Annotated in this window: 57 protein-coding genes and 1 pseudogene (2 of these 58 only partly in view); 27 read left to right on the top strand and 31 right to left on the bottom strand. The window is 61.9% G+C overall.

The genetic code is table 11. The features are described 5' to 3' along the window. Positions 1 to 50: the beginning of a porin gene (locus O3299_RS00860; RefSeq protein ID WP_305053493.1), read on the bottom strand. The gene continues 1,012 nt to the left of window position 1, outside the view; the window shows 50 of its 1,062 coding nt (coding positions 1-50); the start codon lies at positions 48 to 50; its stop codon lies off the left edge, out of view. A 367-nt stretch (positions 51 to 417) separates the two neighbouring features. Here O3299_RS00860 and O3299_RS00855 point away from each other — a divergent pair, with 367 nt between their 5' ends. After that, positions 418 to 2,529, top strand: a complete 2,112-nt coding sequence (locus O3299_RS00855; RefSeq protein WP_305061294.1) for a site-specific recombinase — start codon at positions 418 to 420, stop codon at positions 2,527 to 2,529. A gap of 11 nt (positions 2,530 to 2,540) precedes the next feature. Then, complete coding sequence (gene cls / locus O3299_RS00850) at positions 2,541 to 3,917, top strand: cardiolipin synthase (protein WP_369812294.1); 1,377 nt, start codon at positions 2,541 to 2,543, stop codon at positions 3,915 to 3,917. A gap of 139 nt (positions 3,918 to 4,056) precedes the next feature. On the opposite strand, the gene O3299_RS00845 is transcribed toward cls, so the two are convergent. From O3299_RS00845 to O3299_RS00835, 3 genes are read right to left on the bottom strand one after another with little or no spacing between them, the layout of a single operon-like run. Continuing rightward, positions 4,057 to 4,875, bottom strand: coding sequence for a metallophosphoesterase (locus O3299_RS00845; RefSeq protein ID WP_305061293.1), 819 nt, complete (start codon positions 4,873 to 4,875; stop codon positions 4,057 to 4,059). A gap of 4 nt (positions 4,876 to 4,879) precedes the next feature. Beyond that, positions 4,880 to 5,788, bottom strand: coding sequence for a diacylglycerol kinase family protein (locus O3299_RS00840; protein ID WP_099664902.1), 909 nt, complete (start codon positions 5,786 to 5,788; stop codon positions 4,880 to 4,882). A 12-nt stretch (positions 5,789 to 5,800) separates the two neighbouring features. Next, complete coding sequence (locus O3299_RS00835) at positions 5,801 to 6,559, bottom strand: phosphatase PAP2 family protein (RefSeq protein ID WP_257218687.1); 759 nt, start codon at positions 6,557 to 6,559, stop codon at positions 5,801 to 5,803. A 141-nt stretch (positions 6,560 to 6,700) separates the two neighbouring features. Between O3299_RS00835 and O3299_RS00830 the strand changes: the two genes are divergently transcribed. Further along, entirely contained in the window at positions 6,701 to 6,925 is a 225-nt protein-coding gene (locus tag O3299_RS00830; protein ID WP_010396348.1) for a hypothetical protein, read from the top strand. Positions 6,926 to 7,031: 106 nt separating this feature from the next. Here the strand turns inward: O3299_RS00830 and O3299_RS00825 are convergent, their stop codons facing one another. The 3 genes from O3299_RS00825 to O3299_RS00815 form a co-directional block, all read right to left on the bottom strand. Further along, positions 7,032 to 8,204, bottom strand: a complete 1,173-nt coding sequence (locus O3299_RS00825; protein WP_305061292.1) for an AI-2E family transporter — start codon at positions 8,202 to 8,204, stop codon at positions 7,032 to 7,034. 89 nt (positions 8,205 to 8,293) lie between these two features. Beyond that, positions 8,294 to 9,484 carry a DUF1501 domain-containing protein gene (locus O3299_RS00820; protein ID WP_099664904.1) on the bottom strand — a complete coding sequence of 397 codons (1,191 nt, stop codon included), beginning with the start codon at positions 9,482 to 9,484 and terminating at the stop codon, positions 8,294 to 8,296. A 20-nt stretch (positions 9,485 to 9,504) separates the two neighbouring features. Next, a complete protein-coding gene (locus O3299_RS00815) occupies positions 9,505 to 11,055 on the bottom strand; it encodes a DUF1800 domain-containing protein (RefSeq protein ID WP_305061291.1) in 1,551 nt (516 codons plus the stop codon). A gap of 249 nt (positions 11,056 to 11,304) precedes the next feature. Between O3299_RS00815 and O3299_RS00810 the strand changes: the two genes are divergently transcribed. Next, positions 11,305 to 11,682, top strand: a complete 378-nt coding sequence (locus tag O3299_RS00810; protein ID WP_077401501.1) for a cytochrome c — start codon at positions 11,305 to 11,307, stop codon at positions 11,680 to 11,682. 43 nt (positions 11,683 to 11,725) lie between these two features. Here O3299_RS00810 and O3299_RS00805 read toward each other — a convergent pair whose 3' ends face one another. After that, entirely contained in the window at positions 11,726 to 12,640 is a 915-nt protein-coding gene (locus O3299_RS00805) for a LysR family transcriptional regulator (protein WP_099664906.1), read from the bottom strand. Between the two features lie 95 nt (positions 12,641 to 12,735). Here O3299_RS00805 and O3299_RS00800 point away from each other — a divergent pair, with 95 nt between their 5' ends. Next, positions 12,736 to 13,749, top strand: a complete 1,014-nt coding sequence (locus tag O3299_RS00800) for a zinc-binding alcohol dehydrogenase family protein (protein ID WP_305061290.1) — start codon at positions 12,736 to 12,738, stop codon at positions 13,747 to 13,749. Between the two features lie 2 nt (positions 13,750 to 13,751). Here the strand turns inward: O3299_RS00800 and O3299_RS00795 are convergent, their stop codons facing one another. Together O3299_RS00795 and O3299_RS00790 are read right to left on the bottom strand one after the other, a co-directional pair. Beyond that, positions 13,752 to 15,020: a glycerate kinase gene (locus O3299_RS00795; RefSeq protein WP_305053502.1), complete on the bottom strand. Its 1,269-nt coding sequence runs from the start codon at positions 15,018 to 15,020 to the stop codon at positions 13,752 to 13,754. 32 nt (positions 15,021 to 15,052) lie between these two features. Further along, entirely contained in the window at positions 15,053 to 16,384 is a 1,332-nt protein-coding gene (locus O3299_RS00790) for an MFS transporter (protein WP_289906458.1), read from the bottom strand. 146 nt (positions 16,385 to 16,530) lie between these two features. On the opposite strand from O3299_RS00790, the gene O3299_RS00785 reads away from it, so the two are divergent. Beyond that, on the top strand, positions 16,531 to 17,694 hold the full coding sequence (locus O3299_RS00785) for a sugar diacid recognition domain-containing protein (protein WP_289912025.1): 1,164 nt from the start codon (positions 16,531 to 16,533) through the stop codon (positions 17,692 to 17,694). 45 nt (positions 17,695 to 17,739) lie between these two features. Beyond that, positions 17,740 to 18,093, top strand: a pseudogene (locus O3299_RS00780) (YnfA family protein). A 6-nt stretch (positions 18,094 to 18,099) separates the two neighbouring features. Here the strand turns inward: O3299_RS00780 and O3299_RS00775 are convergent. Both O3299_RS00775 and O3299_RS00770 read right to left on the bottom strand, forming a co-directional pair. Next, positions 18,100 to 18,501 (bottom strand): TerB family tellurite resistance protein, encoded by a 402-nt coding sequence (locus O3299_RS00775; RefSeq protein ID WP_077401482.1) that lies wholly within the window; start codon positions 18,499 to 18,501, stop codon positions 18,100 to 18,102. A 69-nt stretch (positions 18,502 to 18,570) separates the two neighbouring features. Continuing rightward, the gene (locus O3299_RS00770) at positions 18,571 to 19,533 is read right to left on the bottom strand and encodes a TerC family protein (RefSeq protein WP_305061289.1); all 963 of its coding nucleotides are present in this window, start codon (positions 19,531 to 19,533) and stop codon (positions 18,571 to 18,573) included. A 159-nt stretch (positions 19,534 to 19,692) separates the two neighbouring features. Here O3299_RS00770 and nhaR point away from each other — a divergent pair, with 159 nt between their 5' ends. After that, positions 19,693 to 20,592, top strand: a complete 900-nt coding sequence (gene nhaR / locus O3299_RS00765; protein ID WP_305061288.1) for a transcriptional activator NhaR — start codon at positions 19,693 to 19,695, stop codon at positions 20,590 to 20,592. Positions 20,593 to 20,775: 183 nt separating this feature from the next. Beyond that, a complete protein-coding gene (locus O3299_RS00760) occupies positions 20,776 to 22,098 on the top strand; it encodes a chloride channel protein (RefSeq protein ID WP_305061287.1) in 1,323 nt (440 codons plus the stop codon). On the opposite strand, the gene O3299_RS00755 is transcribed toward O3299_RS00760, so the two are convergent. From O3299_RS00755 to O3299_RS00745, 3 genes are all read right to left on the bottom strand, one after another. Then, complete coding sequence (locus tag O3299_RS00755) at positions 22,095 to 23,210, bottom strand: toxin-antitoxin system YwqK family antitoxin (protein WP_305061286.1); 1,116 nt, start codon at positions 23,208 to 23,210, stop codon at positions 22,095 to 22,097. The genes O3299_RS00760 and O3299_RS00755 overlap by 4 nt on opposite strands. 76 nt (positions 23,211 to 23,286) lie before the next feature. Continuing rightward, positions 23,287 to 23,781 carry a MarR family winged helix-turn-helix transcriptional regulator gene (locus O3299_RS00750; protein ID WP_305061285.1) on the bottom strand — a complete coding sequence of 165 codons (495 nt, stop codon included), beginning with the start codon at positions 23,779 to 23,781 and terminating at the stop codon, positions 23,287 to 23,289. A gap of 79 nt (positions 23,782 to 23,860) precedes the next feature. Continuing rightward, entirely contained in the window at positions 23,861 to 24,988 is a 1,128-nt protein-coding gene (locus O3299_RS00745) for a toxin-antitoxin system YwqK family antitoxin (protein ID WP_305061284.1), read from the bottom strand. 77 nt (positions 24,989 to 25,065) lie between these two features. On the opposite strand from O3299_RS00745, the gene O3299_RS00740 reads away from it, so the two are divergent. Then, complete coding sequence (locus tag O3299_RS00740; RefSeq protein ID WP_305061283.1) at positions 25,066 to 25,473, top strand: hypothetical protein; 408 nt, start codon at positions 25,066 to 25,068, stop codon at positions 25,471 to 25,473. Positions 25,474 to 25,477: 4 nt separating this feature from the next. Here O3299_RS00740 and msbA read toward each other — a convergent pair whose 3' ends face one another. After that, the gene (msbA, locus tag O3299_RS00735; RefSeq protein ID WP_251350808.1) at positions 25,478 to 27,313 is read right to left on the bottom strand and encodes a lipid A export permease/ATP-binding protein MsbA; all 1,836 of its coding nucleotides are present in this window, start codon (positions 27,311 to 27,313) and stop codon (positions 25,478 to 25,480) included. 226 nt (positions 27,314 to 27,539) lie between these two features. On the opposite strand from msbA, the gene O3299_RS00730 reads away from it, so the two are divergent. After that, positions 27,540 to 27,902, top strand: a complete 363-nt coding sequence (locus O3299_RS00730; RefSeq protein WP_305053509.1) for a hypothetical protein — start codon at positions 27,540 to 27,542, stop codon at positions 27,900 to 27,902. 72 nt (positions 27,903 to 27,974) lie between these two features. Here O3299_RS00730 and O3299_RS00725 read toward each other — a convergent pair whose 3' ends face one another. Together O3299_RS00725 and O3299_RS00720 are read right to left on the bottom strand one after the other, a co-directional pair. Beyond that, complete coding sequence (locus O3299_RS00725; protein WP_251350810.1) at positions 27,975 to 28,358, bottom strand: hypothetical protein; 384 nt, start codon at positions 28,356 to 28,358, stop codon at positions 27,975 to 27,977. A 44-nt stretch (positions 28,359 to 28,402) separates the two neighbouring features. Further along, positions 28,403 to 29,365 carry a Dyp-type peroxidase gene (locus O3299_RS00720; RefSeq protein WP_305061282.1) on the bottom strand — a complete coding sequence of 321 codons (963 nt, stop codon included), beginning with the start codon at positions 29,363 to 29,365 and terminating at the stop codon, positions 28,403 to 28,405. A gap of 158 nt (positions 29,366 to 29,523) precedes the next feature. On the opposite strand from O3299_RS00720, the gene O3299_RS00715 reads away from it, so the two are divergent. After that, positions 29,524 to 30,945 carry a PLP-dependent aminotransferase family protein gene (locus O3299_RS00715; protein WP_251350812.1) on the top strand — a complete coding sequence of 474 codons (1,422 nt, stop codon included), beginning with the start codon at positions 29,524 to 29,526 and terminating at the stop codon, positions 30,943 to 30,945. Positions 30,946 to 30,963: 18 nt separating this feature from the next. On the opposite strand, the gene moaA is transcribed toward O3299_RS00715, so the two are convergent. Then, complete coding sequence (gene moaA, locus O3299_RS00710) at positions 30,964 to 32,046, bottom strand: GTP 3',8-cyclase MoaA (protein WP_305053512.1); 1,083 nt, start codon at positions 32,044 to 32,046, stop codon at positions 30,964 to 30,966. A gap of 113 nt (positions 32,047 to 32,159) precedes the next feature. After that, entirely contained in the window at positions 32,160 to 32,444 is a 285-nt protein-coding gene (locus tag O3299_RS00705) for a helix-turn-helix domain-containing protein (protein WP_305061281.1), read from the bottom strand. Between the two features lie 166 nt (positions 32,445 to 32,610). On the opposite strand from O3299_RS00705, the gene O3299_RS00700 reads away from it, so the two are divergent. From O3299_RS00700 to O3299_RS00670, 7 genes are all read left to right on the top strand, one after another. Further along, complete coding sequence (locus O3299_RS00700) at positions 32,611 to 34,923, top strand: FdhF/YdeP family oxidoreductase (protein ID WP_305061280.1); 2,313 nt, start codon at positions 32,611 to 32,613, stop codon at positions 34,921 to 34,923. A gap of 13 nt (positions 34,924 to 34,936) precedes the next feature. Further along, complete coding sequence (locus O3299_RS00695) at positions 34,937 to 36,316, top strand: cytochrome ubiquinol oxidase subunit I (protein WP_289906444.1); 1,380 nt, start codon at positions 34,937 to 34,939, stop codon at positions 36,314 to 36,316. Between the two features lie 30 nt (positions 36,317 to 36,346). Beyond that, positions 36,347 to 37,327 carry a cytochrome d ubiquinol oxidase subunit II gene (locus O3299_RS00690; protein ID WP_289919071.1) on the top strand — a complete coding sequence of 327 codons (981 nt, stop codon included), beginning with the start codon at positions 36,347 to 36,349 and terminating at the stop codon, positions 37,325 to 37,327. Between the two features lie 27 nt (positions 37,328 to 37,354). Continuing rightward, positions 37,355 to 38,275 (top strand): bestrophin family protein, encoded by a 921-nt coding sequence (locus tag O3299_RS00685; protein WP_305061279.1) that lies wholly within the window; start codon positions 37,355 to 37,357, stop codon positions 38,273 to 38,275. Positions 38,276 to 38,289: 14 nt separating this feature from the next. After that, positions 38,290 to 39,135, top strand: a complete 846-nt coding sequence (gene fdhD, locus O3299_RS00680) for a formate dehydrogenase accessory sulfurtransferase FdhD (protein ID WP_370385258.1) — start codon at positions 38,290 to 38,292, stop codon at positions 39,133 to 39,135. A 182-nt stretch (positions 39,136 to 39,317) separates the two neighbouring features. Beyond that, positions 39,318 to 40,784 (top strand): amidohydrolase family protein, encoded by a 1,467-nt coding sequence (locus tag O3299_RS00675; protein ID WP_305061278.1) that lies wholly within the window; start codon positions 39,318 to 39,320, stop codon positions 40,782 to 40,784. Positions 40,785 to 40,830: 46 nt separating this feature from the next. Then, the gene (locus tag O3299_RS00670; RefSeq protein WP_305061277.1) at positions 40,831 to 41,811 is read left to right on the top strand and encodes a ribonuclease Z; all 981 of its coding nucleotides are present in this window, start codon (positions 40,831 to 40,833) and stop codon (positions 41,809 to 41,811) included. On the opposite strand, the gene O3299_RS00665 is transcribed toward O3299_RS00670, so the two are convergent. Continuing rightward, complete coding sequence (locus O3299_RS00665; protein ID WP_305053519.1) at positions 41,798 to 42,454, bottom strand: tetratricopeptide repeat protein; 657 nt, start codon at positions 42,452 to 42,454, stop codon at positions 41,798 to 41,800. The genes O3299_RS00670 and O3299_RS00665 overlap by 14 nt on opposite strands. A gap of 165 nt (positions 42,455 to 42,619) precedes the next feature. Here O3299_RS00665 and O3299_RS00660 point away from each other — a divergent pair, with 165 nt between their 5' ends. Together O3299_RS00660 and O3299_RS00655 are read left to right on the top strand one after the other, a co-directional pair. Beyond that, positions 42,620 to 43,279 (top strand): hypothetical protein, encoded by a 660-nt coding sequence (locus O3299_RS00660; protein WP_305061276.1) that lies wholly within the window; start codon positions 42,620 to 42,622, stop codon positions 43,277 to 43,279. A 51-nt stretch (positions 43,280 to 43,330) separates the two neighbouring features. Then, the gene (locus O3299_RS00655; RefSeq protein WP_305053521.1) at positions 43,331 to 43,807 is read left to right on the top strand and encodes a GNAT family N-acetyltransferase; all 477 of its coding nucleotides are present in this window, start codon (positions 43,331 to 43,333) and stop codon (positions 43,805 to 43,807) included. A 3-nt stretch (positions 43,808 to 43,810) separates the two neighbouring features. Here the strand turns inward: O3299_RS00655 and O3299_RS00650 are convergent, their stop codons facing one another. After that, the gene (locus O3299_RS00650; protein ID WP_305061275.1) at positions 43,811 to 44,428 is read right to left on the bottom strand and encodes a TetR/AcrR family transcriptional regulator; all 618 of its coding nucleotides are present in this window, start codon (positions 44,426 to 44,428) and stop codon (positions 43,811 to 43,813) included. Between the two features lie 236 nt (positions 44,429 to 44,664). Here O3299_RS00650 and O3299_RS00645 point away from each other — a divergent pair, with 236 nt between their 5' ends. Beyond that, positions 44,665 to 45,810 (top strand): MFS transporter, encoded by a 1,146-nt coding sequence (locus O3299_RS00645; protein WP_305062934.1) that lies wholly within the window; start codon positions 44,665 to 44,667, stop codon positions 45,808 to 45,810. Positions 45,811 to 45,813: 3 nt separating this feature from the next. Here the strand turns inward: O3299_RS00645 and O3299_RS00640 are convergent, their stop codons facing one another. The 5 genes from O3299_RS00640 to O3299_RS00620 form a co-directional block, all read right to left on the bottom strand. Beyond that, the gene (locus tag O3299_RS00640) at positions 45,814 to 45,984 is read right to left on the bottom strand and encodes a hypothetical protein (RefSeq protein WP_305061274.1); all 171 of its coding nucleotides are present in this window, start codon (positions 45,982 to 45,984) and stop codon (positions 45,814 to 45,816) included. Positions 45,985 to 46,048: 64 nt separating this feature from the next. After that, positions 46,049 to 46,249, bottom strand: a complete 201-nt coding sequence (locus O3299_RS00635) for a DUF3079 domain-containing protein (RefSeq protein ID WP_305061273.1) — start codon at positions 46,247 to 46,249, stop codon at positions 46,049 to 46,051. A 137-nt stretch (positions 46,250 to 46,386) separates the two neighbouring features. Next, the gene (locus O3299_RS00630) at positions 46,387 to 46,845 is read right to left on the bottom strand and encodes a hypothetical protein (RefSeq protein ID WP_305061272.1); all 459 of its coding nucleotides are present in this window, start codon (positions 46,843 to 46,845) and stop codon (positions 46,387 to 46,389) included. Between the two features lie 29 nt (positions 46,846 to 46,874). Further along, positions 46,875 to 47,282 (bottom strand): GNAT family N-acetyltransferase, encoded by a 408-nt coding sequence (locus O3299_RS00625; protein ID WP_289906434.1) that lies wholly within the window; start codon positions 47,280 to 47,282, stop codon positions 46,875 to 46,877. A gap of 136 nt (positions 47,283 to 47,418) precedes the next feature. Then, complete coding sequence (locus O3299_RS00620) at positions 47,419 to 47,880, bottom strand: GNAT family N-acetyltransferase (protein WP_305061271.1); 462 nt, start codon at positions 47,878 to 47,880, stop codon at positions 47,419 to 47,421. Between the two features lie 199 nt (positions 47,881 to 48,079). Here O3299_RS00620 and O3299_RS00615 point away from each other — a divergent pair, with 199 nt between their 5' ends. Further along, complete coding sequence (locus O3299_RS00615) at positions 48,080 to 48,427, top strand: hypothetical protein (protein ID WP_305061270.1); 348 nt, start codon at positions 48,080 to 48,082, stop codon at positions 48,425 to 48,427. A gap of 237 nt (positions 48,428 to 48,664) precedes the next feature. Here the strand turns inward: O3299_RS00615 and O3299_RS00610 are convergent, their stop codons facing one another. The 3 genes from O3299_RS00610 to O3299_RS00595 all read right to left on the bottom strand — a co-directional run bounded on the left by O3299_RS00610 (position 48,665) and on the right by O3299_RS00595 (position 51,230). Next, the gene (locus O3299_RS00610; RefSeq protein WP_305062933.1) at positions 48,665 to 48,988 is read right to left on the bottom strand and encodes a GFA family protein; all 324 of its coding nucleotides are present in this window, start codon (positions 48,986 to 48,988) and stop codon (positions 48,665 to 48,667) included. A gap of 225 nt (positions 48,989 to 49,213) precedes the next feature. Continuing rightward, positions 49,214 to 49,453, bottom strand: coding sequence for a hypothetical protein (locus tag O3299_RS00605; protein WP_077401383.1), 240 nt, complete (start codon positions 49,451 to 49,453; stop codon positions 49,214 to 49,216). A 466-nt stretch (positions 49,454 to 49,919) separates the two neighbouring features. Continuing rightward, positions 49,920 to 51,230: a serine hydrolase gene (locus tag O3299_RS00595; protein WP_305061269.1), complete on the bottom strand. Its 1,311-nt coding sequence runs from the start codon at positions 51,228 to 51,230 to the stop codon at positions 49,920 to 49,922. A 101-nt stretch (positions 51,231 to 51,331) separates the two neighbouring features. Here O3299_RS00595 and O3299_RS00590 point away from each other — a divergent pair, with 101 nt between their 5' ends. From O3299_RS00590 to O3299_RS00575, 4 genes are all read left to right on the top strand, one after another. Further along, on the top strand, positions 51,332 to 52,447 hold the full coding sequence (locus tag O3299_RS00590) for a DUF3667 domain-containing protein (protein ID WP_305061268.1): 1,116 nt from the start codon (positions 51,332 to 51,334) through the stop codon (positions 52,445 to 52,447). A 474-nt stretch (positions 52,448 to 52,921) separates the two neighbouring features. Next, on the top strand, positions 52,922 to 53,734 hold the full coding sequence (locus O3299_RS00585; RefSeq protein ID WP_305061267.1) for a DUF5677 domain-containing protein: 813 nt from the start codon (positions 52,922 to 52,924) through the stop codon (positions 53,732 to 53,734). Between the two features lie 926 nt (positions 53,735 to 54,660). Continuing rightward, the gene (locus O3299_RS00580) at positions 54,661 to 55,041 is read left to right on the top strand and encodes a DUF6864 domain-containing function (protein WP_305061266.1); all 381 of its coding nucleotides are present in this window, start codon (positions 54,661 to 54,663) and stop codon (positions 55,039 to 55,041) included. Next, entirely contained in the window at positions 55,038 to 55,403 is a 366-nt protein-coding gene (locus O3299_RS00575) for a hypothetical protein (RefSeq protein WP_305061265.1), read from the top strand. The genes O3299_RS00580 and O3299_RS00575 overlap by 4 nt, the downstream gene beginning before the upstream one ends. 145 nt (positions 55,404 to 55,548) lie before the next feature. Here O3299_RS00575 and O3299_RS00570 read toward each other — a convergent pair whose 3' ends face one another. Further along, positions 55,549 to 55,844, bottom strand: the 3' portion of a protein-coding gene (locus O3299_RS00570; RefSeq protein ID WP_305061264.1) for an SOS response-associated peptidase. It continues 274 nt past the right edge of the window; only the last 296 of its 570 coding nucleotides appear in the window; the start codon falls outside the window, past its right edge; its stop codon occupies positions 55,549 to 55,551.

The following is a 55,844-nucleotide window of genomic DNA, read 5'->3' as shown; positions in this document are numbered from 1 at the left end:
GATGCGGCACTGCCTGCGCCATCGGCAGCCTGGGCCGGTGCAAAAAGCATCCACGGCCCCATCCCTATCACAGCAAGCGCAAAATACGAGGTCTGCATGATAAATATCTCGGTAACGTGAATTGAAACTTCCCGGTATTGATCAGGACATGCGCTGTGTGTCTGATCTCAGTGTTACCTTATCCTCGCTTTTTGTCCAGCCATCCGTGCGTTGTACAACAGAAACTTCAGCTTAGGCCATGAAACCACGTCGCGTACTGACAACACGCAAGAGTGAGCATGATTATGGCAATTTGCGGCAAAATGGCGTTAAATGCAGGCCCTGCCGTAAAGCAATGTTCGGTGGCGAACGTTGCGAGAATTGACGCAGGCGGTACACTACTGGTTTTACCGACAGCGGCTCGCCCGTTTTTTCTGCATGCTAGCTATCCTCGAACGCATTGACCCCAACTCCAGCAATATCGACTTGCTGGTGGAACTATTCAACTCACTGCGTCCCAAGCGCCCCCACGACAGCGCTACCGCGATTGCCAACGTGCGCACCCTGCGCCAGCTTCTCAAAGGTAACCCCGCGCAAGCGCGCGCCCTGCACGAATACGTGCTGCGCGTGCTGGCCGCGCGCCGCCACGCCAGCCTGTACACCGATATCGGCGTGCTGTCGAACAGCGGCTTTTTCACGGAATTGAAACGCCGCATCGCCTACCGCATGCTGCCGCCCGCCCTCGGCGACGAATACCTGAACGACGCGCTCGACCAGGTGCTGTACCTGAAGACCGATTATTTATGGATCAGCAACGTGCCCGCCACGGACTGGCTGGAACTGTTCGACGTGCTCACCAGCGACGACATCGAACTGGCCGTCGGCGATGGCAATATCATGCTGCCAGGCATGCTCGACGCCATCCGCACCCTGTCCTACCGCGTCTGCGCCATGGGCCTGGAACCGGAATTGACGCGTTTCCATAGCGAAATTGAAGTGTTCCAGTCGCCGTTCATGGTGCAAAACACGGAAGTGAACGCCTACCTGGACGCCTACACGAATCTGCTGCACGGCGATCTCGAGCACATCGAAGATGCGCGCCATTTGCTGGTGATGCTGGACCAGTGCGACGCCGTCATCGCCAAGATCCGCAAGAAGGCGCTGTACCAGGGCACCAGCATTCCCCTTACGTATTTATTGGTGGCGCTGGCGCAAAGCATCGAGCGCCTGCGCAAGCTGCTGTTCCTCGTCGACACGAGCGGCGAATTGCCGGCCTCGAACAACGTGGACATCGCCGCCATCACGGTGGACGCCACGCAAGACTTGCTGCACCCGCAACCCGTCAGCCGCCGCCGCGCGGGTGCCGTCGGGCTGGCGCTGGAACTGATCCAGGCGCACAACAACAAATACAAGGTCAGCGACCTGTTTTCCGACAATATCAACTTGCTGGCACGCAATGTGACGGAAAACGCCAGCCGCACGGGCGAGCATTACATCGCGGAAAACCGCCGCGAAATGGGCGCCATGTTCCTCTCGTCCGCGGGCGCGGGCGTGATCATCGGCTTCATGGCCCTGTTCAAGATATTGATGTCCTACCTGCGCTCGGCGCCGCTGGTCGAAGCGTTCATGTTCAGCATGAATTACTCGATCGGCTTCATGTTCATCCACTTGCTGCATTTCACGGTGGCCACCAAGCAGCCGGCCATGACGGCGTCGCGCATCGCCGCCGGCCTGCACAGCAAGGATGGGCGGAATATCGACCTCGACAGCATGGCGGAATTGATCAATAAAGTGTTCCGCACGCAAAACATGGCCGTGCTGGGCAACCTGGCCACGGCCATCCCCACGGCCTGGCTGATCGCGCTCGGCTACAAGGCGATCACCGGGCACAACCTGGTGACGCCCGAGAAAGCCATGCGCTTGCTGCACGATATCGACCCCATCGGCAGCCCCGCCATCTTTTACGCCATGATCGCCGGCGTGTGCCTGTTCGTGGCCGGCCTGATTTCCGGCTACTACGACAACCAGGCCCTGTACACGCGCTGGGCGCAGCGCATCGCGCAATTGCGCGGCCTGGGCCGCGTCATCGGCCAGGAACGCCTGCAGCGCCTGGGTTTGTACCTGGAAAACAACCTGGGCGGCCTGATGGGTAACTTCTATTTCGGTATCCTGCTCGGTTCCATCGGCACCCTGGGTTTCCTGATCGGCTTGCCGATCGATATCCGCCACATCACCTTCTCGGCCGCCAACTTCGCCACGGCGCTGGTGGGCCTGGACCACAACATGAGCTGGCAACTGGCCGTCAAGTCGCTGTCGGGCATCTTCGCCATCGGCACGGCCAACCTGCTGGTGAGCTTCGGTCTGGCCCTGTGGGTGGCCCTGCGTTCGCGCCAGGTGCGCTTCAAGCACGGCATGCAATTGCTGAAGATCCTGGGCAAGCGCTTCCTGCGCTCGCCCATCGTCTTCTTCTTCGGCTCGAAAAACCCGCCACCTTTGGCACTGGCCGATGATACGGCAAACCTGTCACCCACGACCAAGGCTCAAAAATGACCGCCAGGCGCATGCAACCCTGCCTCACCGCCCTACTGCTGTGCTGGACCCTGGCTGCATGCGCCTCGCTGCCCAACGTCAAGAATCTCAACACCACCCTGGAACCGGTGGCCAAGCCCAAGGTCATCACGGGCAAGGGCGCCGTGCTGAACGTCAACAGCCGCGCCGCCCTGCTCAACAAGCGCTGGGCGAAGTCCGGCATGGACTTGAAAGCCCAGGCCGCGCTGGAAGAGGCGGCCACGGGCGTACCTTTGATCAAGGGCAACAAGGTGACGCTGCTGTTTGACGGCCCGCAAACGATGGAAGCCATGTTCCAGGCCATCAGCGAAGCGAAGAACAGCATCAACCTGGAAACGTATATCTTCGACCAGGACCCGCTGGGCCTGAAGTTTGCCGACATGCTCATCGAAAAGCAGCAGGCGGGCGTGACGGTCAACGTCATCTACGACAGCGTGGGCACCCTCGGCGTGCCGCAGGCGTTCTTCGAGCGCATGCGCGCGGCCGGCGTGCACCTGGTGGCCTTCAACCCCGTCAATCCCGCCAAGCTCAAGGGCGACGACTGGAAGATCAACAACCGCGACCACCGCAAGGTGCTGATCGTCGACGGCAAGACGGCATTTACGGGCGGCGTCAACATCAGCGACACCTATGCGAAAAGCTCGCTGTTCCGCTCCAAGAACAAGTCCGCCGACAAGAGCGACGTGGGCTGGCGCGATACCCACGTGAAAGTGGAAGGCCCGGCCGTGGCCGCCTTCCAGTGGCTGTTCATCCGCACCTGGGCCCAGCAAGACCAGGCCGACTTGCCGGACGCGAACTATTTCCCGACCCTGTCGGAAGTGGGCGACAAGCTGGTGCGCGTCGTGGCCAGCGAGCCGGACGGCGGCTTCGAAATCTACAAGGCGTATATCCTGGCCATCCAGGAAGCAAAAAAAACCATCCACATCACGTCCGCCTATTTCGTGCCCGACCAGCAGACGGTCGACGCGCTGGTGGCCGCCGCGAAACGGGGCGTGGACGTCACCGTGGTGCTGCCGGGCGTGTCCGACAGCGGTCTCGTATTCCATGCGGGACATGCGCTGTACGACCAACTGCTGGCCGGCGGCATCCGCATCTTCCACTTGAAACTGGCCGTGCTGCACGCCAAGACGGCCGTCATCGACGGCGCCTGGTCGACGGTCGGCTCGACCAACATCGACATGCGCAGCTTCCTGCACAACAGCGAACTGAACGTGATCGTGCTGGGCGACAGTTTCGGCCGCGAAATGGAAAACGCCTTCCAGGAAGACTTGCGCGACTCGGAAGAGATCACCAGGGCGAAATGGGAAACCCGGCCGATTGCCGACCGCATGAAGGAGTGGGCGGCCCGCTTCATGAATTACTGGCTGTAGCGGAGTAGCCATCAAAAAGTCCAGGGCGTTGTTGCATTGCCTCGCCGTACTATTCGTACTGTCTTCGGCAACGCGCCTAGCCCTGGCCATTTTGCCGGCCACTCCTGATGCCGGTTGCCGCCTACCCCATTAATTCTGGCTACAGCGGCCGCAAGCTGGCCCACACGCCGCCCTGGCGCGCGAACGCTTCCGTGCTGACTTTTTCAAAGTCGGCGCTGTCTTCATTCCAGCTGTAGCGCTCGACGCGAATACAACTGTTTTCCACGCGCAGCACGTTGAAGGAATTCGATTCGCCCCTGCCCCGCGTGGACGTGGCCGTGCCCGCCTGCACCATCAGGGCAGCGTAGCCGGCGATCTTGTAGCGCTCGGCCGTGTTGCCCGCCACGCTCGCATGCAAGTGCCCGGCCAGCAATAGATCCACGCCGCATTCGGAAAACATTTGCAGCGCCAGCGGCGCACGGTCGACCAGATCATCGTCGTCGAAGTGCTCGGGCAAGTCAAATGGATGATGCGTGACGATGATGCGCGTCAAACCGGGCGGCAAACGGCCCAGGCGTTCGCGCAGGAAATCGATCTGCTCGTGGCTGATGCGGCCATCCTTGAAGGTCAGCGAGCGGGCCGTATTAATGCCCAGCACGGCGATTTCCTCGTCCACATATTCGGGCGACAAATCGTCCGTCACATGGCGCCGGTATTTCACCAGCGGCGTCAGGAAGCGGGAAACGACGTTATACAGAGGCACGTCATGGTTGCCCGGCACCACGATCTGCGGCCCCGGCAAGCTGTCGAGAAACTGCCGCGCTTGCTGGAACTGGGCGCTGCGGGCCCGTTGCGTCAAATCGCCCGACACCACCACCACGTCCGGTTCCAGGCGTTCGACGAGCGCGCGCAAGGGCGCCAGCAAGTCCGCGTCGACCTTGCCAAAATGCAAGTCGGACAAATGCACGATGGTACGCATGGCCTTACTCCCCGGAAGGTGCCGGCGCAGGCACCAGCACCGTCAGCGCGGCGGGGCGGATGCGGTACTGCAGCGGCGTATTCATGACGGTCACTTCGCCATCCGTGGCCACGCGCAGGCGCCGGTGCTTCGTGGCGATTTCCAGGTCGGTCGCCGTCAGCACGTCGAAATCCTTGGCCTGCGACAACTTGCCGAACAGCGCGTGCAAGGCCAGCTTCAGCAATCCCAGACGGCCCGGACGCTGCGCCACGTACAGGCTCAGCTGGCCGCCATCGAGCCGTTCGCGCTCGCCGATATTCAAGCCTTCCATCAGGTATTCATTGTTACCGATAAAGACAAACGGCGTGCGCCGCGCATGCACGGCGTCCTTGAGTTTCAATTGCACGCTGAGGAAAGGATAGCGGCGCAAGGCGGCCACCAGCGCCCAGCTGAACGCCAGCCACTTGCCCCGTCCCAGCCGGCGCTGCTGCTTTTCGCGGTCGCGCACGATGTCGGGATACAGGCCCAGGCTGGAATTATTCAGGAAGATGCGGCCATTGACTTCGCCCACGTCGACCTGGTGCGGCACGCCCCGCGCCACGTTGGCGATCGCCGCATCGAGTTCGAGCGGAATGTTCAAATCCTTGGCGAAATGGTTCAGGGTACCCAGCGGCAAGACGCCAAACGGCGTGCCGCTGCCGACGACGACGGATGCGACAGCATTGATGGTGCCGTCCCCGCCACCGGCCACGACGATGGGCGCGCCATCGCGCAGCGCTTGCCCGGCCGTGGCGATCATGTCGGCGCCGCTGGCGGCCAGGGTGATGGCGGCGTCGAGCCCCACGGCGGCAAATTTCGCTTCGAGCTGCTGCGCCCAGTCAGGCGCATAGCCGCAACCGGCGCCCGCATTGATGATGACTGCAATCTTGCTCAGGATGGTTTCCCCTTATCTGGTTTGCCGGATATGCCGGCGGCGGCGCAGGGTCGACACGCCGGCGATGCAGATGGCCAGCCAGCCATAGCTTTCCGCCATGGCCGCCAGCACATCGCTCAGGTAATGCGCGCCCAGGTAAATGCGGCTGAAACCCACGAGTGACGCCATCAGGAAGGCGCCCAGCGCGATGGCGATGCGCTTGCCCCACGCGCCCGGCGCCGTCTGGCAAATCAGGTAGGCGGCCAGCAGGCCGTACAGGGCCGTCGAGGTGGCCGTATGACCGCTGGGAAAGCTGTACGTACTCAGGGCCGTCTGCAGGATGGGCTCGTCAAAGCTGGGCCGCGCGCGCACAAAAATGTACTTTAGCAGCAGGTTCAAAAACATGACGCCCGGCATGGTAATGACCAGGGTAAACAGCCAGTAGCTGGCGCCCTTGCGGTGCAGATACCAGCCCAGCAAGACGGCCAGGGTGATGGCGCCGATCACGCCATGCATGTGCGTGACGACCAGCAGGCAACTGGTGATCCACGGCACGGCATGCTGGTTGAACCACTGCGCCACCTGCAAGTCGATCACGGTGATTTGGGCCATGCCCATGACGGCTTCGGCGATCTCGTGGAAGACCACGATGGCGACGAGCATCAGGGCCACGCCCACCGTCATATGCAGGCCCAGTTCGCCTTCGGGCGACAGGCGCGCCTCGACGAAGCGGCGCAGTTTCGTGGTCCAGCCCGTGGTCATGCCCATGTCATTTTTCTCTTGCAAACTCATCTCTCTTTCATGTTCCCGGTACTGATCAAAAAAACCACACCAGTAAAAAAATACTGTTTATTCATACAGTAGCTGTGTATTCATACAGTAGTTATGCTATTCTGATGACTCGTTCAACACATCTCCCTCAAAGGAATTGTCATGGCAACATTGAATAGCGGTTTTGGCTCACGGTTCGGCCTGGAATACGCCCCAAGCTCTTTCCTCGTCCGCATGGGCAAGCGCGAAATCCTCGTCTGCCGCGACTTCCGCAAGCGCTACTACACCGTCAATCCCTTGATCGAGTGCGGTACGGGCATCGAGCCGGGCTATGTTGAAGTGCTGCTGATGCGCCGTTGGTTGCTTATTCTATCCAAGGCACATTAAGAATGACTTTAAAACAAGGTGTTCGCACCCTGTTATCAAGTCAGCTCCGTCCGGCCCCGCCGGGAACGCCTCAGTACCGGCCAGCGGCACGCTGACCGACCCCTCACTACTGTGTGCGTTCCGGCGCGGCCGGGCTGGCAGGTGTTTCAGCAACTGTACCGGCAGCTGTACCGGCAAGTGCGTCGGCACCTGCATCGGCAGCTGTGCTGGAAGGCATGGTGGCCGGCGGTATGCGGTCAGTCGCATTCGCTTCGTACCACAAGGTAACAAACAGCACCATCACGACGGGGCCGATGAACAAGCCCACGAGGCCCAGGGTTTCCACGCCGCCCAGAATGCCGAACAGCACAGCAAGAAAAGGCAAGCGGGTGGCGTTGCCGATCATGCCGGGGCGCACGAAGTGGTCGGCAACAAACAGCACCACGGTGCCCCAGGCGGCCACGCCGATGGCGGCGCCCACATTGCCCTGGAACACCAGCAAGGCGGCCGCGCATCCATACGCGAGCGGCGCGCCAAACGGGATGATGGCCAGGATGCCCGTGGCAAACGCCCATAGGGCCGGTGACGGCAAGCCGGCGATGGCATAGGCGATACCGATCAGCACGCCTTCTGCCAGGCCCACCAGCACCAGGCCGTTGACGGTGGCGCGGATGGCCGTGGGGATCTTTTGCGCATAGCGGCCCCACCGTTCGGGACGCAAAAAATGGCTGCCGACAGCCGTGATCTGGCGCGTCAGCGCTTCGCCATCCTTGTAAAAGAAAAACAGGCATAAAAACGCCAGACCGAAGTCGACCAGGCGATGAAACACGTCCGCGCCCAGCACCTTGAGCATGTCGCGCGCGGAATGAAAGCCGCCCACGGCGCTGCCCGCAAAGAAGTGGCCCAGGCCGTGGGGCTGGCTCAGGGTGGCTTGCCACCAGTCGCCGATGGCGCTGCCGGCCAGCGGGATATGCGCCACCCAGTCCGGCACGGGCAAGCCGTCGGCATTCGCATGCACGACGAAATTGGCCAGCACGGGCACTTCGCGCGCCGCCTGCGCCACGCCGAACAGCACGGGAATGATGAAGATGCAGGCAAACGCCAGGGTCAGCACGGCTGCCGCGACGATGGTGCGCTGCCCCAGCGCCGCGCGCACGCGCAGGTACAAGGGCCAGGTGGCCACGCACAGGATGCCGGCCCACACGAGCGGCAAAAAGAAACGCTGCATGACGAAGGCCGTCACGGCGATCAGGGCCAGGGAAAAGCCTGCGCTGACAATGTCGCGCTGGGTATCGTTCATGCTGCTCCATTCGTGCCCGGCGCCATGGGCCGCCAGTATTCGCTATGCGCCACATGCGCAGGCGTAGCGTAACACGGAGATTCGCCGATTTACACGAGGCCCAGTTCCGCCGGTTTCACGCCGGCAAACACGTGGTCGAGTTGCGCCGGCGTCAAGCCGAAGGTGCGGCGCAGCAAACCGCCCAGCACGGCCCGGTATTCATTCAGCACGGGCATGTCGCGGTTCTGGAACAGGTTTGCCTGCGCAATCGCCACTTGCTCGCCCGCCACCTGCTTGCCCTTGATCCCGCCGCCCAGCACCCAGAACACGCTGCCGTGGCCGTGATCCGTGCCGCGGTTGCCGTTTTCGCGGAAGGTGCGGCCAAATTCGCTGACGACGACGACGACGGTATTGCGCCAGGCGCTGCCCATTTCCTGCGAAAACGCGGCCAGTCCCCGTCCCAGTTCATCGAAACGCCCCGCCAGGTAGCCGCTGGCGCCGCCCTGCCCCACGTGCGTATCCCAGCCGCCCACGTCGACGAAGCCGAGGTTGTACTTGTCCTTCATCAAGCGGGCGATGCGCTGCGCTTCCAGTTCAAAGCCCTTGGTACTGATGGCGTTGCGGTTGGCCGCCTGCATTTCCCCCGTCAATTCCTTCGTCACGTCGTCGCGCACGACAAAGCCCGCGCTGACGGGTTGCTGCAGGGGCGTGCCCCGGTACATGGCGGCGATAATCTGGCTTTGACGCGCATCAATGCCGGACTTGCCCACGGAGCGCAGCGCCATGTTCGGCACTTGCACGCCGCCCTGGAAGATCAGCGGCAGCTGGTCGGTGAAAGCGATGGCGGGGCCGGCCTTGCTGCCATTCAAGGTCTGCACGAGGCGGTTCAGGAAACCCGACCGGAAGTCGCGCCGCGTGTTGATCTCTTGTCCCAACTCGATGGTATCCTGCGTCTCGAAATGGCTGCGCGTCAAATCCGTCGTGCCCGCGAACGGGATGAAGGCCGCCTCGCCGCCCGTAAACATGGGATAAATGCTCTCGCGCAAGGCTGGATGCAAGGCCCAGTCGGCGTTCAAGGCCAGCGCGCCGTTTTCCTCGCCCGGTTTCGCGATGGCAATATTCGGCCGCGCCGCGTAGTAAAAATCGCTGCCGACCGGCACCAGCAAGTTATTCGCGTCATAGCCGCCGCGCAGGAAGACGAACAGCAGCTTCGCATCCGTGGCGGGTGCGGCCAGCAGGCTGCCCGCGTGAGTGAACAAGGGTGCGGCGGCCAGGGCTTTCAACAGGTCACGACGATTCATGGCAATCCTCCGATTTCAACTTAACGGTGCATCATTTCCGGCGAGGAAAGAAGAAATGTATTCCACTCCTGCGGCGAAGCGGCCTGATCCAGTGCCTGGCGCGTGGCCGGGCTCAAGCCTGGCTGCAGCGACTGGTAATACAGGGCGCTGGCCAGTTGCGGGAACGCCACTTTTTCCTGCGGCTGCGGGCCATCCGTCTTGAACAGGCCGGCGCTGCCCGAACCGATGGTGCGGGCGATATCGAAGCGCGTCGTCATTTGCCCCGGACTGGCCCAGGAAGCGTCCGTCAGCGGATAGCCATCGGGCGTCTGGCGTCCGTACAGGGGCTGGCCCATGCGCGACAGCCAGTTCAGCATGGGTCCCGCATTCAGGATGGGCTTGTCGTCATAGCTGAGGCGCACGGCCGACACGACATAATGCATGGGGTCCTTGAATTTCTTGCCCAGCGACTGCCTGAATTCGGGGCTGTCGAACATGGTTTGCAGCACGTCGGCGATCAAGCCGTCGCTGCGCTGGAAGGTGGCCGCCATGCGCGCCACCAGCGGTGCGGGCGGGTTGTCGCCGACGAAATACTGGGCCAGCTTGCCGCTGATAAAGTGCGCCGTGGCGGGACTGCGGCTCAGGCGGTCCAGCGCTTCATCGAGCTCGGCCAGGCCCCTGCCCTTCACCGTTTGCCCGAGGAATTGCTTGTCGCCGTAATCGTGGCGGTTGGGATTGAACTCGAACAAGCCCCGGCGCACGTATTGCGACTGCAGCGCCGGTTTCACCTTCGGCGTGTCCGCTCCCAGGTTCACGCCCACGCCCGTCAGGATGCGCGCCAGTTCCTGCACGTCCATCTGGCTATAGCCGCCGTTCACGCCCAGCGTATGCAGCTCCATCAGCTCGCGCGCATAGTTTTCATTGATGCGCTTGGCGGCATTGGCTTCATTGTCCAGGTAGCGCAGCATGGCCGGATGGTGGACGGTGGCGCCCAGCAAGTCACGGAATTTCCCCAGTGCATGTGGCGCGATGGCGTTCGCCTCGTAATCGCCCACCATGGCGCGCAAGTTGTGCTTGCCCTGGTGCACGCTGAAATGGTTGAGCCAAAACCAGCTCAGCTGCTGCTGCAACTGGTTCGGCGAATACACGTCCAGCAACAAGGAGCGCGTGGCCGCTTCGCGCGCCAGGCGATTGAGTTCTTGCTGGTAATCCTTTTGCGCCTGCTGCTTCGCCATGTCGTCCATGACGCCGGCCGACTCCTTGCGCTTTTGCTCCATAGAGATCACCAATTGCTCCAGCGGCACCTGGCTGATGGTCATGGCGTCGATTTGCGCGGCGATGGCCGGCGGCAAGGCCGCTTTTCCTGGATGCAACTGCGTCCGCAGCCAGGCGTTCCAGCCTTTGTCCTGCACCTGGCGCACGCTGCCCCCGCTCACGCCCCAGCTGACCCGTTCCAGCATGGCGATGTCTTGTGCGGGACTGCTCTGCGCGCGATGATCGGCCTGGGCGGCCGGTCCTGGTCCGGTCGCGGCGCAGCCGGCCAGCAAGAGCAGGGAAATCAAGGTCGTCGGCAATAGTCGGTGCGGGGTCATGGCGGTCCTTCAAGCGGTTTCATGCAGAATGCTTGAGGGTACGCCCAGGTTGACCCGCGCATGATTGCCATTTGCAACGAGTTGTAATCAAGCACGATGGTTTGCCAGCCAAGCTCTCGCCGGCATGGCCACATTATGATGAATCATCTCGGATAAAATGTTATCGGGAGAATTGCGTATTGCAATGGCAGCTGCGTATTTTCTCTCGAACCAGACATTATCCATACAATACGTCCACATTAAAAAGAAATGAAAATATTATTTATCGCTGCATTAGGAACGTTATCGCTCATTCAAGCGCCGTCAGCCTTGGCGGAGAATCTGAATGGGAAAACCCTGTATGTACAGCGCTGTGCCGTGTGCCATGGCGCGGAGATCAAGGGAACGGGGCCATTGGCGAATAAAAGCAATCCGCCCACGCCCGATCTGACCACCGCCGCATTCAAAAAACGCCTGAAGGATTATCCGGGCGTGATCGTATCATCGGTCATCCTTCGTCCGAATGGCGATCTGATTCCCAAGACCTTGAAAGAGAATGGCGTCAAGATTGCGCCATATGCCTGGCGGGTGAAAGACTTTCGCGATTTGAATCAATACATGAGCGATGTGATTTTAAAAAATCGCTGATATCAGATAAGCGATACATACGTCGCGCAGCAACGCTCCCCGGTCAATTCTGCTGTTTTAATAGCTGCGCACATTTGTCGCGCAGGAAATCGCGCAACTGCAGCACCAGCGGCGTCACCTGCGCCCGGTGCGTGCAGACCAGGTGCAAGGGCGTGGCCTCGCCCGCCACGTCGGGCAACAGCGCTTGCAGGCGGCCGGCGTCCAGGTCGCCCGCCACGTCGAGCCGCGACTTATAGGCGATGCCCAGTCCCGCCACGGCCCAGCGGCGCACCAGGTCGGCGTCGTCGGCGCTGCGGTTGCCGCTCACGGACACCGTCACTTGCTCGCGCTGGGGCAGGCGGTAAAAAGTCCAGCGGTCGTGCAAGCCGTCTTCCAGCGCGAAGCGCAGGCAATTGCGCTGCGACAACTCTTCCAGCGCCAGCAAAGGGCCGTATTCGCGCAGGTAGGCGGGCGACGCCACCAGCACCCGGTCGTTGGCGGGCGCGATGGGCATGGCGATCAGGCTCGAATCGTCTTGCTGGCCATAGCGGATGGCCACGTCGACTTGCTGGCGCACCATATCGGCCACCCGGTCGCTGACGCTGAGCTGGTAATGCAGTGTCGGATGGCGCAGCTGGAATTCGTCCAGCCAGCCCAGCATCAGATTGCGGCCCAGGTCGGAGGGCATGGCAATTTTCAAGGTTCCGCCGAAACTGTCCTTGCCGGCCAGCAGGGCATCGTGGCCTGCGCGCAGCAGGCGCAAGGCTTCCCGCGCATGTTCCAGGTATTGCGTGCCTTCCGGCGTCAGGCTCAGCGAGCGCGTCGTGCGGGCCAGCAGGCGCAAGCCCAACACGCCTTCCAGGCGCTTGACGGCGGCGCTGGCCAGCGCGGGCGAGATGCCGATCTCGCGCGCAGCCGCCGACAAACTGCCCCGGTCGGCCGTGCGCACAAATACCTGCAAGTCATCGAGTCGCAGCAATTTTCAATATTCCTTTGAAAGTGTTTCCGTACGCGCCCCCTGTTTCCAGGGCGGCATTGCCACCATCATACGGTATCCACTCAACGAGGAAGCACATGAAAGCCATCGCCTACCACCACAGCCTGCCCATCACGGATGCCGACGCCCTGCTCGACATCGAGCTGCCCGTGCCCGTCGCCACGGGGCGCGACCTGCTCGTCGCCGTCAAGGCCATTTCCGTCAATCCCGTCGACACCAAGGTGCGCAAGAACCGCGCGCCGAAAGAGGGCCAGCCGGAAGTGCTGGGCTGGGATGCGGCCGGCGTCGTCACGGCCGTCGGCCCCGACGCGACCCTGTTCCACGTGGGCGACAGGGTCTGGTACGCGGGCGCCATCAACCGCCCCGGCAGCAACAGCGAATTCCAGCTGGTCGACGAGCGCATCGTCGGCCACATGCCGGCCAGCCTCGATTTCGCCCCGGCCGCCGCCCTGCCGCTGACAGCCATTACGGCCTGGGAATTGCTGTTCGACCGCCTGCAGCTCAGCCGCGACAAGAGTTTGACGGGCAAGTCCCTGCTGGTGATCGGCGCAGCCGGCGGCGTCGGCTCCGTGCTGGTGCAGCTGGCGCGGCAATTGACGGGTGTCACCATCATCGGCACGGCCTCGCGCGCGGAAACGGCGGACTGGGTGAAGGAACTGGGCGCACACCACGTGATCGACCACAGCCTGCCGCTGGCAGGGGAAATCACGCGCCTGGGTTTGCCGCCCGTCGACTATGTGATCAGCCTGAACCAGACCGACCGGCATTTCGAGCAGATCGTGGAATTGATCGCGCCGCAAGGCAAGTTTGCCCTGATCGACGACCCCGAGCACATCGACGTGCGCAAGTTCAAGGGCAAGAGCGTGTCGCTGCACTGGGAACTGATGTTTACCCGTTCGCTGTTCCAGACGCCGGACATGGTCAAACAGCATGAACTACTGGAAGAGCTGGCGCAGCTGGTGGACGCCGGCGTCATCAGGACCACCCTGGCCGAGCGCTTCGGCACGATCAACGCGCAAAACCTGAAACGCGCGCATGCCCTGCTGGAAAGCAATACGGCAAAAGGGAAGATCGTGCTGGAAGGGTTCTAAATTCAGGTAATCAGGATGGCCCGGAAATCATTGACATTCGTCAATGTCGGGCCCGTGACCACGCTGTCTCCCAGCGCCTGGAAGAAGCCGTGGCCATCGTTGTTGTCCAGGCTGTCGCGGGGCTTGATGCCCAGCGCCCAGGCCCGTTGCAGGGTGTCTGGCGCCAGGACCGCGCCGGCGATGTCTTCCTGGCCGTCGACGCCATCCGTGTCGCCGGCCAGCGCGTGGATGCCCGCGTGGCCATCGAGCGCGATGCCCAGCGCCAGCAGGAATTCCACGTTACGCCCGCCGCGCCCGTTGCCGCGCACGGTGACCGTCGTTTCGCCGCCCGACAGCAGCACGCACGGTGCGGGAAACGGCTGGCCCCGCTGCGCCGTTTGCAGCGCGATGCCGGCCATCACCTTGCCCACGTCCCTCGCCTCGCCTTCCAGGCTGTCGCCCAATATATACGGCGTGACGCCGGCCGCGCGCGCCACCTGCGCCGCCGCTTCCAGCGCCATCTGCGGCGTGGCGATCAGGGTCGTGCGCGTGCGCGCCAGGCGGGGATCATCGGGTTTCACGGATTCGCCGCGCCCGCTTTCCAAGGTGGCGCGTATGCTGTCAGGCAAGTCCATGCCATAGCGGCGCACGATGGCCAGCGCATCCTCGCACGTCGTCGCGTCGCCCACCGTGGGGCCGGACGCGATGTCGCCCAGCTTGTCGCCGGGCACGTCGGAAATCGCCAAAGTGATGACCTGCGCCGGATGGCAGGCGGCTGCCAGGCGCCCGCCCTTGATGGCGGACAAATGGCGGCGCACGCAATTCATTTCGCCGATGGTGGCGCCGGACGCCAGCAGCGCGCGGTTCAAGGCTTGCTTGTCGGCCAAAGTGATGCCATCGAGCGGCAAGGCCAGCAGGGACGAGCCGCCGCCCGAAATCAGGCACAGCACCGTATCGTCCGCCTGCAGGTTGCCGACCAGTTCCAGCATGCGGCGCGCCGCATCCATGCCGGCCTGGTCCGGCACGGGGTGCGACGCTTCCACGATCTCGATGCGTTCGCAGGGCACGGCATAGCCGTAGCGCGTGACGACCAGCCCGGACAGCGGCCCCGGCCAGTGCCGTTCCACGGCGTGCGCCATGGCGGCCGACGCCTTGCCGGCGCCGATGACGATCAAACGGCCCTTGAGCGCTGGCGGCAGATGGGGCGGTATGCAGTGCGATGGCTGGGCCGCTTCGATGGCGGCCTGGAACATGGCTTGCAGCAAGGCGCGCGGCGCCGGGGTAGTCGTCATGGTCAATTCCTCCGGTTCGATGGCAGCTTCGTTCAACGGTTCACGATGCGCGCGGGAACGCGCAGCACCAGTATGGCGCCCAGCAGCATGACTGCGGAAAGAATATACAGGGCCACGTCGGTGCCGCCCGTCGCATCCTTGATCCAGCCGACGAGGAAGGGGCTGACGAAGCCCGCTACCTGACCCAGCGAATTGATCAGCGCCAGGCCGCCGGCCGCCGCCGCGCTGCCGAGAAACGCCGTCGGCAAGGGCCAGAACATGGGCAGGCCGGACAGCGCGCCCATGGTCGCCAGCGACAGGCCGATGAGGGCGACGACCACGTTGCCGTGTGCCTGGGTGGCCAGCAGCAAGCCGCACAGCGCCATCAGCAGGGGGCCGCTCAAATGCCAGCGGCGTTCCTTGTGCTTGTCGGCCGAACGGCCCACCCAGATCATGAAGATGCTGGCGCACAGGTAGGGAATGGCGCTGACCCAGCCCACAGCCACGGGGCTGGCGAAACCCAGCGACTTGACGATGGTGGGCAGCCAGAAATTGATCGCGTACACGCCCATCTGGATGCAGAAATACACGAGGCCCAGCATCCACACGTGCTTGTTGCGCAGCACGCTGGCGAAGGTGTCGGCCGTATTCGCGCTGTTGCGGCGCTGGCGTTCGTCCTCGTCGAGGTCGGCGCGCAGCAGCTGCTTTTCTTCCGCATTCAGCCACTTCGCCTGGGCGATGCCGTCGTTCAGCAGCACATACACGAGAAAGCCCAGCAGCACGGTGGGGATGCCTTGCAGCAAGAACATCCATTGCCAGCCGGCCAGGCCGCCGTGGCCGGCGAACGATTGCATCATCCAGCCCGACAGGGGGCTGCCCAGCAAGCCGGAAATGGGAATGGCCGACATGAACAAGCCCATGATGCGGCCCCGGCGCGAAGCGGGATACCAGTTCGTAAAGTACAGCACGATGCCGGGGAAGAAACCCGCCTCGAACACGCCCGTGATGAAGCGCAGCGAGTAAAACGCGGCCGGCGTGGTGACGAACATCAGGCAGGCCGAGGCGATGCCCCAGGCGATCATCAGGGTGCCGATGACCTTGCGCGCGCCCAGGCGGTGCAGCAGCAGATTGCTGGGCACGCCGCTGGCCACGTAGCCGATGAAGAAAATGCCGGCGCCCAGGCCGTACACGCTTTCGCTCCACTGCAGCGCATCGAGCATTTGCAGCTTGGCAAAGCCGACATTGACACGGTCCAGGTAATTGAACAGGTAGCAGATGAAGATGAAGGGGATCAGATGCAAGGTGACCTTGCGGTAGGCGCCTTCGCGCACGCGGTCCTGCGCGGACGCGCCGGCGGACAGGCTGGCGCCTGGATGGGTGGTCATGGGTGTCTCCTGACTATTTTTTTATGGGATGCGACCAGCCCATCGTACAATTGCCCACAGAAACAGTCATCGTGCGGATGCATGAAGAAACATATTGTTGAATCCGATGATTCCATGCAAATGCACAAAACCAGAAGGTGAACACCATGCCGAGCATCGATCCCCCATTGGCGCAGGACATCGTCCGGCGCACCATGCACATCATTCCCTTCAGCGTAAACGTGATCGATGCGCGCGGCGTGATCCTGGCCAGCGGCGACCCGCAGCGCGTGGGCGACCTGCATCCGGGCGCGCAACTGGCGCTGGCCCGGCACGCCAGCGTGGAAATCGGCGCGGCCGACATGGCCAGGCTGCCGGGCACGCGGGCCGGCATCAACCTGCCCCTGACGGTGCGCGGCGAGATTTGCGGCGTGCTGGGCCTGACGGGCGAGCCGGACGCCGTGCGCCAGTTCGGCGAACTGGTGCGGGCCATGGCGGAAATGATGCTGGAGCAGGCGCGGCTGGTCAGCGAGTTGCAGCATGAAAAGCGCTACCGCGAGGAATTCGTGTTCCAGCTCGTGTATCGCACGGGTATTTCCGATGCCAGCATGCAAGCGTGGGCGGCGCGCCTGGCGCTGGACTTGCGCGTGCCGCGCGCCATGTTCGTGCTGGAAATACCCGATGCGGGAGAAGGTCCGGGCGAGCGGCTGGACCAGGTGCTGACGCAGCTGCAGCAAGTGCAGTCCGACCTGTCGGCGCGCTGGCCCGCCCTGCTGATGGCCGTCGTCTCGCCGGGCGAACTGGTGCTGCTCGACGCCTTTCCCGCCAGCGGCCCGCAGCAGGCGCGCGCGGCGCAGGCAAGGCAGCGCCTGCTCGAACTGCACCAGGTGGCGCAGCAGGCGCTCACGCCGCCCGCCACCCTGTCCATGGGCGTGGCCTTGCCGGGCCTCGATGGCGCGACGGCGTCGTATGAATCGGCGAAGCAGACGGCGCGCGTGGGGCGCGCCCGCGATGGCGCGCAAACCACTTTTTCCTACCTGGAACTGAGCCTGCCCGTGCTGCTGTCCGGCTTGCAAGCCGGTTGGCAGGCGGAGCAATTGCGCCAGACCCTGGCGCGCCTGCAGGCGCACGACCGCAAGTCCGGCACCCTGATGCGCACCCTGGCCGCCTGGTTCCGCCACCACAGCCACCCGATGGCCACGGCCAGGGCCCTGCACATCCACCGCAACACGCTCGATTACCGGCTGCAAAAGATCGCCGAACTGACGGGGCTGGACCTGGACGACACGGATGACCGCCTGCTGCTGTATGTCGCCCTGCAACTGAATTGACGCAGGCCCGTCTACAATGGCGGCTGACCGCACAACAGGAATAGCATGAACGACGCCTTCGAATGGACCAGCCTTGCCCGCACTTTCGGGCTGTTTACCGTCACGGCCGTGGCCGAACTGCTGGGTTGCTACCTGCCCATGCTATGGCTGAGCAACAAGGGCAGCGCCTAGCTGCTGTTGCCGGCCGCCCTCAGCCTGCTGATCTTCGTCTGGCTGCTGACCCTGCATCCGGCCGCCAGCGGCCGGGTGTACGCCACGTATGGCGCCATCTATATCGCCACGGCCTTGGGATGGCTGTGGCTGGTGGACGGCGTCACGCCCGCCTGGACCGACATCGCCGGCGTGGGCCTGGCCCTGGCCGGCGCCGCCGTCATTGCCATGGGGCACAAAGCGGCTTGATTTACCTCAAGCGGCATGCGCGCGGAAGTTTGTTTCCGCCGACCATGCCGCGCTGGCGCGGGCCAGGAGGACGGCTTCGCCATCGGCCAGCCAGTCGTCCGCATCGGCGATCTTCCACATGGCTTGCAGCAGCTTGCGGCGCAAGTCCGGGTCCGTGATTTCATCGAGCAAGCTGTCGATCACGCCATGGGCCAGCTGCACGGCGCCATGCACGGTCGACGTCAGCATGTCGTCGCACAAGTCTTGCAGCAGTTGCTGGAAGGCTGCCGGTTCCAGGTCGATATGCTCGAGGATCTTGCTGCGATGCATGGCTTGCAGCTCGGCGCTGGCCAGGTTGCCGTCGACCACCATCATCAGGGCCAGGATACGTCCCGCTGCCTGGGGACTGTTCGCTTCATAGGTACGCATGATTTTCTACTCTTTCTATTAGTCAATTAAAAGGCACGCCACCGCCAGGCGGGGCGCGCCGTACAACATTTACTTCTTGTCGCTGCGGGTGATGAACACGCTGGCCACGCAGCTCGACACGATCAGTACCGCCACCACCAGCAAGGACGCTTCCACCGGCACGTGGTACCACGGCATGACCAGCATCTTGGCGCCGATGAACACCAGCACCATCGCCAGGCCATACTTGAGCATGTGGAAGCGGTCCGCCACATCCACCAGCAGGAAATACAGTGCCCGCAAGCCCATGATGGCGAACAGGTTCGAGGTGAAGACGATGAACGGGTCCGTCGTGATGGCGAAGATCGCCGGGATCGAATCGACCGCGAACACCAGGTCCGTCACCTCGATCAGGATCAGCACGAGGAACAGCGGCGTGACATAGCGCAAACCGCCCTTTGCCACGAAGAAACGTTCGCCGTGGTCGCCATCGGCCACCCGCAAGTGGCGGCGGGCAAAGCGCAGCACCGGGTTGTTCGCCACGTCCGGCTCCGCATCGGCCGCCACCAGCATGCGCATGCCCGTCACCAGCAGGAAGGCGCCGAACAGGTACAGCACCCAGCTGAACTCGCTCACCACCCACGCACCGGCCATGATCATCACGGCGCGCATGACGATCGCGCCCAGCACGCCATAGATCAACACGCGGCGCTGGTACTGGATCGGCACCTGGAAGGCGCTGAAGATCAGCAGGAAGACGAACACGTTATCGACCGACAGGGCTTTTTCGATCAGGTAGCCGGAGAAAAATTCCAGCGCCTTCTGGTTGGCGATCTCGGGACCGGCCGTGCCGTTCAGATACCACCACAGTCCGCCGTTGAACAGCAGGGCCAGGCTGACCCACACGAGCGACCACGTCGCCGCTTCCTTGACGCCCACCTTGTGCGCCTTGTTGCCGCCGAAGACGAACAAGTCCAGCGCCAGCATCACGAGGACAAAGGCGATGAAACCGGCCCACATGGGTGCCGTTGCAATACTTTCCAGGCCGTTCATCGGCGGCCTCCGCAATGCTCTGTTTGTATTCTGAAGTCCATGGCACTCTCCTTGCATGAATTGAGCAGCCATCATAGCCTTCTTATAAACATCGAACAAATCGAATATAATTTAATAATACATCGAAAAACTCGATGTATTTATTTTCCGGGAAACACCATGTCCACACTCAACTTCAAGCACTTGCGCTATTTCTGGATGGTGGCCAAGACGGGCAGCATCGCCCGCGCGGCCGAGCAGCTGCACCTGACGCCGCAGTCGATTTCCGGCCAGCTCAGCGAGTTTGCCGACACCCTGGGCGTGGAACTGTTCCGCCGCAGCGGGCGCCAGCTGGAATTGACGGATACGGGCCGGCGCATCCTCAGCCATGCGGAAAGCATCTTCAGCACGGGCGATGAATTGCTGGAAATCGTGCGCGACCAGTCGCGCACCACGACGACGACCTTCCGCGTGGGCTGCGCCGATTCCGTGTCGAAACTGATCGCGTGCCGCCTCGTCGCGCCGGCGCTGGGACTGGCCGAGCCGCTGCGCATCATTTGCCGCGAAGGCCGGCTGGCCAGCCTGCTGGCGGACCTGGCCGTGCACCGGCTGGACCTGATCATGGCGGACCGCCCCATGCCGGCCCACTTGAGCGTGCGCGGCTATAACCACTTGCTGGGCGAAAGCGGCATGACCCTGTTCGGCACGCCGGCGCTGGCCGTCACCCTGGCGGGCGGCTTTCCGCAATGCCTCGATGGGGCGCCGCTGCTGCTGCCCGGCGAAGACTTCGCCATCTACGGGCGCCTGCTGCAATGGTTGGGCGACAACAAGCTGCACCCGCGCATCGTCGGCGAGTTCGACGACAGCGCCATGATGAAGGCCTTCGGCCAGTCCGGCGCCGGCCTGTTCTTCGCGCCCACCGTCATCGCGCCCCAGGTCTGCGAGCAATACGCCGTGGTGGCGCTGGGCCGGGTCGACAGCCTCGTCGAGCAAGTGTATGCGATCACCACGGAACGGCGCCTGAGCCACCCGGCCACCATCGCCATCAGCCAGAGCGCGCGGCGCGAGCTGTTCGTGTAAGCCGTGGCCGTCCGGGCCGCACCTGGCGCCGAAAGTGCGGGCGCTCGTCGATTTCCTGGCCGAGGCGCAGCTGTTGTCGTCAATTGCCCACAAATAAGGCAGAGGAAAAACATTCGGACAAATATATCTTTATAATGGCAAGTCTTCCCGACGCCCTGCGCGCCCCTTCCTGGACTTGCCGCAATGAAGCACTTGCACGATATTCCCTCTGCCTTCAAGCATGAATTTGCCAACCCGCGCCTGTGGTGGTCGCGCGCCGTCGTCGTCGGCATGGCCGCCATCGCCGGTCTCGTCGTCGTGGGCTTTACGTGGCTGGCCGAGGAAGCGCTGGACCTGTTTCTCTTTTTTAACGGCAAGGCCTGGTGGTTCGCCCTGCTGTGGACGCCCGCCTGCGCCGCCCTGCTCGTCTGGCTGACGCGCCGCTACGCGATGGGCGCGGCCGGTTCCGGCATCCCGCAAGTGATGGCGACACTGGACCCGGCCGTGGTGCCCGCGCAGCGCTCGCTGTTCGTGTCGCTGAAACTCAGTGCGGCGAAGATCGGCCTGACGGCGGGCGGCTTGCTGGGGGGACTCTCGCTGGGACGCGAAGGCCCGTCCGTGCAGATCGCCGCCGGCGTGATGCTGGCCGCGCGCCGCTGGCTGCCCCGCCACTCGCAGGTGAGCGCCCATTCCCTGCTGGTGGCGGGCGGCGCGGCCGGCATCGCGGCCGCCTTCAATACGCCGCTGGCGGGCGTCATGTTTGCCATCGAGGAACTGTCACGCTCGCCCGAGCAGCGCAACAGCGGCCTCATCGTGGCGGGCATCGTGCTGGCCGGCATGATGGCCGTCTCCATCCACGGCAACGCCACCCACTTCGGCATCATCCACCCCGGCCCCATCGGCCTGGCGCTGGCCTTGCCGGGTTTGCTGGTGACCCTGGTCGCGGGCGTGGCCGGCGGCCTGTTCGCCCGGCTGCTCTTGGCCTCCGCCCGGGGCAATCCGCTGGGGAAATTATCCGCGTGGAGAAAAGGCCGGCCCGTGCTGTTCGCCGCCGTCTGCGGTGTGCTGGTGGCGGCCATCGGCATCGCCAGCCATGGCGCCACGTTCGGCAGCGGCACCGTGGCCACGCGCGCCATGCTGGAAGGCTCGTCCGACGTGGCGCCCGCCTTCGTTGCCTTCAAATATGTGGCGACGTGGCTGACCGTGTGGTCGGGCGTGCCGGCCGGCATCTTCGCGCCCTCCCTGGCCATCGGCGCCGGCATCGGGCATGACATTGCGCAATTGCTGCACTACCCGCACGCGCCCGCCCTGATCGCGCTGGGCATGGTGGGTTTCCTGGCCGCCGCCACGCAGGCGCCGCTGACGGCTTTCATTATTGTCATGGAAATGGTCGATGGCCACGGCATGGTGCTCAGTCTGATGGCTTGCGCCGTCGTGGCCAGCACCGTGTCGCGCGTGCTCAGCGAACCGCTGTACGGGGCGCTGGCGCAGTTGCAGCTGCAACGGCTGCCCGCGCCACCGCACTAGAAATTGCGGCAGGCGCGCAGCAAGCGGCCATCCTGCCACTCGCAGACGGTGCGCGTGCCGTCGCCGGCCCAGGCCCGCTCCAGGCCCTGCTTGCGCCCGCGCACGTAGTCCACGGCGTGGCGGGGCGAGCCGTCCGCATGCCATTCGCGCCAGGCGCCATGCGGCTCGCCATCGCGGTAGGAAGCGAGCCGGGCCAGCGTGCCGTTCGCATGCCATTGCCTGTCCTCGCCCTGCGCGCGGCCCTGCGCATCCTGCTGGCGCTGGCGCAGCGGCGTGCCATCGTCGCGCCAGCTTTGCGTGCTCAGCATGACGCCATCTTCGAACAGGTTTTTCTGGTCCAGCTGGCCATTCGCGAAATACAGCAGCGACCAGCCCTGCGGCTTGCCATGCAGGAAATTGAGGCGCGACATTTCTCGGCCGTCCGGCCACCAGGCCTGGTGCAGGCCGTTGCGCTGGCCATCCAGATACGGTCCCCGCTCGGCCAGCCGGCCATCCGGATGAAACGCCGTCACTTCACCGGTCAGCACGCCATCGGCGAAATGCGCTCGGTTGCTGACCTGGCCGTGCTCGTCAAAGCTCAGGAATTCGCCGTCGGCGGGCTGGCCCGCCTGGTACAGCAAGGCATGCCTCAGCTGGCCATTCGCATGAAAGTGGCTGTGCAAGCCGTCGTACTCGCCGTCGCGGTACGCCTTGCGGCTCTTCACCGTCCCGTCCGCATAGTATTCCACGTTCACGCCATTGAAATCGCCCTCCCCGTTGCGCTCTTCCAGCAGGCCCAGCTGGCCATCGGCAAAATACACGCTGCGCTGGCCGGTGTAGCGCGGCGACGCCACGTCGGTGCCGAGCAGCCAGGCATCCATGTGCAGCTTGCCCGGCGGCTGCGCGAAATGCAGCTGCCAATGCCATGCCTGGCGGGCCGCATCGTGGCGCAGCGGTGCGCGCTGCTCGTACACGGCCGCGGCGGGCGCCACGGGCTGGTAATCCCCGTCAAAATACTGGGAGGCCGGCGACGGTTCGGCAGCCACGGCCGGGGTGGCCGGGGCGTTGGCCATGGAAACGGACGGGGAAACGGCCAGGACGGCGGCCAGCAAAACGGGAGTGTATATCTTCAATGCATGCTTTCATCAACGGTGCGACGGCGCCGATGATACGGGCAAGCGGGGCGGCGCGCCACACGCTTGCCCGTGACTACATGGTGAACGGAAACGGCTGCATACCCGCCTGCCGGTCGTCGGGGGCGACGACGGCCAACAAGGCGTTCAAGCCCTGGTTCAGGTGCGCCAGGCTGTCGGGGTCCAGCTGGGCCAGCGCACTGGGCAGCAAGCCGCGCGCCGGCTGCGGCGCGCCGGCGATGACGGCTTGCCCTTCCAAGGTCAGGGTCAGGGTGACCACGCGCTGATCGGGCTGGTCGCGCGCCTTGCGCACATAGGTTTTTTTGACCAGCGCCTCGACCAGGTTGCTGGCCGTCGTCTGGTGGATCGACATCTTGCTGGCCAGCTCGCCCATGCGCAGGCCCGGCCGTTCCAGCAATTCCTGCATCACCCACAATTGTGCGCCCGACACGCCGCATTGCTTTTCGATTTGCGCCGAGTGGCGCTGCGCCGCGCGCATGACGACGCGCATGTTTTGCAAGGCCATGCCTTGCGCCCTGGCCATCGCCGAAACTTCCGTTTCCACCACCATTGCCTCCAGTTATCCTGCCGGCTTCGCGCCTGCTGGCGGGCCGGAATCCCTGCATGATACCTGCAAAGGCGGACGACTCCTAGCGCATGGAAACTGGCTCTCCGGCTTGCCACGCCTGCTCCAGCACCAGCTTGCCGGCCTGGTCCCAGTGGCGTTCGATGCCGTGCTTCTTGCCGTGCTCATACGGCACGATCTGCCGCAGGCTGCCGTCGCTGTACCAGGTCTGCAGCAAGCCGTGGCGCTGGCCTTCGACAAACGGGGTCACGCTGGCGCGCGCGCCGTTGGCATGCCAATCCGTCGTGTCGCCGTGGTCGCGCCCCTGCGCGTCTTTCTGCCAGGCAAACACGGGCCGGCCATTCGGGGCCCACGTTTGCAAGCTGAGCACGGCACCTTTCTGGTACAGGGTCTTGTTCGACACGACGCCATTGCCATGGCTTTCAAACGACCAGCCGTCGGGCTGGCCGTGCACCCAGACGGTGCTGGCCAGCACCTTGCCATCCTGCGCGTACATGACGAACTCGCCCTCGCGCTGGCCATCGACATACCGCCCCTTCCGGAACAGCTTGCCATCCGCATAAAACGATTCCTCCACGCCATCCATCTGGCCATGGCGTCGATACGAGCGGCTGCTGACGGCCCCGTTCGCGCCATACGACACATGCTCGCCATCGGCCATCTCGTCGCCGTGATACAGCGTGCGGCTCATCAGCTGGCCATTCTGGTGATACGTTTCCGAAATGCTGTCGCGCCCGTTCGGCAACGCGGTCACCCGCTGCTGGACCTGGCCATTCTCGAAGTACACGCTGCCGCCGAGCAGTTCCTCGCCCTGGGCATCGAAGTAGGTTTCGCGCAGCAGCTGGCCATTTTCATGGTAATACTTGCGAAACTTCACGAACTTGACCTGGCTCAAGTCCAGGTCCGTGGCATAGGTTTCAAAGGCCGGCACGCCCGGCGTGTCGGGAAATTCGAGCCGCACATGCCAGGCGCCCAGCGCCTCGTCGCGCACGGGCGGCGTGCGCAGCGCATACACGGCGCTGCGCTGATTGCTGGGCATGAAATTTTCATCCAAATACATGGTCCGGTCTTCCTCCTGCAAGGTTGACGTCGGCGTTTGCCCTGCGGGCTGTGCCTGTGCCGCCAGCGGCGAGGCCAGGACCATGCCCAGCAACGCGGCCAGGGCCACGCGTGTCTTCTGTCGTGTGTGCATTGTGTTCCGTTGCAATGTTATCGTGCGGCGGCCATCATAATGGAAAGCAACGTTTTTCCCCGTCACGAAAGAAATCCATGCACTTGCCCTCCGCCCCCAGCGACACACAGATACTGGACATCATCGACGCCTGGATCGCCGACCTGGCGCGCGGCGATTACGCGTGCGCCCATGCGCGCACGGCGCACGACGCGTATTACGGCTGGACGCCGGCGCTGCTGCGCGCCGTGATCGAAGGGTATGGTTCGCCGGAGCCGTATGCGGATGGCAGCGTGTATCGCGTCACGCCGGCGGCGCTGGCCAGCGGCGCGCCGCACGAACGCTGCGTCGAGCGCCCGGCAAGCGAGGACGGCGGCGTGGCGATCGCCGAAGCGCGCCACGCCCTGCCACTGAACGGCGCCTGGTCGGACCTGACCGCCACCTTCCGCGTGGAAGGCACGGCGCTGGGCGCCACGCTGGTATTACAGGAAATTCACGTGTTCTGAGGTTCTAGGCCGCGCCATCCTTGACGGGCGACAACTGGCTCGCATGCAGGCGCGCATACGCGCCGCCCTGCTGCAGCAAGGTGGCGTGGCTGCCCGATTCCACCAGGCGCCCGCCCTGCATGACGACGATGCGGTCGGCGCTTTCGATGGTCGACAGCCTGTGGGCGATGACGATGGTGGTGCGGTTGCGCATCAGCACTTCCAGCGCCGCCTGCACGGAACGTTCCGACTCCGTATCCAGCGCGCTGGTCGCTTCGTCCAGCAAGAGAATCGGCGCGTCCTTGTACAGGGCGCGCGCGATGGCCAGGCGCTGGCGTTGCCCGCCCGACAGGCGCGAACCGTTCTGCCCCGCCTGGGTTTCGTAGCCTTGCGGCAACTGCATGATGAAGTCGTGCGCATACGCAGCGCGCGCCGACGCTTCGATGCGGGCCTGGTCCGGGGCCGGGTCGCCATACGCGATATTCGCCGCCATCGTGTCGTTGAACAAAATCACATCCTGGCTGACGAGGGCGAACTGGCGCCGCAGGGCCAGCAAGGCATAGTCGCGCAGGTCGACGCCATCGAGCAGGATCTGGCCGCCGCTGACGTCGTAGAATCGCGGCAGCAAGCCCAGCAAGGTCGTCTTGCCGCCGCCGGAGCCGCCCACCAGGGCCACCGTTTCGCCGGCGCGGATGTCGAGCGTGATATCGCTCAAGGCCGTGGGCGCATCGGGATCGTCGCTGTTGTAGCGGAAGTTGACGTTCTGCAAGGACAGATTGCCCTGCACCGTGACCGGCGCGATGGTGCCCGGGTCCGGTTCCAGCGGCGTGTCGATCAAGCCGAAGACGGACTCGGCCGCCGCCAGGCCCCGCTGCAGCGGCTCGTTGATCTTCGTCAAATTCTTGATCGGCGACTGCATCGCCATCAGCGCGCCCATGAAGGCGACGAAGGCGCCCGGCGTGATGGCGCCGCTTTGCGCGCGCAGCATGGCGAAATAGATCACGGACGACAGGGTAATGCCGACGAGCATCATGATGAAGCCGGAATTCATGGCCGAGGTGGCGGCATGCTTGACGGCCAGCTGGCGGTTGCGCTTGACGACGTTGACGAAGCGCGCCTGTTCATAATCCTGGCCGCCGAAGATTTTCACCACGCGCTGGCCGCCGATGCTTTCGTCCAGCACGGACGTCAGCTCGCCCACGGCTTGCTGCGAACTCTTGCTCAGGTGGCGCATGCGGCGGCCCGCCAGGGTCACGACGATGGCCACGATGGGCATCGACGCCATGCAGAACAGGGCCAGTTTCACGTCGATGCTGAACAATAAAATCAGGTAGCCGACGGTGGCGACGGAATCGCGCACCATCACGTTGAGCACGTTCAAGCCCGCCTGCGACACCTGGCTGGCGTCGAAGGCCACGCGCGACTGCGTCAGGCTGGTGGTGGTGGTGTCGAAAAAGCGGCTGGGCAGGCGCATGATGGTGGCGAACATCTTTTCGCGCAAATCCGCCTGCACCCGGCTCGATAACCAGACGGAACCGTAATCGCCGGCAAAGCTCGACACCATGCGCAACACGGCCAGGCCCAGGATGGTGGCGGGAATCACCCACAAGTCCACCTGCCCTGCCTGTGCCGGCAAGAAACGGTCGACCCAGCCCTGCAGCATGCCCATCACGCCGGACGCGGGCGCGGCCTGCGTGCTGGCCGTCGCGCGCATGGCGTCGACGACGTTTTGCAATTGCCTGATTAATAACACATCGGTGGCGGACGCCACGCCCACGGCCAGCAAGGTGGCGGCAACGATGGCGCCATAGCGGCGAAACTGGCCGGCCAGGCGGAAGAACAGGAGGCGACTTTGCTGCATGCAGATGGGAAAAAGAAGGTAAAACGTGATTCTAACCGTTGCGGGTGGCTTTCCCCCAAGAAAGTAGAGCAGCATGGCTTGCGCGCCTGGCCATGGTGACAATTGGAGATGGTGATGGTGAAAATACGACCTACACTTGCTGAGCTAGCTTAACGATGCCGAGACATCGGGACTGGCCCTACACGCCGCGGGCCTGGCGGCGCACCCCATCCTTCCTGGAGATACCATGAGCGTTCCCATCTACAAAGTAAAGGCCGTGCACCTCGCCATCGACAAGAGCCTTCCCCCGCATTTGCATGTGAGCGCGATCGGCGAAGTCAGCTCCGGCGGCTGGCAGGCGATCCCCCTCGCGCCGCGCGTCTACCTCAAGCCGCCGCAGGACGGCATCCAGGACCTGGACTTCGGGGCGACGCCGCCCAGGGGCAGCGAGTCCGTGATCCAGGTCATCCTGCCCATCGTGGCGGGCGCCGTCCTTGCCCTGCCGGACTGGCTCAAGGGCGTGCGCGTCCATGCCAGAACCAATGCGGTGGTCACCTTGCTCACCGACGAGGCATGCTTGCACCAGGTGGCAGCCATCAACCACGACTAGGCAGCCGCAGCGCACGCTGCGGGCAGTCATCGCGACGCCGCCCTCCCGGCAAGGAAGGGCGGCGGCCGGTGCTTATTGTTTTTTCACTTTCCAGGCAGCCGTGCCGGCCTTGCAGACCGTCAGCTTGAGGGTCTGTTCCTGACCCTTGGCGCTCAAGCCCACCTGCACCTTGCGGCAGGTTTGCTCATCCGTCTTTTGCGTGTCGCTGGCCGTGATGTCGGCGGCGATGCGCACGGAATTGCGCAAGCCTTCATTGCTCCATTGCACGGTTTCGCCATCTTTCTTGTCATTGAGCACGTCGGTGACGGCCTTGACGAAGACGGGCTTGTCGTTCTTGTTCAGGTAGGCCATCGGCGTATCGGCCAGGAAACCCAGGCCGACGGCGGAAGCGGAAGCGCTGAAGACGACGCTGCCGAAGATCAGGGCGGACAGCAGTGTGGCGGGACGTATACGCATGGAAAACTCCTTTAAAGTAGAAATAGGGACCGCCGGGGCGGCCCTCAGCCGGGGTCCGCCGGCGAAATGCCCGCGGCCAGCAAGGCGTCGATGCTGGGCACGAAATAGATCGCCGACGACAGCGCCGTGGAAAAATCCAGCAGCCGGTCCGTCTTGGTGACGCCATCATAGCCTACGCCGTACATTTGCCGCAGCATGCCCATGGTCACGGTGATGTCCTTGCAGAAACCGACGAACATGACGCCCGCCTCGGTGGCATTGGCGTAATTGGCGTTGCGGCGCACGATATCGACTTCCTCGCCATCGCGGATGAATTGGTTGCGGCCCACGTGGGAATCGACGGGCAGTGGCGACAATTCATGGCTGCCGGCCTTGGTGCGGCCCCACACCTGCTCCGCCGCGTGCACGGGCAAGGCGCGCAGGCGCTCCACGTCCATGCGCCATTTCTGCAGCAGCACGGTGGAGCCGCCCGCGCCCGCTTCGCCGTCCGGGATGATGGCCACGCCGTTGGCGCGGAACGGATTCGGGTTGGCGACGCCGTCGGCAAAGCCGTCAAAGGTCACGTTATTGTGATACGGAAAACACACCTGTTCGCTGGCCAGCTCGGCGAAGGGACTGAGCAAGGTGAGCGTCGTGCGCATGCTGTCGTACAGGGTGGCCGCGTTCGACTGCGTGATCCAGACCCAGAAATCGTGCTGGGTAGCCGTCGCCGTCTTGCCGTTGGCGCCCACCAGGTCGTGCGCGAACGATGCCATATTGTCCGGCACGCAGCCTGGGCACGCGGCGCGCCACAGTTCGGGCTTGAATCCCAGCACCACATTGGCCGTGCCGCCCGTCAACTGATGGTGGCGGTTCAGGGTGGGGTCCAGGATGCCCGTGACTTCGGATTCCCACAGCTTGCCCAGCCGCTGGAACAGCTGCCGCATGTCGACGCCGGCCTTCACCTTGAACTGCAAATGCACTTCGTCGCGCGCGACGACAGACAGCATGCTTTGTGGAATTGCCATGACAGAGGTTCCTCTTTTTCGTTTCTATGTGGATCTTAAACCAGAAGTGCCGGTTGGTAGTTTCATTTTGGCAACATGCGATAACTGTAACTATAGGTAGTCATGAATTGGACGATAATGCAATGACGTAGAGCAAGAATAAGAATGGATACCATTGCATGAAATTGTATGAAAAGCTCGTCAGCGACATCGAGCAACTGGTGGCCAAGGGCGTGCTCTTGCCCGGCGAACGCATTCCGTCCGTGCGCCAGACCAGCCAGCAGCACAAGCTGAGCATCACCACGGTGCTGCGCGCCTACGTCAAGCTGGAGGGCATGGGCGTGATCGAAAGCCGGCCCCAGTCCGGCTACTTCGTGCGCCAGCGCGCCGGCGACACCGCCACGCCGTCCATCTGCATGCAGGCGTCGCACCCCAGCCCCGTGCCGGCGGAAGTGCACGTCAGCCGGCTGGTGCTGTCCACCCTGCGCTCGATCGGCTTGCATGACGCCATCCCGCTGGGCTCGCCCTACCCCGACCCGTCGCTGTTTCCCTGGGAGCGCATCAACCAGTATGCGGGCGCGGTGGCGCGCCGCAACCGCGCCTGGAACGTGACGGACGACCTGCCGCCGGGCAACCCGCAGCTGATCCGCGAAATCGCCCGCCGCTACATGGAAAACGGCCTGGCCGTCGATCCCGACGAAATCATCGTCACCGTGGGCGCCACGGAAGCCATCAACCTGTGCCTGCAAGCGGTGGCCAAGCCGGGCGACACCATCGCCGTCGAGTCGCCCACCTTCTACGCCATGCTGATGGCCGTCGAACGGCTGGGCATGAAGGTGGTGGAAGTGTCCACCGACCCGTATGAAGGCATCAGCATCGAGGCGCTGGCCGACATCATGGCCCGGCAGCCGATCGCCGCCGTCATGGTGATGCCGAACTTCCAGAATCCGCTGGGATTCCAGATGTCCGACCAGCGCAAGCGGGCCTTGTACCAGTTGCTGGAGCAGCACGACGTGCCCGCCATCGAAAACGGCGTCTACAACGAGCTGTATTACGGCGACGCCCACCCAACCTCGCTCAAGTCCTACGACCGCAAGGGCCTGGTGCTGCATTGTTCCTCGTTTTCCAAGAGCCTCAGTTCCGCGCAGCGCGTGGGCTGGGCGCTGGCCGGACGCTACCGGGGCAAGGTGGAGGAACTCAAATTCCTCAACACCCTGGCCACGTCCTCGTTTCCCCAGCTGGCCATCGCCGAATACCTGCAAAACGATGGCTACGAACAGCATCTGCGCCGCACCCGCAAGGCGTATGCCCAGCAGGCGCGCATCATGGCGGCCGCCGTGCAGCGTTTCTTTCCTGCTGGCACGAAAATCTCGCACCCGCAGGGCGGCTACGTGCTGTGGGTGGAATTGCCCGGCGACATAGATTCCATGCAGCTGTACCGGCGTGCGCTGGAATGCAAGATCACGGTGGGTCCGGGACGCATGTTTTCCGTCAGCCAGGCTTACAAGCATTGCATCCGCCTCAACTACAGCTATCCGTGGAGCGTGGGCGTGGAACAAGCCATTATTCTTCTCGGCAAACTCATCACCGAATTCCTGTAGGCATTTCACGCAGTCCCGTCACCCGCCCACCAGCGACATGCGCACGGTGGGATACTGCTTGCGCCCGCCAAGCTGGGCCAGTGCGCCGCGCACTTCCGAATAGCGGTCGCCACGGCGCTGCCAATGCTGGCGCAGCAGGCTTTCCAGACCTTGCGCAGAATCAAGCCGGGGCCGCAGGTCGAGGCCGTCCTGGGCGAACAAACACGTAAACAGCTTGCCGTCCGACGAGACGCGCACGCGGCTGCAGTCGCCGCAGAACGGCTGCGACACGCTGGAAATGAAGCCCACTTCGCCGCCGCCATCCAGATAACGGTAGCGGCTGGCCGTTTCGTGCGAGACAGGCTTGCCTTCGCCCAGCGACACGAGGGGGAACTCGGCGGCGATCAGCGCGCGCGCCGCCTCGGACGTGACGACATGCGTGCGCGACCAGGCGCCGATGCCGCCCACGTCCATGAATTCGATCAGGCGCAGCACCACGCCCGTGTGGCGGAAATGGCGCGCCAGCGGCACGATCTGGCTGTCGTTGACGCCTTTCTGCACCACCATGTTGACCTTCACGGGAGTCAAGCCCACGGCTTGCGCTACCTCAATGCCGTGCAGCACTTTCTCGACGGGAAAATCGACGCCATTCATGCGCTGGAAAATGCCGTTATCGAGGCTGTCGAGACTGACGGTGACCCGCTCCAGGCCCGCATCCTTGAGCGAACGCGCCTTGGCCGCCAGCAAGCTGCCATTCGTCGTCAGCGCGATGCTCACGGCGCGCCCGTCCGGCGTGGTCAGTTTCGCCAGCGCCTCGATCAGCTGTTCCAGGTTCTTGCGCAGCAGCGGCTCGCCGCCCGTGATGCGGATCTTGTCGACGCCGAGGCGCACGAAGGCGCGCGCCATCGTCTCGATCTGCGCGAAGGACAGGCGTTCGCTCGATGGAAGAAACGGGTAATCGCTGGGGTACAGCTCGGCCGGCATGCAATAGGTGCAGCGGAAGTTGCACTGGTCGATGACGGAAATGCGCAAATCCGTCAGGGGGCGGCCCAGCATGTCCACGCACGGTTCGATATGGCTTGGCTGCCGGAGCGCCGGCTGCGGATACAGGATGGTGTTCATGGTGCTTCCCCTCGATAGGCATTCGTCTGGAAGTAGCATAGGACGAATGGGGGCAGGCAAAGAGGTACAGTCCGGCGCCGGCCGATAGAGTACAGACGCGCGGGACTGTACTCCTACTGCGATGGCGGTGCGGCAAACACCGTGGCGCACAGTTCCGCGCCCGCCGCGCTGAGTAGCGCGCTGCCGCCGCCGCTCTCCGCCGTCGTCACGTTCACCAGTCCCGCGCTGGACAGCGCATTGAGCTGGCGCAACAAAGTGCTCATCTGTACCCCCGCCCGCTTGGCCAGCTTGGCCAGCGACCACGGTTTCTCCGGCGCCTCCTGCCGCGCCTCCCACAGCAGCGCCAGCAGCGCTATCAGGGCCGCGTCGATGCCGTCTTCCTTGTCTTCCTTGTGCATGTTTTTTCTCCTTGTCCACATCATAGATCACGGCCTGCGCCGGCGCGACCGGCATCGTCACCTTGCCATCTGTACTCTGTTTTTTTGTCCGGAACTGTGCGCCTACGGGGCAAGCCGCCGCCCCTACCATGTGATTGTCCCATCGCATATCACCAGGAGAGTCATCATGAGCAAGCCAAAGTCCGACGCGCGCATCGCGCCCTACACCCATGCCGCGGCCGGTTGGGGTGCCCTCAAGTACGTGGCCATCAACCTGTTCAAGGAAAAAGTCAGCGCGGGCAATTACCGTTCGCTGTTCGAGCAAAACCAGCCCGACGGCTTCGACTGTCCCGGCTGCGCCTGGCCTGACCGCGAACACGCGTCGACCTTCGAATTCTGCGAAAACGGCGTCAAGGCCGTGGCCGCCGAATCGACGAGCAAGCGCGTGCGCCCGGAATTTTTCGAGGAGCACACGGTCACCGCATTGATGGAGCAGTCGGACTATGATCTGGAACAACATGGCCGCTTGACGGACCCCATGGTGTACGACGCGGCCAGCGACAAATACCAGGCCATTTCCTGGGACGACGCCTTCGCCCTCGTGGCGCACCACCTGCACGCGCTGGACGACCCGGACCAGGCGGCCTTCTACACGTCGGGCCGCGCCAGCAACGAAGCGGCTTTCCTGTATCAACTGTTCGTGCGCGCCTACGGCACGAATAACTTCCCCGACTGTTCCAACCTGTGCCACGAAGCGACGAGCCGGGGCTTGCCGGAAACGGTCGGCATCGGCAAGGGCACGGTGCTGCTGGACGACTTCGAGCATGCGGACACCCTGCTGCTGTTCGGCCAGAACCCGGCCACCAACCACCCGCGCATGCTGGGCGAATTGCGCGAGGCATCGCGCCGCGGCGCCACCATCGTTTCCATCAATCCGCTGCACGAACGGGGCCTGGAGCGCTTCACCAGCCCCCAGCATCCGCTGGAAATGCTGACGGGCGGCAGCACGAACATCTGCTCGCTGTTCATCTGCCCCACGCTGGGCGGCGACTTTGCGCTGATCAAGGCCATGGCCAAGCGCGTCGTCGAGCTCGATGACGAAGCCATCGCCCATGGCCAGGAGCGCGTGCTCGACTGCGATTTCATCGCCGAACACACGAGCGGCTTCGACGCCTTCGCGGCCGACCTGCGCGCGGAAAGCTGGGACTTGCTGCTGGCCGAATCGGGCGTGGCGCGCGACAAGATCGAAGAATTGACGCAGATCTATGTGAAGGGCAAGGCCGTCATTTCGACCTGGGGCATGGGCGTGACGCAGCACAAGAATTCGCTGGCCACCGTGCAGATCCTGTCGAACTTGATGATGATGCGCGGCAATATCGGCAAGCGCGGCGCGGGCCTGTGCCCCGTGCGCGGCCACTCGAACGTGCAGGGCGACCGCACCATGGGCATCGAGGAACAGCCGACCAAGGAATTCCTCGACCGCCTGGGCCTCGTCTTCAACTTCGAGCCGCCCCGCCACCACGGCTACGACGCCGTCGGCACCATAGCAGCGATGCTGGAGAAAAAGGTGAAAGTGTTCGTCGCCCTGGGCGGCAATTTCTCCATGGCCACGCCGGACACGCCGCGCACCTGGGATGCGCTGCGCTCCTGCGACCTGACCGTGCACATCGCCACCAAGCTCAACCGCAGCCACCTCGTGCACGGCAAGGATGCGCTGATCCTGCCCACCCTGGGACGCACGGAAATCGACGTGCAGTCAGGCGTGGCGCAAGGCGTGACGGTGGAAGACTCGATGAGCATGGTGCATATCTCGTTCGGCATGAACCAGCCCGCCTCGCCCAATCTGCGTTCGGAAATCGCCATCGTGGCCGGCATGGCGCAAGCGACCCTGGGCAGCGAGAAGATCGACTGGCTGCGCTATTCCGGCAACTATGCCTTGCTGCGCGATTCCATCGAGCAAGTGTTCGATGACTTTTTCGACTACAACTTGCGCGTGGCCAAGCCGGGTGGTTTCCACTTGGAAATCGCCTCGCGCGAACGGGTATGGAAGACGCAAAGCGGCAAGGCGCAATTCCTCGTCAACGCAGTGGAACTGGACACGCCGATCCACCGTGCACGCCAGCAATATGGCGAGCGCCTGATGGTGCTGATGACAACGCGTTCGCACGACCAGTACAACACGACCATCTACGCCATGGACGACCGCTACCGCGGCGTCTTCGGCCAGCGCCGCGTCGTCTTCATCAACAAGGACGACTTGGCCATGCTGGGCTTTGCGGCCGGCGACTGGGTCGACCTGATCGGCGTGTGGCACGACGGCATAGCACGCCGCGCCGACCGCTTCCTGCTGGTCGAGTACGACATTCCCCGCGGCTGCATCGGCGCCTACTACCCGGAAACCAATCCGCTGGTGCCGCTCGACAGCGTCGGTTACGGTTCGCGCACGCCGACCTTCAAATCCATTCCCGTGCTGCTGTCGCCTTCGGCCGCAGTCAGCTGAACAGGAGAACGCCATGTTCGGTTTCGATACCCTGGACCTGTCGCGCGCGCAATTTGCGATGACGGCCATCTTCCACATCCTGTGGCCCATCTTGACGATCAGCCTGTCGCTGTTCCTGTTCGTCGTCGAGGCGCTGTGGCTGCGCACCAGCGACCCCGTCTACTACCGCCACGCACGCTTCTGGAGCAAGTTGCTGGTGCTCAACTTCGCCGTCGGCGTCGTCAGCGGGATTCCCCTGGAATTCCAGTTCGGCACCAACTGGGCGCCGTTTTCGCACCATTCCGGCCAGTTCATCGGCAACATCCTCGGCTTCGAAGGCGCCATGGCCTTCATGCTGGAAGCGGGCTTCATCGGCGTCATGATGTTCGGCTGGGGCCGTGTACCGAAGGGCGTGCACCTGTTTGCCACCGGCATGGTGGCGCTGGGGTCCAGCATTTCCTCGTTCTGGATCATGGTCGCCAATTCCTGGATGCAGACGCCGGCCGGCGTGCGCGTGGTGGACGGCAAGATCATCGTCACCGATTACGTGGCCGCCATCTTCAATCCCGACATGGCCTGGGCCGTGGGCCACATGTGGGTGGCCGCCGTGGAAACGGGCTTGTTCGTCATCGCCGGCATTTCCGCCTGGTATATGTTCAAGCGCCGCGAACCGGCCTTCTTCGCCCGCTCGTTCAAGCTGGCGCTGATGTTGCTGCTGGTCATCGCACCGTTACAGGTGTGGCTCGGCGATTCCAGCGGCGTCGACGTCTTCAAGACCCAGCCCGCCAAGGGCGCGGCCATCGAAGGCCACTGGCACACGAACCGAGATGGCGAGGGCGCGGCCTGGTCCTTGCTGGCCTGGCCCAACCAGGCGGAACAAAAGAATGACTGGTCCGTCGAAGTGCCCGGCATGCTCAGCGTGATCGCCACGCATAGCGCCACGGGCAAGATCACGGGCCTGGCCGACATCGCCCGCGCAGACCAGCCGCCCATGCTGCCGCTGCTGTACTACGCCTTCCGCGCCATGGCCGGCATCGGCATGTGGTTCGTGCTGCTGTCGTTCTGGACCTTCGTGGCCTGGCGCAAGGTGGGTGGACGGGTGCAGGAGTTCGTGCGCAACCGCAAGCTGCTGCTGGCCTGGGTACTGACGATTCCGCTGCCCTATATCGCCGTCGAGTGCGGCTGGATCGTGCGCGAAGTGGGCCGCCAGCCGTGGGTCGTGTACGGCTTGCTGCGCACGCGCGACGCCGTCTCCGACGTGGCGGCCCACGCCGTGGCCGGCAGCATGCTGATGTTTGCCGTGTTTTACGTCGTGCTGTTCCTCACCTTCTTTGTGTTCGCCAAGAAATGGCTGCAACAAGGCCCGGACGTGGCGCTGCCGCTGCCGGACGCCGCCCATGCCGTGGGGTATTGACATGCGCCGCTATCTGACTAGGAGTATGTAATGGATATGAATTCGCATGCCATGCTGGGCAATGCCTGGTTCGGCTTGATCGGCCTGATGCTGATCTTTTACGTCGTCACGGACGGCTTCGACCTGGGCGTGGGCATCCTCAGCCTGTTCACCCGCCGCGAGCAGGAACGCAACCTGATCTTCCAATCGATCGCCCACGTGTGGGACGCCAACGAAACCTGGCTGGTGGTGGTGGGCGGCGCCCTGTTCGGCGCCTTTCCCAGCGCTTACGCCACTTTGCTGGAACAGCTGTACATTCCCATCATGCTGCTGATCGCCAGCCTGATCATGCGCGGCGCCTCGATCGAGTTCCGCCATGCGGCCGGCAACAAGCGCCTGTGGGACGTGGTCTTCGGCGTGGGCAGCCTGCTGGCCGCCGTGGCGCAGGGCGTGGTGCTGGGCGAGGTCATCACGGGCTTGCAGCCGGGCCCGCTGAGTGCGGTCTTCACGGCCTGTACGGCGCTGGGCGTGGTGGCCGGCTATTGCCTGCTGGGCAGCACGTATCTGATCAAGAAGACGGGCGGCCTGCTGGAAGCGGCGGCGCGCCGCTACGCGACCACCAGCGTGCTGGCGACGGTCGCGGCCGCCATCGTGCTGTCGGCCGGCACCATGGTCTTCAGCGCCATCGGCCACGACCGCTGGGCACAGCCGGGCGTGTTCGGCGTGCTGCTGGCCCTGGCCGCCATCGCCGCCAGCGCCTTCATCTACATCCTGTGGGCCGTGCACGTGAACGGCGTGCGCGGCCCCTTCCGCGGCGCCATCGTGCTGTTCCTGGCGTCGTTCGCGGGCCTGGCCATCAGCTTCTTCCCCGACCTCGTGCCGGGCAAGCTGAGCATCGCGGCGGCCGCGTCCGATGAGCCGACCCTGATCTTCATGCTGATCGGCATGGGCACGATGCTGCCGATCATGATCGGCTACAACCTGTTCCAATATTACGTCTTCGAGGGCAAAGTCGTGCCCCGGAAACATTGATTCACATCACAGCATGCGTCTTCCATCATGATCATTCGCCCCACCACCAACTGGTTCCGCATGCTGTTTGTCTGGGATGGCTCGGTGCTGCAAGCCATCATCCCGCAATTGCTGCTGATGCTGGTCGTCAGCTCGCTGGCCTTGCTGACGGATGGCCGTATCTTCGGCGTCAAGATTCCGCTCGATACGGCGCCGTTTCCCATGGTCGGCATCAGCCTGGCGATCTTTCTCGGCTTTCGCAATAACGCCAGCTATGCGCGCTTCGTCGAGGCGCGACATATCTGGGGGCAATTGCTGATCGCCGCGCGGGCCCTCGCTTCGCAGGCGCTCACGTATCTGCCGCAGGAAACGAGCGGCCTGGACCATCAGTTGCTGCTGCGCCGCCTGGTCGCCTTCGTCTACGCGCTCAAGCACCAGTTGCGCCAGACGGACCCGCAGGAAGACCTGCTGCGCTACCTGCCGGCCGAGGACGTGCAGCGCTTGCAGGGCGTCAACTTCAAGCCCGTTGCCATCCTGCATGCGGTGCGCGCCATGCTGCACGACGCCGTGCAGCGCCAGCCGGGGCAGACGCAGCTGCTGTGGATGCTCGACACCCAGCTCAACGACCTGGCCGCCACCGTGGCCGGCTGCGAGCGCATCAAGAACACGCCGATCCCGTATCCGTACGGCGTGCTGGTGCACCGCACCGTCTACATGTACTGTTTTTTACTGCCGCTGGGCCTGGTGGACGCCATCGGCGTGGCCACGCCCCTCATTTCCGTCTTTGTCGCCTACACCCTGTTTGCGCTGGAAGCCATCGCGCAGCAGATCGCCGAACCGTTCGGCCTGGCGCCCAACTGCCTGGCCCTGAACGCCATGACGCGGGAAACGGAACGCTCGCTGCTGGAATTGCATGGCGACCCGCTGCCGCCATCGATACGGCCCTGCCCGCGCTATCAGATCGATTAACCGGAGGAAAAATCATGGAATGCGATATCGGCATCACCACCATCGAACGCGACGGCTACCTGGACGTTCCCATGGTACGCCACCAGGGGGGCGTGGCCACGGCGGGCCGCGACATGGTGGCCGAGGAGTATCCCGTGGCCCTCGTCTACAACGGCATCGCCCACGCCGTGATGATGGCCACGCCGCGCGACCTCGAGGAATTCGCCGTCGGCTTTACCTTGACCGAAGGCATCGTCGGCAGCGTGCGCGACATCTACGACCTCGACGTGTGCTGCGGCGAGGATAGCGCGGAAGTGCGGCTGACCATCGCGCAGCCGGATTTGATCAAGCTCAAGGCCCGCCGCCGCGCGCTGACCGGGCGCACGGGCTGCGGCGTGTGCGGCATCGAAAGCCTGGCCCTGCTGGACCTGGTGCCGGAAAAGATCACGCGGCCCCTGCCGCCGCTGGTGGCCAGCAGCGCCATCCTCGGCCGCGCCGCGCGCGAACTGCTGCCCTACCAGGAGCTGATGCACAAGACGGGCGGCGTGCATGCGGCCGCCTGGTGCACGGCCGAGGGCGCCATCGTGAAAGTGTTCGAGGACGTGGGGCGGCATAACGGCCTGGATAAACTGATCGGCTACCTGGCCCTGCACCGCATCGCCATGCACGACGGCTTCGTCTTCCTGTCCAGCCGCGCCAGCTATGAACTGGTGCGCAAGTCGGCGCGCATGCATATCGGGCTCGTCGCCACCATCTCGGCGCCCACCTCGCTGGCCATCCGCATCGCGCGCCAGGCCGGCATGCAGCTGGCCAGCTTTTGCCGCCGCGACGGCTTTGTCGATTACACGGCGGGCGAAGATAGCGGCCAGCATGCACCTTAGCATGCACCTTGAACGGCAAATGCTGCATTCTTTGCTGTAAAGCAAGTGCACGCTTGACTTGCCATCGCTGCGGGCTTTCAATGGTCATTGTTTCCATTAATTAACTTTGTCCGCGTGCCGGCACACGACGCGGCAGCGATGAAAGGATGACCGCAATGGCCCTGGTACAGGAGCAGCATCTGATGGATACATGGCAAACGGGCGGCTTGAAGCCGCGCGCCTGCGACTGCGGCGGCACCGTCTTCACCATCCTGCACCAGCGGGTGATGGCGGACATGCGGCGCCGGCAATTCCTCGGCGGCGCGGCCGCCATGCTGGCGCCCTTCATCGGATTGTCCACCAGCAACGCCATCGCCCAGCAGCCGCAAACGCCCCAGCGCCCCCTGCTGCTGACCAATCTGCGCCTGTTCGACGGCACGGGCAAGGCGCCCCGTTCCGGCATCCACGTGCTGGTGACGGGCCCGACCATTACCGCCCTGTTGCCGGCCGGCGAAAAGGTGGACGGCGCGCAAGTGATCGATTGCCAGGGCAAGCTGGTGATGCCGGGCCTGATCGACGCCCACTGGCACACCATGCTGGCCGCCATCAACCAGGTGACGGCCATGACGTCCGATATCGGCTATCTGTACCTGGTGGCGGCGCAGGAAGCGCAGCGCACCCTGCTGCGGGGCTTTACGTCCGTGCGCGATCCGGGCGGCCCCGCGTTTGCATTGCAGCGCGCCATCGATGAAGGCATCGTCGATGGCCCCCGCATCTTTCCGTCGGGCGCCATGATTTCGCAAACGTCGGGCCATGGCGACTTCCGTTTGCGCTCCGACATCCCCCGTGCGGCGAATGCGCCGCTGGGCATGGCGGAAACGGCGGGCATGGCCATGATCGCCGATGGCGAAGCGGAAGTGCTGCGCCGCGTGCGCGAGCAGCTGATGCTGGGCGCGACGCAAATCAAGATGATGGCGGGCGGCGGCGTCGCCTCCATGTATGACCCGCTCGACAGCACGCAATATTCGGAGCGCGAACTGCGCGCCGGCGTGGAAGCGGCCGCCGACTGGGGCACGTATGTGATGACCCACGTCTACACGCCGAAAGGCATACAGCGGGCCATCCGCGCAGGCGTGCGCAGCATCGAGCATGGCCAGCTGGCGGACGACGACTCCGCGCGCCTGATGCGCGACACGGGCACGTGGTGGAGCCTGCAACCGTTCCTGCAGGATGAAGACAGCAATGTGTATCCCGATGCGGCGCGCAAGGCCAGCCAGAGGATCGTATCCGAAGGCACGGTGAGGGCGTATGCGCTGGCGCAAAAGTACGGCATCAAGACGGGCTGGGGCACGGATATCCTGTTCAACGCGAAAAACACGCCCACGCAAGGCCGCCAGCTGGCCAAACTCACGCGCTTTTACGATCCCTTGACCTTGCTGGCGCAGGCGACGGGGCAAAATGGCGAACTGCTGGCCCTGTCCGGCCAGCGCTCGCCCTACCCTGGCACCTTGGGCAAGCTGGCCGCGGGCGCGCTGGCCGACTTGCTGGTGGCCGATGGCGACCCTGCGAAAAACCTCGATTTCCTCGCCCAGCCGGAAGAAAACCTGCTGCTGATCATGAAGAACGGCCGCATCTACAAGGACAAATTGCGCGCGCCATTGGCAAGCTGAAGACTGGCGCGTTGGCAACGGCGTTGGCTTGCCGCATAATGCGCGCATGTTCAAACTGACTTTTCTCGGCACGTCTTCCGGCGTGCCCACGCGCTACCGCAACGTCACCTCGCTGGCCCTGCAAACCACGCACAACCGCGACTGGTGGATGATCGATTGCGGCGAAGCCACGCAGCACCGGCTGCAGCGCCTGCCCCTGTCCGTGCACGACCTGGTGGGCATTTGCATCACCCACGTGCACGGCGACCACAGTTATGGGCTGCCGGGCTTGCTGGCCAGCGCCTCGATGACTGGGCGCAAGAAGCCCTTGCTGCTGATCGCCCCGGCCGCCATCAAGGCCTGGATCGACGCGACCTTGCTGCACACGGAACTGTTCCTGACGTATCCGCTGATCCACATCGACGTGGACAGCGCGCCAGTGGTGCACGAAGAAGCCGGCTTGACCGTCTCGCGCCACGCGCTGTCGCACCGCGCACCGAGCGTCGGCTACCGTTTCGCGCTGGAAACGAGCAGGTGGAAGCTGGACAAGGCGGCCCTGCAAGCGGCCGGCGTGCCGCCCGGTCCCGCCTGGGGACTCTTGCAGGCTGGCCAGGATGCGCTGCTCGACGATGGCACGGTCTTGAGTGCCGCCGCTTTCCGCCAGACGGAAACGCAGCGCGCCACGGTGGTGGTCGGCGGCGACAACGACACGCCGGCCTTGCTGGCCGACGCTTGCGCGGATGCGCAACTGCTCGTGCATGAAGCCACGTACACGGAAGCCATGCTGCAGAAAGTGGGACCCGGCCCCACGCACAGTTCCGTGCAGCGCGTGGCGCAGTTCGCCGAAGCGGTCCGCTTGCCGAACCTGATCCTCACCCACTTCAGCGCCCGCTATCACCATGCGGAAGGCATGGCCGAACTGGAAGCGGAAGCGCGGCTGCATTACTCGGGTGAACTGTTCCTCGCGCGCGATTTCGACAGCTATGAACTCGACGCGGCCGGCGTGCTGACCAGGCTGCCGGCAAAATCGTCGCTCAGTGGGGATTGACGCCGTACTGCGCCGCATACTCCGCGGCCAGCGCGCGCGCCGCCTGCTGCTGTGACGGCGTGAGAATTTCCAGCAACTGGTCGCGGTTCTTGATCGATTGCGCGCTGCCCGCCTCGGCCGGCATGGCGATCCACGCATACGCCTGCACGTAATCGAGTTCCACGCCCTGCCCTTGCGCGTACAGCAAGCCGTATTCATTCTGAGCCGACAGGGAGCCGGCTTCGGCCGCCTGCTTGTACCAGAACGCCGCCTCGGCATAGTCTTGCGGTACATCAATCCCCTTGCGGTAAGCCTGCGCCAGGTTGAATTGCGACTGGCCATCGCCCGCCTCGGCCGCCTGGCGGCCATACGCGAGCGATTGCGCCATGTCTTGCGCGACGCCATCGCCGCCCGCATACATCAGGGCAAGATTCGCCAGCGACGGCGGGAAACCCGCTTGCGCGGCCGCCGTGAACAATTCCACCGCTTTCGGCAAATCCTGCGTCACGCCATGGCCCTGGTAATACAGGCTGGCCAATAAATGCTGGCCGGCCGGATCGCCCGTGCGCGCCGCCGCATCGAATTGCTTGAAGGCCTCGGCATAATGACCGTCGTTATAAGCGAGAATGCCCGCTTCATTCAAAGATTCAGGAGAGGGGCTCATAAAGATTCCTTATTCGGGGATTTTTTGGCATTGTACACAGCACTGTTCCGCGCAGAATGCACGATAGGAAATCGTGTGGCGCATTGCCGGATTCATGCAGTATGATCATTCTCCGCCTGATGTAATCCACGCATTGTGCACTCGTGCCAGCCCATAAATATCGCCATGAAACTGATCGCTCTGCTTTTATCCCTGATTTCCACCTCGGTCTATGCTGGCACCTTGCATCTGGATAAAGCCGCGACAGGCAAAGTGCGGCAAGCCGCCGATATCCGCTATGCGAATCACGATGAAAAACAGACGTATCGGCTGAAAATCGGAAAGCAGTGGATGAATGGCAGTTGCAGCAGCAGCGGCACGGGCAATTTGCACGCGCTGCTGCTGGACATGAATTTCGACGGCCATGCCGACCTGTGGGTCACCGGATACACGGATAGCCAGGGACGCATCCGCTGTTCCGATGTATGGTTATGGGATGCGCCAGCGCAGCAATACCGTTTCAATCAACCCTTGTCAGCCATTCCGAATCTGAACATCAACATGGCCGAGCAAAGAATCGAAGGGGGCATACCCAATTGCGGCTGCGCGGCGCAATGCTTTTATGAAGACAGCTATGCGTGGCAAGCCAGCAAATTAATTACCATCGCCCGGCGCGAACAGGATTGCGAACGCTATCGGGAATACCGCTTGAATGACAAAAACGATTTGATTATCGTCAAGGATGAAATCATCGATAGCGGCAATCCCGGCCAGCAGGCAATCGAGAATACGAAAATCTTTGACTGGCAACGCCATGCGCAAACCATGCGCAAATCCTGGGAATGAGGTTTATCCAACCTCATTGCCGCCACAGACACGACACCAGCGAGTAATGACATGACGACACATCCAGCTTCCATTACCTTCCATCCCGCCAAGGCGGAAGACACCCCGGCCTTTATCGACTTACGGGGCAGGACGCGGCAAAACGCCGTGTCCGCGGAACGCCTGGCGGAAGTGGGCATCACGGCCGATACCTGGGCGGAAATGATGCATTCGGGCAGCCTGCCTGGCCACGTCTGCCATCATGACGGCCAGCTGGCCGGCTACTGCTTTGGCGAGCGCGACACGGGCGAAATCATCGTCCTGGCGTTGCTGCCGGAATTCGAGGGGCTCGGCATCGGCAAGACCTTGCTGGAACTGGTGATGACGGAACTGCGCGCGCACGGTCATCAACGACTGTTCCTCGGCTGCTCCGACGACCCCGCTTCGCGTTCGTACGGCTTTTACCGCTACCTGGGCTGGACCTCGACGGGCGAGACGGACAAATATGGCGACGACGTGCTGGAGTTTCGCTTTGCGGCCCAGGCCTAGCGTCTAGCCTGGCACGCGGCTGGCATCCCACACGCGCAGCATCTGCGTGATGGCGCCATCCAGCACGGCGTAGCCCACGCCATCGCGGGTCTGGATAGCCACGCCCGACAGAAAGCTGTCGAAGACGGACGCCAGCGCCACGGCATCCATATCACCAGGCAATTCGCCGCTGGCCATGCCCCGCTCGACGCAGCGCACGAAGCCGGCACGCGTGCGGGCGCGCGATTGCGTGAGGGGCGCGGCCACGGCCGCATGCTCGGCCGTCGGCGCGCTCATGCAGCCGAGCGCCACCATGCAGCCGGGCGGGTGTCCCGCATCGGACTGCATGCTGGCCGACTGGCGCAAGGCCAGCTCGATGGCCGCGCGCGGCGCCAGGCCATCGTCCCACAGGCATTCCGTCACGCGTGCAAACGTGTCCAGATAGCATTGCGCCGCTTCGCGGAACAGCGCTTCCTTCGAGCCGAACGCCGCATAAAAGCTGGGCGCGGAAATGCCGCCGCCCAGGCTCGCCTTGAGCTGGCTCAAGGACGTCGATTCATATCCCTGTTGCCAGAATAAAAACATGGCCTGCTCGACCGCCGCCTGCCGGTCGAACGTGCGCGGCCGTCCCATTTGCGCCATCCTTCGCTCCTCCTCATTTACTTACATACTACTCGATACAGAAGTCATTGACAACGCGGTGCGCCATCGCCTATATTTATACCGATCGATACATATGTACCGCAACGACGGTCAGGGGCACTCCTGCGCCTGATTACTTGACAAGGATGTTTGCCGTGAATCACGCTACGCTCACTACCGGAGCCAGCCCTGCGCTGGCCGACCGCCTCCCCGTCGCCGGCCTGCTGGCCCTGGCCATGACGGGTTTTATCTGCATCGTCACGGAAACCTTGCCCGCCGGCTTGTTGCCGCAGATCAGTACAGGACTCGGCATCAGCGCCGCGCTGGCCGGACAAATGGTCACGGCCTATGCCCTCGGTTCCCTGCTGGCAGCCATTCCGCTCACCATCGCCACGCGCGGCTGGCGCCGCCGCAACGTGCTGTTGCTGACCATCATCGGCTTTCTCGTGTTCAATACCGTCACGGCGCTGTCGTCCCACTACTGGCTGACCCTGGCGGCCCGCTTCTTTGCCGGCATGGCGGCCGGACTGGCGTGGAGCTTGCTGGCCAGCTACGCGCGGCGCATGGTGGCGCCGCATCAGCAAGGCCGCGCCCTGGCGCTGGCCATGGTGGGCGCACCGGTCGCCCTGTCCCTGGGCGTGCCGCTGGGCACCCTGCTCGGCTCCCTGGTGGGCTGGCGCGCCGCATTCTGGATCATTTCCGCCCTGACATTGATCCTGATCGCCTGGGTGCTGGCGAAGGTGCCGGACCACCCGGGCCAGTCCGTCCATGAACGCCTGCCCCTGCGCCGCGTCTTCACGACGCCGGGCGTGCGCCCCGTGCTCGCTGTCGTCATCGCCTGGATGCTGGCGCACAACATTCTCTATACCTACATCGCCCCGTTCGTGGCGCCGGCCGGATTGACGGAGCGGGTCGACCTGGTCCTGCTCGTCTTCGGCGCCGCCGCCATGGCCGGCATCTGGATCACGGGCAAGCTGGTCGAGCGCCACCTGCGCGCCGCCGTGCTGGCCAGCCTGGCCGTGTTCGGCGCCACGGCCCTCGTGCTGGGCATCGCGTCACAGTTTCCCATTGTCATTTACCTGGGCATGGCCGTCTGGGGCTTGTCCTTTGGCGGCGCGGCAACGCTGTTGCAGACGGCGCTGGCCGACACGGCCGGCAGCGGCGCCGACGTGGCCTTGTCGATGAATGTGGTGGCGTGGAATGGGGCCATCGCGGCAGCGGGCGTGGCAGGCGGCGCCTTGCTGGAAACCTGGGGCGCGGGCGCCTTCCCATGGGCCATGGTCAGCTTGCTGGTGCTGGCCTTTGCCATCGCCTGGTCGGCCCGCGCGCATGGTTTCCGGCCGGGACGGCGCAGCGGCGGCGCGCCCGTGGCCGGGCATTGAGCATCAGGGAGCCGCAGGGACACTCATGATGCGGGGCACGTGTCCCGTCTGCGCGAGGAAACGGACCAGGGTGGCATGCGGCAGCGCCACCGTGGCCGTGTTGCGCAGCGGGTGCTCGACAAACTGGACATCGCCGGCGCTGCTTGCCAGCCAGCGGGACAGGGTTTCTTGCATGGAGACTCCTCAGCGCGGACGCGATGAAGAGATTGTAGCGGCGCGCCGCGTGCTGCGCTTGCCGTCAGGGCTGGTTCTCGTCCTTGTCGGCCTTGTCGGCCGCCGCCAGCCCCCAGTCATTCCAGCCTTCGCCAAACAATTCGATCGGATGCTGCGTGCGTTCGGAACCATTGCCGCAGCGCATGGCATCCGGCGGACAATACTTGTCGCAGCCCCAGCAGATGCGTTCGGGGTTCTTGGGATTCAAGGGGAAAGGCTTGGCCATGGGAGGCGATCGTGGTCCGTTGAGGGTTCCTTGTCGACTCTAGACCTGGCGCGGGGGGAGGTCAAACCAATTTCAGCTAGAAACTTGTCCAATATCAAGCTTGTGCAGATCGTGGAGCAGCGGCATGGCGCCGTCCCCTACTCTTTATCTTTTCTGACGGATATGGCCACTTCCAGCACGATACGCGCCACATTGACACCGCCGTCGGCGGCCGGCTGTGCCTTCAGCTCATCTTGCGCGTAGACCATCGTCACCATCGCGCCAGGCACGAACAGCCTGATGTCTTGCTTGTGGTTTATGTAGATGCTTTCGTCCACTGTCGAGCCATCCGCCAGGCGCAAGGTGAAGCTGTTGACCTGATCGCCACGGCGGCTGTCCTGGCCCGCGAAATAGGTGCGTTCGATGATGCCCGTCACGGTTTGCGTCGGGAGGCGCTGGGCCTCGATGCTTTCCCACCAGGCTACGGAAGCGAACAAGCCATGCCTGCCTTTCAGGCCCATGTGGGGCCTGGCACTGTCGAGGGTGAGGGCCTGGGTTTTGGCGACGCGGCCGGGATCTTTTGCCAGGGCTCCAGCGAGGGTATAGACGGGTTTCATCAGCTGCGGGAATTGTTAAAAACAGTCGCTCAATGTTTGCGCCGGATGACGTAAGCGTTCCCGGCAGGCTCGAAACCGAGCGTCGGATAGTAGGACATGGCGTCCGGGGCGGAGAGCAGTATCAAAGACACGTCGTCGCCGATGATGGCCTGGGTGCGCTTGACAAGTTCCTTGCCGATACCCAGGCCCTGGTACCGCTGATCGACGGCCAGGTCCGACAGATAGCAGCAATACGCATAATCGGTCAGCGAGCGGGCCAGTCCCACCAGCTCATTATCCACCCAGGCCGACAGCGAGAGGCAAGGCGCGGCGAACATGCGCGCGATTCTCGGGAGATTGGCGGTCGGGCGCTTGATGCCGGATTGATCGAAGACACGGACGACATCGAGCGGATCGAGGGGGAAGTTATGGCGATATTCGACAGTGCTGTTTTTCATGGATTCAAAAGTGGAAAGTGATCGCGCATGGGAATAGCTTGTTTCTGCAAACTTTACTCAGATTCGCATATGCATTGAATAGTATGCCAGTTGCGGGAGAGAAAGGCTGTTCCCGTCCCCACCGCGCCTGTGACGCTCATTCCGATGTCCGGAACTTCAAAAAGCGTTGGCCTTCATACTCCACCTCGCGATCAAATAGGAAGCCGATTCTTGCCAGCCCCTTGACGCGAGTGCGGCTGGGCGGCAGCAGGATGCTGACCGGGCCAATGCCCAGTTCCAGCCGGCGGTGCATGAAATGGCGCGCCAGCGCCGGCCCATGTCCCCAGAACCCGGGGAGCAATACCAGTGCCAGGTCTGCTTCGTCCCCTTCCTTCTGAAAACCGCCCCAGCCGGCAAACGCGCCATCCACCCGGATAGCCCATGGTCCATAGCCATTCGCTTGCCACTGCGCGTCCTTGCCTTTCGCCCATTCCGCAATAGCGCCATCCGTCCAACGTTCGGTGGCCAGTGGCATATGGCGGATGACGTCCGGGTGATTCAACAGAAGGAGCCATTCTTCGTGGGGAATATCGGAAAACGGGTGAAAAGTAAAAGCCATGTGCGTTCAGTCAGTTGAATGAAAAGCTGATGAACTTATCATCGTGTCACGAAAAGTACGTACTCGCCAACGGAGAACAAAAACGGCGGATCCGGGATTGCAGACTGTAGAATGCAAAACCTTTCATATCTCTATCTGATATCGAACAGACTTGGCAAGGACTGTAAATATGTTGGCACCGTTACGTTTGAATAGATGCATGTACGCTTCCTTGGTCGTCGCCGTTTTTCTTATTGCTGGCGTCTCATCGGCACTCGCGGCCACGCTTGACGAAGACCGGACACGCGGCGACATCCATGGCTTGTTTGAAATCAGGGAGGCCGCAGTACAGTTCATTGCAGCAGAAAACTCCAAAAAGGGAACAAGTTGGCAAGTCCTGGAGCCGAACCGGAAGATTCTGGTGACGAAATGCGCGGCAGCTTTGCGTGTGAAATGGGTTCCGCAAAGCCACGGCCTGTCTGGGCCGAATGTTGCCGTGAGTTGCGCCAAGACCGTCAATCCCGCGATACAGCATAAATGGGAAGTGTTCGTGCCAGTTAGCCGTTAAAGGGGGCATCGCGCATAAATGATCGCTTGGCAAGCCAAGGTCGAATGGGCGCGAGGGCCAGTTCCGCCATTGGCGCATGGACAAAGGCGTTGGACGTCGTCGATGCCGGCTCAATTGAAACGCAAGCCACGAAATAGATATCAAGGCAACAGGGCCATGGGCAAATAAAAGCAATCCTCCCGCACCGGACCTGACAACATGCGATAAAAAAGCCAGTCAAATGACTGGCTTTTCTTATTATGTCGGACTTTCCTGAAACTGTTTTGCACTATCACAAATCTCATACCATGCAGGCTTGGAGCCAACATGCACATGGAATTGTATTCTTGCCTCAGGGTCATCATCCAGGCAATTGACTGAGATGGGAAATGAATCATTCTCTGAGCCAATTTCCCCTAAAGAAGTTCCGCATTTTTTGCAAAAAGTTCTTGCATATGTAAACGGAGGTTCCGGCTCATAGCGTTGAATGAATTCCCGTCCCGCCAGCAAGGTGAATGAATTTTTATCAACGAAGGCCAAGGCGCTCGCTCCGGCCTTCCGACAACGGGAACAGTGGCACATGCCCATCATGCCCGGGGGGGATGTCAATTCAAACTTTACCGAGCCACAGCAGCAACTGCCTTTGATCATGAGGAGTCCTTTTTGAAAGTTGACACTGTATTTTTACACAGTATTTCCAAACAGACAAGGTACACATGATTCAGAAAGCTCCGTGCACGCACGGGGCTGCCGCGCAGCGGGGAATTGCTGCCGCATCACAGGATACCGGCAGACTATTCTTGGCCATCAGGGCCAGATCATCTCCAGACCGACCATCTTGACGACGAAAAAGGTGACGAGCCCCAGGCCCAGGAGCGTGAGCACGAAGAGTGCGGCCACCTTGCCGCCCGCGCGCAGCACCGCGCGCGCCTCCTGCTCTTTCCCCTTCTTCCCTTGATCGTAATGCCACTTGATGGCGAAGAACATGCCCGTGCAAAGCACGAGAGCCTTGAACGTAACGAAGACTATAGGGGTCCAATCCATCATTTTGAGTATTTCCAGGTTTTATTACTTGACACTGTCTATCGTGAGGAGCACTTCCCCAAAACGCTGCTTCCGCAACTACGGTTCAAACCATCCCCCAGGGCATCCTGCGTGACTCTTTCATTATAGCCAGCTATGAAATATCAAGAGCACCGAGCGCCGTGATTTGCCGAATGCGGATGAGCGAGGTGAAAACGTCAGCGACGGCCATGCAAGGATGGTGTTGCTGCAGGTTCTGACACATACTACTTTAAAACAATATCCATACATTGAGACAAAATGTCCCAGTTGCAAACCATACAAGATTGAAACCTGACCATCTGCTTGCCGCGCCTGGCCGGGAATAAAGGGCCGCGTTTGTTGCGGGTTGCGGAGGCGTTGCAGGCGGCGGTGGCGGAAGGACCGCTGACACCGGGTGACCGCCTGCCTCTGCAGCGCCGGTTGGCGGCACGTGTGCGTCCCCCTCGAATTACTCGGGAAAACCATTGCCAACTGCAATAGTCGCCGCCTTCACCGCAATCATTTCGGCCCCCGGGAGGCCCCTGTCAGCATTGGTCAGCACCGCCACATACAGCTGTTTCTCGGGCAGACGCAAAGCATAGGTGGAAAAGCCGGGAATGCCGCCGCCATGTGACTGCATTGGCATGCCGCGCATCTTGCGCACGCTCCATCCGTAGCCATAGGGAACACTTTTGCCGTCGGCCAGGACATGGGCGGTAAACGCTTTCTGCTGGCTGGAAGGCTTAAGCAGTGTGCCGGCGCTGACGGCGGCATCCCAGCGCGCCAGGTCGTCCACTGTGGACACGAGCGCTCCGGCCGCATACGGCAGCGTCATGCTGACCGCCTTGCCTGGTTCGAAGGAGGAGCCGGCACTGCTGCGTGTATAGCCCTTGGCGCGCATCGCACTGCCACGCTCATGGCCTTCGTACGCGCTGTCGAGCATACCGAGCGGCACGAAGATGCGCTGCTCGACGAACTTGGCATACGACAGGCCTGAGACCTTTTCGATAATTGCACCCAGCAAGAAGTAACCTGAATTACTGTACGCATAGCGCGTGCCTGGCTCGAACTGGAGCGCATCGTTCTTGAAGCTGTCTATCATCTGACTCACCGTCTGATCCGTATTCATTCCCGCCTCAAAGGTCGGCTTGTTGGTAAAGTTTGCGATGCCCGAGGTATGCGTCAGCAGATGTTCGATCGTAATGCGCTTGCCTCCGCTGGGGTAGTCGGGCAGGAACTTCCGGATGTCGTCGTCCAAAGCCAGCTTGCCTTCATCCGCCAGCATCAGGATGCCGGTGGCGGTGAACTGTTTGCTGATTGAAGCGATGCGCATCACGGTGTCCGGGGTCATGGGCAGGCCCTTGGCCACATCGGCCATGCCATACGCCTTGCGAAACACGGTAAGGCCGGCCTGCGTGACGATGACAGTGGCGCCAGGCTCGTTTGCCTTGAACAGGGGCGCGATCTCGCTGTCGATACGTGCGGCCAGCGCCAGTTCTTCGCTGGCCCCAGTGACGCTTGCAGGAGCGGTGGTGGAGGCGGAGTCAGCATGGCTGGCGGGAGCTTGCAGCACCAAAAGCAATGTCAGCAGCAGCGGTGAGGCGAGGCGACGCGAGTAAAGTTTCGACATATGGATATCCCGTTGAAAGTGGCTCGGCAGCGCGACCGTTCGCGCCAGCTCAGTAAGGAAGATAAAGAGGATGACGGCAAAGAACCAGCGGCTTGCGACGAACTGCGTTTTCGGCGGACAAGCAGAAGAAAAACGTCGTTTTTTTAGCACGCACCGGGCTGGTCGAACGGATTGCCGTTTTTGCCAGTATTTACTTGAACATACAGTCGCCTTGTTGCACAATCAGCCATTTTCCTGGTGGGAGATGCACGATGAGTGAGCAGAAAGCGGCCGGCGCCCTGACGATGGCAGATGTGACGGCCAGCGAGATCGCGGGCGATCAAACGCCGCAGCCGGCCAGTGCCGCGCACTTGGCGAACTGCGCCAACTGCCAGGCGCCGCTGGGCGGCGCGTTTTGCCAGGCCTGCGGCCAGCCGGCCCACATCCACCATTCGCTGCTGCACCTGGCCGAAGAAGTCGTGCACGGCATCCTGCACTTCGACGCCAAGGCTTGGAAGACACTCCCACTGCTGGTGGCCTTTCCGGGCCGCCTGACGCGCCGCTACATCGACGGCCAGCGCAAGAACTATGTTTCGCCGCTGGCGCTGTTCCTGTTCATGGTCTTCCTGACCTTCTTCGTCACCTCGTTCGGCAGCGGCCAGCTTCTCAGCCGCGACGCCAATATCGCCTCGCTGACCAACCACGCCGCGTCCGCCAAGCTCCGGGTCGAGCGCAATGAGCAGGCGCTGGAGGAGGCCCGCAAGGCCAATACCGGGGTCGCCGGTGTCGAGAAGGCGCTGGCCGTTTCGCGCAAGCTGCAACACGAAGCCGAGCAACGCCTGCTGTACGTCGCATCACCCGAAAAAGTGAACAGTGAGGAGGCAATTGAGCTGAGAGGGCCCGGTTGGTTCGACAAGACTGTCTCCAGGATCGCGTCCAGCCCGCCCAATCCCGACGCCACTTTTCCTGAGCTGGAAAAAAGCTTTCATCACGCCGCAGAGAATCCCGAGTTGGCGTTTTACAAGCTCAAAAACACGATCTACAAGTTCTCGTTCCTGCTGATCCCGATCTCGCTGCCCTTCATGTGGCTGATGTTTTTCTGGAAGCCTGGCGTGACCATGTACGAGCATGCGGTGTTCGTGCTGTACTCGCTGTGCTTCATGTCCTTGCTGTTGACCGTGCTGATACCGCTATCGATACTCAACCAGGGCTGGCTGATCGGATTGCTGGTGTGCGTGGCGCCGCCCCTGCACATGTTTCTGCAGCTACGCGGCACCTACAACCTGGGCAAATGGGGCGCGCTGTGGCGCACCTGCATGCTGCTGGTAGTGGCCAACATCGTGTTTTGCGTGTTCATTGTGCTGGTGTTGATGAAGAGTGTGCATTAGCAGTACGAGGGGCAGGTCTGCTATTCGGATACGGACTGCTGCGTTGGATGCTGTAGAAGCTAACTCAGTCGAAGCCTAATTGGAACCACGAACGCGCGCCCGCGGCGGCGGGGCTACCGCGCAACGGCATTCGGGGCGGGCTGGACCAGTAGGCCCGGCCCTTCGAATCTCACACACAGCGCGCGAAGGCGCCCTGCTTGTTTCAGATAGGCAATAAAAACCGCCTTCGGGTGGTTTTTTATTGCCTAGCGGACGCGGTGTAATGCGAACATCCAATATTCATGCCGCCTAAACGAGATTTTTTATAGCCGTACCTACAAAAATTCCTACATTAATAAAATATTTCAAAGAGTCTATGGACGAAGTGAAAAATTTCGAATTTCAAAAATAAATCTAAGCAGATAGGCCCGCCCCCCTATATACGGGCACAGTGTAAAATATTGCAAATTAAATACATTCACTCAAAAGCACAATATGAGCGTACTACCCAAAGATGGCTTCTTGTCTACAATCTTAGATGAGTGGAGCGCAGAGACAAAAAAGTCGGCCCAAAAATGGTTTTCGCTCATAAACGAACTCAACATCGCAGCCGTTGCGGTGCTTCCTAGCCTTGAGCTACAGAGGTCCGCACAAAAAGAAATTGTCGCAGCCGCACTATACGCACGAGCACTACAAACCTTTGAAGCATCCGTTCTTCTCACCGGCAGAGGGATGTTAGCAGATTCGGAAACTCTCGCCCGTAGCGTCGCCGAAACCGCATTTTTCTTGGGCGGACTTGCTGTTATAAACAATTTTTTAGTAAGAATGGCAGGGGCGAACAATTCCCATTTTTTCAAATTGGGATATGCGAGTGTCGAGTTGCTGAAGCGTGAAAATAAGTCGTTAAATCCTGACGCTGCAGAACTAAAACAGTTCCTTGATGAGGCGAAACTGCAGGGGTATCGAGAGAATAATATCAACCTTAACCAGCTTGCAAAAGAAGTCGGCATGGAGGCACTCTACGATACGGTTTATCGACAGCTTTCAGGTAACGCAGCTCATCCATCAGTAGCCTCGTCGGAGCGACACATCATGCGGGGTATAGGCGGAAATGTTGAGAATCTAATATTCAAACCACAAAGAAATGGTGTAGAGAAAGCCTTATCCGTTGCGCTATTCGCATTTTTAAGCGCGTTGGAAGCTATCGGTGTCATTTTCAAACGAGCAGATATCCAAACAACAGTCGAACTTTACAATATCCGTCATCAAGCGTTAAGTAACGAACTTTCCAGTAGAGCGGGGCAGTAATGGGCGCCAGCGGACACGAGCAGGGACACCAGGGTCAGGTCTGCCATTCGCATACAAACCGAGGCGTTGGACGTCGTAGGCGCAAACTCAGCAAAAAAAAAACATAAGCGCACACCCTCGAGGCGCGGGGCTGCAGCAGCATATGGAGGATTCGACACGGGCCAGACCAAAAGGCCCAACTCCTCGAATCTCACGAACAGCCTAACCCGTCGCTAGTTTTCAAGTCTCCAAAATTTTCCATTTATATCAATAACTTAGGGAAAATCCCATTCCGCCCGCTACTTTTCTCTAGCGGCTTGTCCGCCCCAGCGGGCGCCGACCGACACTGGCGATGCGGAAACGATTTGCTTGAAGCAATGACTCTACGATACAGTGATGATGCAACAGCATATTTTTCCTATGAGTGATGTGCGGTAGTTTACAAAAGTTATGCTCAAAGTTGCGTCGTTCGGTCTCCGGCGTGCGAAAGAGAAAGGCTTTTATCGGATGGTCTTTTTCTTCCGTGCACCGGGCGGGTATGTAGGCATGACTTGGTTGATAAGCTAAGTCAAAGCCCGATTGCACTTGCAAGTGTGCAACCCTATCCGACACTTTAAACTAGTTATTGCACCTCAGCCGGTTTCACAGCGAGAACCTTACATGCTCAGGCTGTACGAATGGCGGACCTGCTCTCCCTGCAGCGCATAAACTAACACTGAAGACCTGGTATGTTCGTTATCACGAAAAACAAAATTAAAATAGATAACCAATAATTTAAAAATTAATTTCCAGATAAAACATAATCTAGAAATTTAGCATGGAATGAGTTATAGTTCAACTAAAAAATTTTGGCGAATGGCCATTTTAGGTATTAAATTTTTTAATCAATGTGCAGCACGAAAAAATTTAATGCGATATTTTAAATAAAATAACTTGGAGTTTAAGGATTGGCACATACAACATTTATCGGCGGAAAAAAAATTTTACTTGAAGCAAGTTGGCTAGTCCTTGAGAATGAAGATGTTACTGTAACATTCAAGGATAGTGATGGTGATGATGTCACCGTGAAAATTGAGATTAAGTCCACTTCAGAAAATAATGATTCAGAAGACATTAAAAAACCGTCCATCCAGATTGAGGAAGTTGATGATATTCCGGTAATCCGATTTAAGAATTGGAATGGGGGCTTTGGCAAAAGCACAGGGAAGCCTATTGCTTTTGCCAGTACCTCAGATGGGAAAATTGAATTATCATTTCTTGCCAGCATTGCCAAACTTAGCAAGTTATACAGAATTGAATTTCAAGTAATGTCGGAAGAGAAAAAATGACCTCTACTGAAAACATAAAAACCAAATCAAGAACAATAGATGTAGATAACATTCATAGTAATATAACTCCAGAAATCCTCGAAATTACCATAGATAAATTAAAAATTGTTCTTCTGGAAAATGAAAAAAAATTATCTGGATCTAACGCATGGCACACTCCCCTTGCACTATCGATTACAATTATTCTCGTACTTTGCACCACTGAATTTAAAGATTTTGCTGGGATAAAGGGGGAGATTTGGTGTGCAATTTTTATTATTTCAACAATTTTAAATTCAATTTGGCTAATAAAGTGCTTATATAATATTAAACATAGAATGACCATAGAAGAACTTATTGATTGCATGAAAAAGCGGGCATAATAATTTCAACCTATAAATTGAATCTTTATTGTTTGATGCCCGCCTTCAACGTGGCAGCAGGGGCTAGGCGAGAAATTCTTTCTTTCCGTTAATCTTTTGTCTGATTTTCCGACTTGCCCCTCGCTCGCATACTGCCTGTTCGAGCTCATTTTTTCACGCGCGGCAGAAGCGGATCGACTAAAGCCACGAGGCGTTCTACTGGATACTGCTGGAAAAAATCTTCTTCGGTCACAAGGGAACCATCGAGCCAGCCTTGATACTGGTCCGGGTCGAGCATCATTACCATCCGTTTTTCATCATCCGGCTTGTGGAAGCGTTGCATAAGCGGGTGGCCATCGGCATTTATCGTCAGCATCGAGAACGACAACAACAAGTCTTGAGGCCGGAATTCCCATATCCCGGCGATGGCGGCCGGCATTCCATCGGCGCGCTCGATGCGCC

The organism is Janthinobacterium sp. SUN176, from assembly GCF_030587335.1.
In the GTDB taxonomy this organism is placed as follows: Bacteria; Pseudomonadota; Gammaproteobacteria; order Burkholderiales; family Burkholderiaceae_D; genus Janthinobacterium; species Janthinobacterium kumbetense.
Note: the sequence above shows the minus strand (reverse complement) of the source record. Positions and strands in the feature narration are given on the sequence as shown.

Coding starts and splice junctions, on each gene's coding strand:
- O3299_RS00855 (WP_305061294.1), top strand. CDS start 418: ATGCTAGCTATCCTCGAACGCATTGACCCCAACTCCAGCAATATCGAC.
- cls (WP_369812294.1), top strand. CDS start 2,541: ATGCAACCCTGCCTCACCGCCCTACTGCTGTGCTGGACCCTGGCTGCA.
- O3299_RS00845 (WP_305061293.1), bottom strand. CDS start 4,875: ATGCGTACCATCGTGCATTTGTCCGACTTGCATTTTGGCAAGGTCGAC.
- O3299_RS00835 (WP_257218687.1), bottom strand. CDS start 6,559: ATGAGTTTGCAAGAGAAAAATGACATGGGCATGACCACGGGCTGGACC.
- O3299_RS00830 (WP_010396348.1), top strand. CDS start 6,701: ATGGCAACATTGAATAGCGGTTTTGGCTCACGGTTCGGCCTGGAATAC.
- O3299_RS00825 (WP_305061292.1), bottom strand. CDS start 8,204: ATGAACGATACCCAGCGCGACATTGTCAGCGCAGGCTTTTCCCTGGCC.
- O3299_RS00820 (WP_099664904.1), bottom strand. CDS start 9,484: ATGAATCGTCGTGACCTGTTGAAAGCCCTGGCCGCCGCACCCTTGTTC.
- O3299_RS00815 (WP_305061291.1), bottom strand. CDS start 11,055: ATGACCCCGCACCGACTATTGCCGACGACCTTGATTTCCCTGCTCTTG.
- O3299_RS00810 (WP_077401501.1), top strand. CDS start 11,305: ATGAAAATATTATTTATCGCTGCATTAGGAACGTTATCGCTCATTCAA.
- O3299_RS00800 (WP_305061290.1), top strand. CDS start 12,736: ATGAAAGCCATCGCCTACCACCACAGCCTGCCCATCACGGATGCCGAC.
- O3299_RS00795 (WP_305053502.1), bottom strand. CDS start 15,020: ATGACGACTACCCCGGCGCCGCGCGCCTTGCTGCAAGCCATGTTCCAG.
- O3299_RS00790 (WP_289906458.1), bottom strand. CDS start 16,384: ATGACCACCCATCCAGGCGCCAGCCTGTCCGCCGGCGCGTCCGCGCAG.
- O3299_RS00785 (WP_289912025.1), top strand. CDS start 16,531: ATGCCGAGCATCGATCCCCCATTGGCGCAGGACATCGTCCGGCGCACC.
- O3299_RS00775 (WP_077401482.1), bottom strand. CDS start 18,501: ATGCGTACCTATGAAGCGAACAGTCCCCAGGCAGCGGGACGTATCCTG.
- O3299_RS00770 (WP_305061289.1), bottom strand. CDS start 19,533: ATGAACGGCCTGGAAAGTATTGCAACGGCACCCATGTGGGCCGGTTTC.
- nhaR (WP_305061288.1), top strand. CDS start 19,693: ATGTCCACACTCAACTTCAAGCACTTGCGCTATTTCTGGATGGTGGCC.
- O3299_RS00760 (WP_305061287.1), top strand. CDS start 20,776: ATGAAGCACTTGCACGATATTCCCTCTGCCTTCAAGCATGAATTTGCC.
- O3299_RS00750 (WP_305061285.1), bottom strand. CDS start 23,781: ATGGTGGTGGAAACGGAAGTTTCGGCGATGGCCAGGGCGCAAGGCATG.
- O3299_RS00745 (WP_305061284.1), bottom strand. CDS start 24,988: ATGCACACACGACAGAAGACACGCGTGGCCCTGGCCGCGTTGCTGGGC.
- O3299_RS00740 (WP_305061283.1), top strand. CDS start 25,066: ATGCACTTGCCCTCCGCCCCCAGCGACACACAGATACTGGACATCATC.
- msbA (WP_251350808.1), bottom strand. CDS start 27,313: ATGCAGCAAAGTCGCCTCCTGTTCTTCCGCCTGGCCGGCCAGTTTCGC.
- O3299_RS00730 (WP_305053509.1), top strand. CDS start 27,540: ATGAGCGTTCCCATCTACAAAGTAAAGGCCGTGCACCTCGCCATCGAC.
- O3299_RS00725 (WP_251350810.1), bottom strand. CDS start 28,358: ATGCGTATACGTCCCGCCACACTGCTGTCCGCCCTGATCTTCGGCAGC.
- O3299_RS00720 (WP_305061282.1), bottom strand. CDS start 29,365: ATGGCAATTCCACAAAGCATGCTGTCTGTCGTCGCGCGCGACGAAGTG.
- O3299_RS00715 (WP_251350812.1), top strand. CDS start 29,524: ATGAAATTGTATGAAAAGCTCGTCAGCGACATCGAGCAACTGGTGGCC.
- moaA (WP_305053512.1), bottom strand. CDS start 32,046: ATGAACACCATCCTGTATCCGCAGCCGGCGCTCCGGCAGCCAAGCCAT.
- O3299_RS00705 (WP_305061281.1), bottom strand. CDS start 32,444: ATGCACAAGGAAGACAAGGAAGACGGCATCGACGCGGCCCTGATAGCG.
- O3299_RS00700 (WP_305061280.1), top strand. CDS start 32,611: ATGAGCAAGCCAAAGTCCGACGCGCGCATCGCGCCCTACACCCATGCC.
- O3299_RS00695 (WP_289906444.1), top strand. CDS start 34,937: ATGTTCGGTTTCGATACCCTGGACCTGTCGCGCGCGCAATTTGCGATG.
- O3299_RS00690 (WP_289919071.1), top strand. CDS start 36,347: ATGGATATGAATTCGCATGCCATGCTGGGCAATGCCTGGTTCGGCTTG.
- O3299_RS00685 (WP_305061279.1), top strand. CDS start 37,355: ATGATCATTCGCCCCACCACCAACTGGTTCCGCATGCTGTTTGTCTGG.
- fdhD (WP_370385258.1), top strand. CDS start 38,290: ATGGAATGCGATATCGGCATCACCACCATCGAACGCGACGGCTACCTG.
- O3299_RS00675 (WP_305061278.1), top strand. CDS start 39,318: ATGGATACATGGCAAACGGGCGGCTTGAAGCCGCGCGCCTGCGACTGC.
- O3299_RS00670 (WP_305061277.1), top strand. CDS start 40,831: ATGTTCAAACTGACTTTTCTCGGCACGTCTTCCGGCGTGCCCACGCGC.
- O3299_RS00665 (WP_305053519.1), bottom strand. CDS start 42,454: ATGAGCCCCTCTCCTGAATCTTTGAATGAAGCGGGCATTCTCGCTTAT.
- O3299_RS00660 (WP_305061276.1), top strand. CDS start 42,620: ATGAAACTGATCGCTCTGCTTTTATCCCTGATTTCCACCTCGGTCTAT.
- O3299_RS00655 (WP_305053521.1), top strand. CDS start 43,331: ATGACGACACATCCAGCTTCCATTACCTTCCATCCCGCCAAGGCGGAA.
- O3299_RS00650 (WP_305061275.1), bottom strand. CDS start 44,428: ATGGCGCAAATGGGACGGCCGCGCACGTTCGACCGGCAGGCGGCGGTC.
- O3299_RS00645 (WP_305062934.1), top strand. CDS start 44,665: ATGACGGGTTTTATCTGCATCGTCACGGAAACCTTGCCCGCCGGCTTG.
- O3299_RS00640 (WP_305061274.1), bottom strand. CDS start 45,984: ATGCAAGAAACCCTGTCCCGCTGGCTGGCAAGCAGCGCCGGCGATGTC.
- O3299_RS00635 (WP_305061273.1), bottom strand. CDS start 46,249: ATGGCCAAGCCTTTCCCCTTGAATCCCAAGAACCCCGAACGCATCTGC.
- O3299_RS00630 (WP_305061272.1), bottom strand. CDS start 46,845: ATGAAACCCGTCTATACCCTCGCTGGAGCCCTGGCAAAAGATCCCGGC.
- O3299_RS00625 (WP_289906434.1), bottom strand. CDS start 47,282: ATGAAAAACAGCACTGTCGAATATCGCCATAACTTCCCCCTCGATCCG.
- O3299_RS00620 (WP_305061271.1), bottom strand. CDS start 47,880: ATGGCTTTTACTTTTCACCCGTTTTCCGATATTCCCCACGAAGAATGG.
- O3299_RS00615 (WP_305061270.1), top strand. CDS start 48,080: ATGTACGCTTCCTTGGTCGTCGCCGTTTTTCTTATTGCTGGCGTCTCA.
- O3299_RS00610 (WP_305062933.1), bottom strand. CDS start 48,988: ATGTGCCACTGTTCCCGTTGTCGGAAGGCCGGAGCGAGCGCCTTGGCC.
- O3299_RS00605 (WP_077401383.1), bottom strand. CDS start 49,453: ATGATGGATTGGACCCCTATAGTCTTCGTTACGTTCAAGGCTCTCGTG.
- O3299_RS00590 (WP_305061268.1), top strand. CDS start 51,332: ATGAGTGAGCAGAAAGCGGCCGGCGCCCTGACGATGGCAGATGTGACG.
- O3299_RS00585 (WP_305061267.1), top strand. CDS start 52,922: ATGAGCGTACTACCCAAAGATGGCTTCTTGTCTACAATCTTAGATGAG.
- O3299_RS00575 (WP_305061265.1), top strand. CDS start 55,038: ATGACCTCTACTGAAAACATAAAAACCAAATCAAGAACAATAGATGTA.